This is a genomic window from Nocardioides carbamazepini (genome assembly GCF_024614185.1).
GTDB lineage: Bacteria > Actinomycetota > Actinomycetes > Propionibacteriales > Nocardioidaceae > Nocardioides > Nocardioides carbamazepini.
In genome coordinates this window covers 114,229-171,041 of the sequence record NZ_JAHTLF010000018.1, presented here as the reverse complement: position 1 = coordinate 171,041, position 56,813 = coordinate 114,229, and the positions used below count along the sequence as shown (strand labels likewise).

General features: G+C 72.5%; 50 protein-coding genes (2 of these 50 only partly in view). 26 read left to right on the top strand and 24 right to left on the bottom strand.

The genetic code is table 11. The features are described 5' to 3' along the window. Nucleotides 1–660 carry the 3' portion of a hypothetical protein gene (locus tag KVF89_RS19520; protein WP_257427871.1) on the top strand. The gene continues 318 nt to the left of window position 1, outside the view, so the window shows 660 of its 978 coding nt (coding positions 319–978); its start codon lies beyond the left edge, outside the window; the stop codon is at nt 658–660. A 70-nt stretch (nt 661–730) separates the two neighbouring features. On the opposite strand, the gene KVF89_RS19515 is transcribed toward KVF89_RS19520, so the two are convergent. Then, entirely contained in the window at nt 731–4,018 is a 3,288-nt protein-coding gene (locus tag KVF89_RS19515) for a (Fe-S)-binding protein (protein ID WP_257429155.1), read from the bottom strand. Between the two features lie 179 nt (nt 4,019–4,197). Further along, nucleotides 4,198–6,810: a hypothetical protein gene (locus KVF89_RS19510; RefSeq protein WP_257427870.1), complete on the bottom strand. Its 2,613-nt coding sequence runs from the start codon at nt 6,808–6,810 to the stop codon at nt 4,198–4,200. A gap of 125 nt (nt 6,811–6,935) precedes the next feature. Between KVF89_RS19510 and KVF89_RS19505 the strand changes: the two genes are divergently transcribed. Continuing rightward, entirely contained in the window at nt 6,936–8,432 is a 1,497-nt protein-coding gene (locus tag KVF89_RS19505) for a M1 family metallopeptidase (protein ID WP_257427868.1), read from the top strand. Between the two features lie 27 nt (nt 8,433–8,459). On the opposite strand, the gene KVF89_RS19500 is transcribed toward KVF89_RS19505, so the two are convergent. From KVF89_RS19500 to KVF89_RS19485, 4 genes are read right to left on the bottom strand one after another with little or no spacing between them, the layout of a single operon-like run. Continuing rightward, on the bottom strand, nt 8,460–9,449 hold the full coding sequence (locus KVF89_RS19500) for an ABC transporter substrate-binding protein (protein WP_257427866.1): 990 nt from the start codon (nt 9,447–9,449) through the stop codon (nt 8,460–8,462). 46 nt (nt 9,450–9,495) lie between these two features. After that, nucleotides 9,496–10,215, bottom strand: coding sequence for an ABC transporter ATP-binding protein (locus tag KVF89_RS19495; protein ID WP_257427865.1), 720 nt, complete (start codon nt 10,213–10,215; stop codon nt 9,496–9,498). After that, complete coding sequence (locus tag KVF89_RS19490) at nt 10,212–11,066, bottom strand: ABC transporter permease (RefSeq protein WP_257427864.1); 855 nt, start codon at nt 11,064–11,066, stop codon at nt 10,212–10,214. The genes KVF89_RS19495 and KVF89_RS19490 overlap by 4 nt, the downstream gene beginning before the upstream one ends. Further along, nucleotides 11,063–12,166: an LLM class flavin-dependent oxidoreductase gene (locus KVF89_RS19485; protein WP_257427862.1), complete on the bottom strand. Its 1,104-nt coding sequence runs from the start codon at nt 12,164–12,166 to the stop codon at nt 11,063–11,065. The genes KVF89_RS19490 and KVF89_RS19485 overlap by 4 nt, the downstream gene beginning before the upstream one ends. Nucleotides 12,167–12,325: 159 nt before the next feature. Between KVF89_RS19485 and KVF89_RS19480 the strand changes: the two genes are divergently transcribed. Further along, the gene (locus tag KVF89_RS19480) at nt 12,326–13,243 is read left to right on the top strand and encodes a LysR family transcriptional regulator (protein ID WP_257427860.1); all 918 of its coding nucleotides are present in this window, start codon (nt 12,326–12,328) and stop codon (nt 13,241–13,243) included. Nucleotides 13,244–13,279: 36 nt separating this feature from the next. On the opposite strand, the gene KVF89_RS19475 is transcribed toward KVF89_RS19480, so the two are convergent. Further along, nucleotides 13,280–14,365, bottom strand: coding sequence for a serine/threonine-protein kinase (locus tag KVF89_RS19475; protein ID WP_257427858.1), 1,086 nt, complete (start codon nt 14,363–14,365; stop codon nt 13,280–13,282). Between the two features lie 127 nt (nt 14,366–14,492). On the opposite strand from KVF89_RS19475, the gene KVF89_RS19470 reads away from it, so the two are divergent. Next, nucleotides 14,493–15,347: a DUF1707 domain-containing protein gene (locus KVF89_RS19470; RefSeq protein ID WP_257427852.1), complete on the top strand. Its 855-nt coding sequence runs from the start codon at nt 14,493–14,495 to the stop codon at nt 15,345–15,347. A gap of 295 nt (nt 15,348–15,642) precedes the next feature. Here the strand turns inward: KVF89_RS19470 and KVF89_RS19465 are convergent, their stop codons facing one another. The 6 genes from KVF89_RS19465 to KVF89_RS19440 form a co-directional block, all read right to left on the bottom strand. Then, a complete protein-coding gene (locus KVF89_RS19465; protein ID WP_257427850.1) occupies nt 15,643–16,983 on the bottom strand; it encodes a dihydrolipoamide acetyltransferase family protein in 1,341 nt (446 codons plus the stop codon). An 11-nt stretch (nt 16,984–16,994) separates the two neighbouring features. Beyond that, complete coding sequence (locus KVF89_RS19460; protein WP_257427848.1) at nt 16,995–17,972, bottom strand: alpha-ketoacid dehydrogenase subunit beta; 978 nt, start codon at nt 17,970–17,972, stop codon at nt 16,995–16,997. Nucleotide 17,973: 1 nt separating this feature from the next. Continuing rightward, nucleotides 17,974–19,104 (bottom strand): pyruvate dehydrogenase (acetyl-transferring) E1 component subunit alpha, encoded by a 1,131-nt coding sequence (gene pdhA, locus KVF89_RS19455; RefSeq protein ID WP_257427846.1) that lies wholly within the window; start codon nt 19,102–19,104, stop codon nt 17,974–17,976. A 432-nt stretch (nt 19,105–19,536) separates the two neighbouring features. Next, complete coding sequence (locus KVF89_RS19450; protein ID WP_257427844.1) at nt 19,537–20,415, bottom strand: hypothetical protein; 879 nt, start codon at nt 20,413–20,415, stop codon at nt 19,537–19,539. 71 nt (nt 20,416–20,486) lie between these two features. Continuing rightward, nucleotides 20,487–21,512 (bottom strand): nuclear transport factor 2 family protein, encoded by a 1,026-nt coding sequence (locus KVF89_RS19445; protein ID WP_257427842.1) that lies wholly within the window; start codon nt 21,510–21,512, stop codon nt 20,487–20,489. Beyond that, complete coding sequence (locus tag KVF89_RS19440; RefSeq protein ID WP_257427840.1) at nt 21,512–21,961, bottom strand: flagellar basal body-associated FliL family protein; 450 nt, start codon at nt 21,959–21,961, stop codon at nt 21,512–21,514. The genes KVF89_RS19445 and KVF89_RS19440 overlap by 1 nt, the downstream gene beginning before the upstream one ends. Before the next feature lie 50 nt (nt 21,962–22,011). Here KVF89_RS19440 and KVF89_RS19435 point away from each other — a divergent pair, with 50 nt between their 5' ends. From KVF89_RS19435 to KVF89_RS19420, 4 genes are all read left to right on the top strand, one after another. Further along, a complete protein-coding gene (locus KVF89_RS19435) occupies nt 22,012–22,695 on the top strand; it encodes a GntR family transcriptional regulator (protein WP_257427838.1) in 684 nt (227 codons plus the stop codon). A 12-nt stretch (nt 22,696–22,707) separates the two neighbouring features. Beyond that, entirely contained in the window at nt 22,708–23,100 is a 393-nt protein-coding gene (locus KVF89_RS19430) for a phage holin family protein (protein WP_257427837.1), read from the top strand. Between the two features lie 10 nt (nt 23,101–23,110). After that, entirely contained in the window at nt 23,111–23,629 is a 519-nt protein-coding gene (locus KVF89_RS19425; RefSeq protein ID WP_257427835.1) for a low molecular weight protein-tyrosine-phosphatase, read from the top strand. Nucleotides 23,630–23,776: 147 nt separating this feature from the next. Then, the gene (locus KVF89_RS19420) at nt 23,777–24,622 is read left to right on the top strand and encodes a 3-hydroxybutyryl-CoA dehydrogenase (RefSeq protein WP_273475487.1); all 846 of its coding nucleotides are present in this window, start codon (nt 23,777–23,779) and stop codon (nt 24,620–24,622) included. 79 nt (nt 24,623–24,701) lie between these two features. On the opposite strand, the gene KVF89_RS19415 is transcribed toward KVF89_RS19420, so the two are convergent. The 5 genes from KVF89_RS19415 to KVF89_RS19395 form a co-directional block, all read right to left on the bottom strand. After that, the gene (locus tag KVF89_RS19415; protein ID WP_257427833.1) at nt 24,702–26,417 is read right to left on the bottom strand and encodes an AMP-binding protein; all 1,716 of its coding nucleotides are present in this window, start codon (nt 26,415–26,417) and stop codon (nt 24,702–24,704) included. An 83-nt stretch (nt 26,418–26,500) separates the two neighbouring features. Further along, nucleotides 26,501–28,009, bottom strand: a complete 1,509-nt coding sequence (locus KVF89_RS19410; RefSeq protein ID WP_257427832.1) for an aldehyde dehydrogenase family protein — start codon at nt 28,007–28,009, stop codon at nt 26,501–26,503. Nucleotides 28,010–28,127: 118 nt separating this feature from the next. Beyond that, nucleotides 28,128–28,925 (bottom strand): vWA domain-containing protein, encoded by a 798-nt coding sequence (locus tag KVF89_RS19405; RefSeq protein WP_257427830.1) that lies wholly within the window; start codon nt 28,923–28,925, stop codon nt 28,128–28,130. A 155-nt stretch (nt 28,926–29,080) separates the two neighbouring features. Further along, nucleotides 29,081–29,986, bottom strand: coding sequence for an AAA family ATPase (locus tag KVF89_RS19400; RefSeq protein WP_257427829.1), 906 nt, complete (start codon nt 29,984–29,986; stop codon nt 29,081–29,083). Next, the gene (locus KVF89_RS19395) at nt 29,986–31,098 is read right to left on the bottom strand and encodes an NDMA-dependent alcohol dehydrogenase (protein WP_257427828.1); all 1,113 of its coding nucleotides are present in this window, start codon (nt 31,096–31,098) and stop codon (nt 29,986–29,988) included. The genes KVF89_RS19400 and KVF89_RS19395 overlap by 1 nt, the downstream gene beginning before the upstream one ends. Before the next feature lie 156 nt (nt 31,099–31,254). On the opposite strand from KVF89_RS19395, the gene KVF89_RS19390 reads away from it, so the two are divergent. After that, the gene (locus KVF89_RS19390) at nt 31,255–32,868 is read left to right on the top strand and encodes a sigma-54-dependent Fis family transcriptional regulator (protein ID WP_257427827.1); all 1,614 of its coding nucleotides are present in this window, start codon (nt 31,255–31,257) and stop codon (nt 32,866–32,868) included. Nucleotides 32,869–32,883: 15 nt separating this feature from the next. On the opposite strand, the gene KVF89_RS19385 is transcribed toward KVF89_RS19390, so the two are convergent. Further along, the gene (locus tag KVF89_RS19385; protein WP_257427826.1) at nt 32,884–33,387 is read right to left on the bottom strand and encodes a MarR family winged helix-turn-helix transcriptional regulator; all 504 of its coding nucleotides are present in this window, start codon (nt 33,385–33,387) and stop codon (nt 32,884–32,886) included. Between the two features lie 84 nt (nt 33,388–33,471). Between KVF89_RS19385 and icmF the strand changes: the two genes are divergently transcribed. The 3 genes from icmF to KVF89_RS19370 all read left to right on the top strand — a co-directional run bounded on the left by icmF (nt 33,472) and on the right by KVF89_RS19370 (nt 38,501). Beyond that, on the top strand, nt 33,472–36,654 hold the full coding sequence (icmF, locus tag KVF89_RS19380; RefSeq protein WP_257427824.1) for a fused isobutyryl-CoA mutase/GTPase IcmF: 3,183 nt from the start codon (nt 33,472–33,474) through the stop codon (nt 36,652–36,654). A 121-nt stretch (nt 36,655–36,775) separates the two neighbouring features. Next, nucleotides 36,776–37,153, top strand: a complete 378-nt coding sequence (locus KVF89_RS19375; protein WP_257427822.1) for a YciI family protein — start codon at nt 36,776–36,778, stop codon at nt 37,151–37,153. Between the two features lie 76 nt (nt 37,154–37,229). Further along, on the top strand, nt 37,230–38,501 hold the full coding sequence (locus KVF89_RS19370) for an RNA polymerase sigma factor (RefSeq protein ID WP_257427820.1): 1,272 nt from the start codon (nt 37,230–37,232) through the stop codon (nt 38,499–38,501). Here the strand turns inward: KVF89_RS19370 and KVF89_RS19365 are convergent. Next, a complete protein-coding gene (locus KVF89_RS19365; RefSeq protein WP_257427818.1) occupies nt 38,482–39,417 on the bottom strand; it encodes an AraC family transcriptional regulator in 936 nt (311 codons plus the stop codon). The genes KVF89_RS19370 and KVF89_RS19365 overlap by 20 nt on opposite strands. 195 nt (nt 39,418–39,612) lie before the next feature. On the opposite strand from KVF89_RS19365, the gene KVF89_RS19360 reads away from it, so the two are divergent. Beyond that, the gene (locus tag KVF89_RS19360) at nt 39,613–40,194 is read left to right on the top strand and encodes a flavin reductase family protein (protein WP_257427816.1); all 582 of its coding nucleotides are present in this window, start codon (nt 39,613–39,615) and stop codon (nt 40,192–40,194) included. A 10-nt stretch (nt 40,195–40,204) separates the two neighbouring features. Further along, nucleotides 40,205–41,797: a 4-hydroxyphenylacetate 3-hydroxylase family protein gene (locus KVF89_RS19355; protein ID WP_257427815.1), complete on the top strand. Its 1,593-nt coding sequence runs from the start codon at nt 40,205–40,207 to the stop codon at nt 41,795–41,797. A gap of 142 nt (nt 41,798–41,939) precedes the next feature. On the opposite strand, the gene KVF89_RS19350 is transcribed toward KVF89_RS19355, so the two are convergent. Further along, the gene (locus KVF89_RS19350; RefSeq protein WP_257427814.1) at nt 41,940–43,220 is read right to left on the bottom strand and encodes an MFS transporter; all 1,281 of its coding nucleotides are present in this window, start codon (nt 43,218–43,220) and stop codon (nt 41,940–41,942) included. A gap of 144 nt (nt 43,221–43,364) precedes the next feature. On the opposite strand from KVF89_RS19350, the gene KVF89_RS19345 reads away from it, so the two are divergent. Together KVF89_RS19345 and KVF89_RS19340 are read left to right on the top strand one after the other, a co-directional pair. Then, entirely contained in the window at nt 43,365–43,862 is a 498-nt protein-coding gene (locus KVF89_RS19345; RefSeq protein WP_257427812.1) for a thioesterase family protein, read from the top strand. Nucleotides 43,863–44,005: 143 nt separating this feature from the next. Beyond that, nucleotides 44,006–45,223: a DUF480 domain-containing protein gene (locus KVF89_RS19340; protein ID WP_257427811.1), complete on the top strand. Its 1,218-nt coding sequence runs from the start codon at nt 44,006–44,008 to the stop codon at nt 45,221–45,223. 4 nt (nt 45,224–45,227) lie between these two features. Here KVF89_RS19340 and KVF89_RS19335 read toward each other — a convergent pair whose 3' ends face one another. Further along, complete coding sequence (locus KVF89_RS19335) at nt 45,228–45,575, bottom strand: YrdB family protein (protein WP_257427809.1); 348 nt, start codon at nt 45,573–45,575, stop codon at nt 45,228–45,230. A 17-nt stretch (nt 45,576–45,592) separates the two neighbouring features. Here KVF89_RS19335 and KVF89_RS19330 point away from each other — a divergent pair, with 17 nt between their 5' ends. The 3 genes from KVF89_RS19330 (at nt 45,593) to KVF89_RS19320 (ending at nt 46,941) form a co-directional block, all read left to right on the top strand. Next, entirely contained in the window at nt 45,593–46,336 is a 744-nt protein-coding gene (locus KVF89_RS19330; protein ID WP_257427808.1) for a helical backbone metal receptor, read from the top strand. A 4-nt stretch (nt 46,337–46,340) separates the two neighbouring features. Then, entirely contained in the window at nt 46,341–46,622 is a 282-nt protein-coding gene (locus KVF89_RS19325) for a hypothetical protein (RefSeq protein WP_257427807.1), read from the top strand. A gap of 103 nt (nt 46,623–46,725) precedes the next feature. Further along, nucleotides 46,726–46,941: a hypothetical protein gene (locus KVF89_RS19320; RefSeq protein WP_257427806.1), complete on the top strand. Its 216-nt coding sequence runs from the start codon at nt 46,726–46,728 to the stop codon at nt 46,939–46,941. A gap of 97 nt (nt 46,942–47,038) precedes the next feature. Here KVF89_RS19320 and KVF89_RS19315 read toward each other — a convergent pair whose 3' ends face one another. Continuing rightward, complete coding sequence (locus tag KVF89_RS19315) at nt 47,039–48,676, bottom strand: helicase HerA-like domain-containing protein (protein WP_257427805.1); 1,638 nt, start codon at nt 48,674–48,676, stop codon at nt 47,039–47,041. 162 nt (nt 48,677–48,838) lie between these two features. Here KVF89_RS19315 and KVF89_RS19310 point away from each other — a divergent pair, with 162 nt between their 5' ends. Next, on the top strand, nt 48,839–49,135 hold the full coding sequence (locus KVF89_RS19310; RefSeq protein ID WP_218233206.1) for a type II toxin-antitoxin system VapB family antitoxin: 297 nt from the start codon (nt 48,839–48,841) through the stop codon (nt 49,133–49,135). Nucleotides 49,136–49,137: 2 nt separating this feature from the next. Next, complete coding sequence (locus KVF89_RS19305) at nt 49,138–49,680, top strand: LytR C-terminal domain-containing protein (protein ID WP_257427803.1); 543 nt, start codon at nt 49,138–49,140, stop codon at nt 49,678–49,680. 6 nt (nt 49,681–49,686) lie between these two features. On the opposite strand, the gene KVF89_RS19300 is transcribed toward KVF89_RS19305, so the two are convergent. Continuing rightward, nucleotides 49,687–51,180: a potassium/proton antiporter gene (locus KVF89_RS19300; RefSeq protein ID WP_257427801.1), complete on the bottom strand. Its 1,494-nt coding sequence runs from the start codon at nt 51,178–51,180 to the stop codon at nt 49,687–49,689. A gap of 73 nt (nt 51,181–51,253) precedes the next feature. Here KVF89_RS19300 and KVF89_RS19295 point away from each other — a divergent pair, with 73 nt between their 5' ends. The 5 genes from KVF89_RS19295 to KVF89_RS19275 all read left to right on the top strand — a co-directional run. Continuing rightward, nucleotides 51,254–52,762: an FAD-binding protein gene (locus tag KVF89_RS19295; RefSeq protein ID WP_257427800.1), complete on the top strand. Its 1,509-nt coding sequence runs from the start codon at nt 51,254–51,256 to the stop codon at nt 52,760–52,762. A 71-nt stretch (nt 52,763–52,833) separates the two neighbouring features. Continuing rightward, a complete protein-coding gene (locus KVF89_RS19290; protein WP_257427799.1) occupies nt 52,834–54,003 on the top strand; it encodes a pyridoxal phosphate-dependent aminotransferase in 1,170 nt (389 codons plus the stop codon). Nucleotides 54,004–54,062: 59 nt separating this feature from the next. Further along, nucleotides 54,063–54,515 (top strand): putative T7SS-secreted protein, encoded by a 453-nt coding sequence (locus KVF89_RS19285; RefSeq protein ID WP_257427797.1) that lies wholly within the window; start codon nt 54,063–54,065, stop codon nt 54,513–54,515. Between the two features lie 7 nt (nt 54,516–54,522). Further along, entirely contained in the window at nt 54,523–55,470 is a 948-nt protein-coding gene (locus KVF89_RS19280; RefSeq protein WP_257427796.1) for a hypothetical protein, read from the top strand. Beyond that, on the top strand, nt 55,467–56,813 hold the 5' portion of the coding sequence (locus KVF89_RS19275) for a hypothetical protein (protein ID WP_257427795.1). Its footprint extends 12 nt past the window's final position; only the first 1,347 of its 1,359 coding nucleotides appear in the window; the start codon lies at nt 55,467–55,469; its stop codon lies beyond the right edge, outside the window. Before KVF89_RS19280 ends, KVF89_RS19275 begins: the two co-directional genes overlap by 4 nt.

Genomic DNA, 56,813 nt, shown 5'->3' with positions numbered 1-56,813 from the left:
GCCCGCGAGCGAAGGATCCGGCCGCCGTCCGGGGTGACGGTGCACCGCTCGGCGCAGTTCGACTCCGCGGTCCAGTGGAACCTGTCCCCGCCGCGCCTGCGGTACGACGACGCGGTGCTCCGGGTCGCTGACGGGACTCCCCGCGAGCTCGATGCGATCGCCACGCTCGCCGATGCCTGCGGCGCCCGGCGTACGACGGCCACCCGCCTGCGCGAACATCTGGACCAGTTGCCGCGGCTCCACCGTCGCGCGTGGCTCGCCCGCGTCCTCGATGACGTGTCCCAGGGGACCTGCTCCGTGCTGGAGCACGGCTTCCTCACCCTGGTCGAGCGGCCGCACGGGCTACCGCGAGGCGAACGCCAGGTCGCGGCGACCGGGCTCGACCATCGGCCGATGCTCCGCGACGTCGTGTATCGCGGCCAAGGCCCCGCCTGGGCACAGATCGTCGAGCTCGACGGGCGACTCGGCCATGACGGCACGAGAGCCCGGGACAGGGATCTCGAACGCGACCTCGACGCCGCTCTCGGCCGGGAGCACACGGTGCGCCTCGGCTACGGCCAGGTCTTCGAACGCGGCTGCACGACCGCGGCCAAGCTGGCCGGCCTCCTGCAGGTCCGTGGTTGGCGAGGTGTGGCACACCCCTGTCCGCACTGTGCGTGACCGCCCGGAACGGGGAAGTGTGGAGCGTCGTGCGCACGATCGCGGCACCACGCTCCACACTTCCACGACCTCAGAGGTCGAAGAGGGACTCCGCGGCGTTGATGTCGACGTCCGTGCGCGGCCGGTGGGCCTCGCCGGAGTACGACGCCGGCGGGGTCGGCGCGGCGGCGACCTCCGGCTCCGGCTCGGGCTCGGGCTCCGGCTCCGGCTCGGGCTCCGGCTCCGGCTCGGGCTCGGCGGCGACCTCCGGCTCCGGCTCGGGGATCGGCTCGGGGATCGGCGCGGGTGCGACCTCGGGCTCCGCCGGGACGGCAGGTGCCGGGGCCGCGGGCGCAGCCGGGGCCGCGGGGGCCGCGATGTCGAACAGCGAGCCCATCGCGTTGATGTCGACATCGGTCGCCGGTGCGCTGGCGCCGGAGGCGGTCGGGGTCGGGGTCGGGGCGGGCGCCTCCTCGACGGTGGCGGCCTCCTCGGCGCGCGCCTCGGCCTCGACCGGTCCGGTCTCGACCGGCCCGGGTGCGGGCGCCGTGGTGGCCGCGGAGTCCGCCGGCGTTGCCGCGGGCTCGGGTGCCGCGATGTCGAAGAGCGAACCGCCGGCGTTGAGGTCGACGTCGGGGGTCTCCGGCGCCGCGGCGGCGACACCGCCCTCCACCTCGGCCTCGACGACCTGTTCCTCGAGCGGCTTCGGGGCCGGGGCCTTGGCGGCGGCCGGCTCCTCGACCGGGGTGGCGATGTCGAACAGCGAGCCACCGCCCGCGGGGGCGGCCGGCTTCTCCTCGGCCGGAGCCGTCGGAGCCGTCGGAGCGGCGGGCGTTGCCGGGGCAGCCGACGCAGGCGTGTCGAACAACGAGCCGGCGTCGTCGAAGAGCGAGCCGCCACCGGCCGGGGCCGGCTTCTCCTCGGCGGGGGCCGGCTTCTCCTCTGCCGGAGCAGCGGGAGCAGCAGCAGCCGGGGTGTCGAACATCGAGCCCGGGTCGTCGAACATCGACGAGCCACCCGACGCCTTGGCCGCCGGGCCCACGTCCTCGGTCGCGACCACGGTGTCCTCGGTGATCGTGACGTCGCCGGCCTCAGGTTCAGCCTTCGTCTCGACCGACCCAGCGGCGGCGGCAGGAGCCGCGGCAGCAGGAGCAGCGGCGGCCTTGGGCAGCAGCGGCGTGCCCTGACCGGGGAGCAGCTTGGTCGCCTGCTCGCCCTTGACGGAGGCCAGCAGCATCTGCGCGACGTCGAGTACCTCGACCTCCTCGCGGGCGTCGCCGTCGGCCTGCATCTTGGTGAGGCCGTCGGAGAGCATGACGCGGCAGAAGGGGCAGCCGACGGCCACCTGGTCGGCCCCGGTGCCGACGGCCTCGGCGGTGCGGTTCAGGTTGATCCGCTCACCGACGGTCTCCTCCATCCACATGCGGGCACCACCGGCGCCACAGCAGAAGGACCGCTCCGTCGAGCGCTCCATCTCGGCGAGCTCGGCGCCGGGAAGGATCTGCAGGAGGTCGCGGGGGGGCGTGTAGACCTGGTTGTGACGACCGAGGAAGCACGGGTCGTGGTAGGTGATCTTCCGCTCGTGGGCGCCGGCACCCTGCGCCACCGGCGTCAGCCTGCCCTCGCGCACGAGCCGGTTGAGCAGCTGGGTGTGGTGGATGACCTCGAGCTCGAGACCGAGCTGGCGGTACTCGTTCTTGAGGGTGTTCATGCAGTGCGGGCAGGTCGAGACGACCTGCTTGGCCTTCGCGTCGGTGAGCGTCTCGATGTTCTGCTGGGCCAGGCCCTGGAAGACGAACTCGTTGCCGGCCCGGCGCGCGGAGTCGCCGGTGCAGGTCTCGCCGTTGCCGAGGACGCCGAAGGAGACGCCCGCGAGGTCGAGGAGCTCGGCCACGGCCCTGGTGGTCTTCTTGGCCCGGTCCTCGTAGGCACCGGCGCAGCCGACCCAGAACAGCCAGTCGACGGACTCGAGGTCCTCGATCTGGTCGCCGACGACCTTGACGTCGAAGGGCAGGTCCTTGGCCCAGTCGAGGCGGGCCGTGGGCGACATGTTCCACGGGTTGCCCTTGTTCTCCAGGCCCTTGAAGAGGCCGTTGAGCTCGGAGGGGAAGTTCGACTCGACGAGCACCTGGTAGCGGCGCATGTCGATGAAGTGGTCGACGTGCTCGATGTCGACCGGGCACTGCTGGACGCAGGCACCGCAGTTGGTGCAGTCCCAGAGCGCGTTCGCGTCGACGACGAAGTCGCCGCCCTCGGGCATGTAGAAGTAGTCGTCGACGCCGTCGGACTGCTCGTGGTCGGTCCTGCCGACGAGGGCACGCGGCTCGGCGCCGCCGGCGACGGCGTACGCCTCCTCACGCATCGCCATCATCATCAACTTGGGCGACAGCGGCTTCTCGGTGTTCCACGCGGGGCACTGCGACTGGCAGCGACCGCACTCGGTGCAGGTCGTGAAGTCGAGGATGTCCTTCCAGGAGAAGTCCCAGATGGAGCCGGCGCCGAGGACGGCGTCCTCGTCGAGGTCGTCGACGTCGTCGAGGGTGATCGGCTTGCCGGCCGAGGTGAGCGGCTTGACCGCGCCGAGCGCCGTACGACCGCTGTCCTCGCGCTTGAACCAGATGTTGAACCAGGCGGTGAAGCGGTGCCAGGCCACACCCATGGTGAGGTTGGTGGAGATGACCATCAGCCAGGCCATCGCGGAGACGATCTTGACCATCGCGATGAAGAAGATGATGTTCTCGAGCGTCCCGATGGAGTCGTGGCCGGTCGGGAACAGGTTGCCGAAGAACTGCGAGACGGGGAAGTGGAAGCCGTCGGCGTGCTCGGCGGCCTCGCCACCGTGGGCCTTCGCGAGGTTGTACTCGGCGCCGCGGATGAACAGGATCGCCGAGCTCTCGAGGAGGACCATCGCCTCGACGAAGTAGGCCTGCCACATGGTGGATCCGTAGAACCGGCTCTTGCGGCCGAGCTGGGACGGCTTGTGGGTGAGCCGGTAGGCGATCAGCGGGATGATCGCGATCGTGCCGAGCAGGCCGAGCAGCTCGGCGACCCACTCGTAGACCCACCACTTGCCGAGCACCGGGATGGTCCACTCCGGGTCGAACAGCTGCGGGAACGCCGCGGCGACGGCGGTGGAGAGCGCGATGAAGGCGGCGAAGGCGAACCAGTGCAGGATGCCGACCCAGGTCCACTGCAGCATGCGCGTGTGGCCGAAGGTCTCCTTGACCATCGTCAGCGTGCGGCCGACGGGGTTGCCGGTGCGACCGGGCGCCGGCTGGCCACGCTTGATCACGCCGAGCATCGAGCGCACGGCACGCGCGGTCAGGGCGACCGCGACGACCGACACGGCCAGGGAGACGACGATCGCGACGATCTGCATGGTGTCCAACAGCTCCTCATCCGGCCACGGTGTCAAGGGGCGCGCACAGGAGTGCGCCCGACGAGCCTAGTGCCGCCGGAGGGAACCGATCGCGATAGGCAAGCCTTACCCATCTGCGCGGGCGCAGCGGGCACCGGGATGCTACCGAGAGGTAGCTTCGCGGCGCCGTGACCAGCGCCTCACCGCCGGAACTTGACCTTCTTCACCGTGCCGTGAGGCGTGAACCTCACCACGACGGTCACCTTCGCGATCCGCTTCGCCTTCTTCGCCTTCTTGCCGTGCTTCGCCTTCTTGGCCTTGGCGCAGAAGGTGTACTTCTTCCCGAGGCGCAGGTAGGGCTGACCGACCTTCGCGATCACCTCGGCGGTCGTCAGGTGCTTGCGGACCATCCGCTTGCCGAGCTTCTTCGCCTTGGCCAGCGACATCCGCAGGGCCGGGTTGCGGCAGGAGTCCGGGCGGACGCCGTACGCGCGCTCCCACATCTGCAGGTACGCCTCGGCGCCGCGCGCCATGTCGTCGACGATCTTGGCGCCGTCGCCTCGCTGCTGCGCCTCCGCGACCTGGCGCAGGTCCTCGACCCAGTCGGGGTAGAGGCCGTACTGCGCGACACCGTCGGTGTTGATGTCCCAGACCCGCTGCCCGGCCCGCTGCTTGTCGACGCTCACGCCGCCGAGACCGGTGAACGGATAGCGCACCGGGTTGGGTACGCCGGCGCCCCGGGGGTTTCCCTGCGCGCCGAGCCCGTTGATGTCGGCGCCGAACCCGAAGCCGAAGTAGTACCGGGAGTCGGCCCAGCCGAGGTGGCGGCGCCACTTCTCGACGAAGCCCGTCGAGTCGCCGGCGTACGGGGTGATGAAGCCACCCGCCTGGTAGATCCGCGGGTAGGTGTCGGGCGTCGACCAGGAGTGGCTGGAGATGACGCCGGCGTACCCGAGGTCCTCGATGACGTCCATCGAGGCCGCGCGCGCCTTGACGGAGAGGTGGTCGGGGTCGAAGACCATCCGGCGCTTCGCGAGGCCCTCGATGGTGTGGACGCCGAGTTCGGTCAGGCCCCGCTTGTTGCAGTGCGCGGGCTGCGGGTAGAGCGGCAGCGCCGGGAGGATGCCGAGCACCTTCCCGAGCGCCCCGAACAGCGCGTCCTGCTGCCCGGCGCTGATGTCGGGGAGCGTGATCTGCGCGTTGTCGGCCGACTCCCCGTCGATCGGGTCGCAGTGCTCCATCGCCCAGAAGGTGCCGGTCTCGAGGAAGTTCGCGGCGTTGACCAGCGGTCCGATCGCGCCGGCGTCGCCGGCGACGCCGGCCAGGGCGTTGTCGAACTTGTTGACCAGCTCCATCTGGCGCACGCCGAGGGCCTGCATCTCGTCGAGGTTGGCGTCGATCTCCTCGGTGCTGCAGGCCGGGAAGTCGCGGCCGAGGACGGTCTTGTAGGTGCAGCCGAAGGGGATCGAGGTCTCGATGCCCATGACGACGGCCATCTTGCCGGCGTTGATCACCCGGCGTGCCTCGAACGGGTCCTTGACGATCCGGTAGAAGCCCTTGCCCGGACCGCCGAACTGGGCGTCGATGTAGTCCTGCATCGTGTACATGTCCTTGGCCTGCAGCCGGATCGAGGTCATGTCGTCGCAGGAGTTCCGCTTGAGCGGGTAGAGCTGGCAGAGCTTGTTGTTCTCGACGAGCAGGTTGACGAAGAGCCGCTGGCCGCCGCGCCAGGACCGCTCCAGCCACCGGTAGTAGGTGCCCTCGTGGGTCAGCGACTCCGGGGCCGGCCAGTCCTTGAACGTCGGCCAACCGACCGGGTCGTGCGACGGCTTCCCGGACAGCACCGACTCGAGCAGTGCGCCCTTGCCGCCGGTGAGCTTGTGGTCGGCGCAGTCCTCCAGGGCGTACGGCGCGCCGTACTCGTGCCACGGGCGGCCGCAGTGCACCTTGCCGCCGAGGAACTCGAAGGCCATGCCGTGGGTGTGGGCGTCGACGAAGCCGCGCACCTCCTGGTGCGGCGTCGCGCCGCCGAAGGGCTCGCCGGTGACGTTCACGTCGGCCTCGGGGTACTCCGGGCAGCCGCTGACGAGCCGGAGCTGGAAGGCGGTCCCGGTCGCGCCCGTCGTGAGGGTGCGTCCCTGCGCGACCAGGGCTCCGGCGCCGTCGATCTGGAAGACGAAGGCGCCGGGTCCGCCGCTGACCGTCCAGTCCGCTGCCGGGCTCGGCTTCGCGGCGATCGCGACCGACCCGTTCCCGTTGCGGGTCAGCTCGCCCTCCGCCGTGTGCAGCAGGTAGCCGCCGAGCCGGGTGGCCTTGAAGTAGTAGGGACCGAACGTGCCCCCGCCACCGCTCAGCGCATAGCAGCCTCCGGCCATCGCGAACCGGTCTGCGGGCGCGGGCGCGCGGGGCGGATAGGCCGCGGTCGGGACGAGCTTCGGGTCCGGCAGCGCCCGCTCGGTGTCGACGTACGACGCCGCCGCCCTGCGCCCCACCGCCGAGGTCGGGTCGACCACCTCGGTCAGGTCGTCGCCGACGGCCAGGCCGCGGGCGACGTCGTTCTTGGTCGCGGGGTCGTTGTGGTCGTGCGGCGCGAGCAGGGCGTCGTCATGGGGTACGCCGAGCTCGGACTTGCGCTGCTCGGCGGCCGCGGCGAGCGACGTCGTCCCGTCGTTCGCGCCCGACCCCGCGTCGGATCCCGCGCCTGGTCCCGCGGCTGGCACGGCCAGGGCGACCCCGACCACCGACAGGGCGACCAGCACCGCCAGCCCGACCCGCCGCCACCCCTGCGTGGGCTCCACCTGTGCTTCGACCACCACTTCACCTCCCCGTTCCGGGCGCACCACAGTGACCCCGATCACTTCTCCAACGACTGCGGTCGACCGGGGTGACGGACAAAGGTGAATGGCTGTCAGATTCTCGGGGGCGTCATGATGCCTCCATGAGACGTGGCGCGGGCCTCGGCGGCCTCCTCGGGCGCGGCGCCCTAGGGCGCGGCACCCTGGCGGCGATCACCGGCTGCCTGCTGCTCACCGCCTGCGGTGGCGTGTCGGGCAGGCCCGCCGGGCCGGGGTCGGCCGCCCCGACCAGCTCGCCCAGCAACAGCGCACCCGCCGGTGAGCTCGCGATCGCGCGCAACGAGACCCGCGGCGACTCGGTCTACCCCGAGATCGGCGACCCGCTCGTCGATGCGCTGCACTACGACCTCGACCTGACCTGGTCGCCCGACGACGACCGGCTCACCGCCACGCAGAGGCTGACCTTCCGGGCGACCGGCGACGCGGAGGAGATCCCGCTCGACTTCAACGAGCAGCTCCCGATCAGCAGCGCCACCCTCGACGGCACGCCGGTCGGCGTGACTGTCGAGGGCAACGACCTCACGGTCGCGCATCCGGTCGCGACCGACGAGCAGTACGAGCTGGTCCTGGAGTACGCCGGCACCCCCGCACCCGCACCGGCGCCGAGCGCCCGCGCCGACTTCGCCCAGGGCGTGGGCTGGAGCATCACCGCCGAGCACGAGACGTGGACGCTGCAGGAGCCCTACGGCGCCTTCACCTGGTACGCCGCCAACGACCACCCGTCCGACAAGGCGCTCTACGACTTCACCCTGACCGTCCCGGCACCCTGGTCCGGCGTCGCCAACGGCGTCCTCACCTCCTCGACCACCGAGGGCGGGCAGAGCGTGAACACCTGGCACCTCGCGGAGCCGGCGTCGGCGTACCTCGTGACCGTGGCGTTCGGCGACTTCCAGCACACCGAGCTGGAGTCGGCGAGCGGGGTGCCGATCCAGGTGTGGACCGACGCCGACGGCGAGGCCCTGCCCGGCGGAACCGCCTCGACCCCGGACGCGATCGACTGGCTCGAGCGGATCCTGGGCCCCTATCCGTTCGACAGCTTCGGCGTGCTCGTCGTCGACAACGACAGCGGCATGGAGACGCAGACCATGGTGACGCTGGGCGACTCCCCCTACAGCCTCTCGGCGGCGGTGATCGTGCACGAGGCCGCGCACCACTGGTACGGCAACACCGTCACGCCCGCGGACTGGTCCGACGTGTGGATGAACGAGGGCATGGCGATGTACCTCCAGGGCATGTGGGAGGCCGAGCAGGAGGGCATCCCGGTCGCGCGCAAGATGGACGAGTGGGCGGCCTTCGAGCCCGACCTGCGGGCGGCGGCCGGGCCGCCCGGCGCCTTCGACCCGACCCAGTTCGGCGACGGCAACATCTACTACGGCCCGGCCCTGATGTGGCAGGAGCTGCGGGAGCGGATCGGCGAGCGGAGGTTCTTCGAGGTGCTCCGGGAGTGGCCGGCCGGGCAGGCCAACGACACCGCCGACCGCGCGGAGTACCTCGACTGGATCGAGGAGACCACCGGCGAGGAGCTGTCGTCGTTCTTCGACGACTGGCTGCTCGACCGGACCACGCCGGCGCGGGACTGAGCCTCGAGGTCCCGGAGGGTCCCGGCCTCAGTCGATGAGGCCGGGCTCCACGATCGAGGCGAAGTCGATCCGCTTGGGCAGCTCGCCCGCCTCGAAGAAGGCGTCGGCCAGGGCCTGCTCGGCGGCCACCGTCTCGGGGGTGACCGGACCGAAGTCGGCGGCCTTGTTCCTCGCCACCACCCGGGTGATCTCCGGCGCCAGGCCGGACTCGGCCGCCCAGCCGTCGCCCCAGGCGTCGGCGTTGTCGACCGCCCAGACCCAGGCCTCTTGGAGGAGCTTGACGAAGTGCTCGATGTTGTCCCGCGTCTCCGGCTCCTCGAGCGACACGGAGGAGGCGATCTCGAACTGGACGCCCTGCTCGTCGGGCGCGCCGCCGGTGATCTCGACGGCGTCGTTCTGCTCGATCGCCTGGGTCACGAACGGGTCCCAGACCACCCAGGCGTCCACCTCGCCGGAGGTGAACGCTGCCAGGCCGTCGGCCGGGGCGAGGTAGTTCGCCTCGATGTCCGCGAGGGTGAGGCCGCTGCGCTCGAGCGCCTGCAGGAGCAGTCCGTGCGCGGAGGTTCCCTTGCCGACGGCGACCTTCTTGCCCTTCAGGTCCGCGACCTCCGCGATGTCGGACCCGGCGGGCACGAGGATGGAGTTCTCCTTCTCGTCGCGCTCCTGCACCTGGGCCACGATCTTGAAGCTCGCGTCGGCGGCGGCACCGAAGATCGGCGGCGCCGATCCCACCCACGCGACGTCGATCTGGTCGGCGGAGGCGGCCTCCACGATCGGCGGCCCCGCGGTGAACTCGGCCCACTCGATCTCGTACGGCAGGTCGTCGAGCAGGCCCGCCTCCTGGAGTACGGCGCGGACGCCGTCCTTCTGGACGCCGACCCGCAGCACGGGCTTGTCACCGGCGGCGGCGTCGTCGGATCCGCAGGCGCTGAGGCCGGCGACGGCAGCGACGGCGGCGATCGCGGCGACGGTGCCGGCGAGGGCGCGGCGCAGGCGGGTTCGGTCGGTGTGCAGCATGAATCTCTGTCCTTCTCGGGATGGGTGTGCAGACGCACGGGGACGGTCAGGCAGGGACCGAGGCTCCCTGGTCCACGCCGAGCAGCCGCAGCAGGGCGGAGCGGCGACGGACGATCTCGGGGTGGTCGCGGCGGCGGGGCCGCGGCAGGTCGATGCGCTCGTCGTGGACCAGGCCGCCGGTGTCCATCACCAGCACCCGGTCGGCGAGGAGCAGCGCCTCCTCGACGTCGTGGGTGACCATGAGGACGGCGGGCTGGTGGGTCTCGACCAGGCTCTGGACGAGCTCCTGCGCGGAGATCCGGGTGAGCGCGTCGAGCGCGCTGAACGGCTCGTCGAGGAGCAGCAGGTCGGGCTCGCGGACGAGTGCCCGGGCGAGGGCGACGCGCTGCCGCTGGCCACCGGACAGCTGGCGCGGCCAGGCTCGCTCCCGGCCGGTGAGGCCGACCTCGGCCAGCACCCGCTCGGCGCGCTCGCGAGCGTCCGGGCCACGGAGTCCGAGAGCGACGTTGTCGAGCACCCGGCGCCACGGGAAGAGCCGGGGATCCTGGAAGACGACCGCCGGCTCCCGTCCCCCCAGCACCTCGCCCTCGGCGCCGCCGTCGAGACCGGCCAGGATCCGCAGCAGGGTGGACTTGCCGCAGCCGGACCGGCCGAGCAGCGCGACGAACTCGCCGGTGCGGATCTCGAGGTCGATGCCGTCGAGGACGACGTGGTCCCCGAAGGCGCGACGTACGCCGCGCGCGGCCGCGACGATCGGGCTACTCATCGCTGCACCCCCTCGTCGCGCCAGCGCACGGCCGCCCGTTCGAGGACCCGGACCACGGCGTCGGTGAGAAGGCCGAGGACGGCGTAGCAGAGCAGGGCGACCACGATGATGTCGGTGCGGAGGAAGTCGCGGGCGTTGTTGATGAGGTAGCCGAGACCGGCGCCGGCGTTGACCTGCTCGGCGACGACCAGCGCGACCAGTGCGGCACCCAGCGACTGCCGGAGCCCCACGAGCGCACCGGGGAGGACCGCGGGTACGTAGAGATGGCGCAGCCGCTCCCAGCGGTTCAGCCGCAGCGACGCGGCGACCTCCTGCAGATCGCGGTCGACCCCGCGCAGGGCGGCCACCAGGTTCAGGTAGAGCGGCACCAGCGCGAACAGCGCGACCAGGTAGATCTTCGGCTCCTCCTTGATGCCGAACCAGATGATGAACAGCGGCACCAGCCCGAAGAGGGGCAGCACGCGCAGCATCTGGACGTAGGGGTCGACGAGAGCGTCGCCGAGCCGGCTGAGCCCCGCGACGGCGCCGAGGACGACGGCGAGGCCGCCACCGAGCAGGAAGCCGAGTGCTGCGCGGCGCAGGGACACCAGGATCGCGTCCGGCAGCTCGCCGCTCTCCCACAGGAAGCGCGCGGTGTCGACGACGGTGGCCGGAGGTGGGAAGGTGCGCTCGGCCAGTAGGCCGGTCGAGGAGGCGAGCTGCCACAGGCCGACCAGGATGAACGGGCTCAGCAGCCGCAGCAGCCGGTAGGGCAGCTCGATCCTCCGCCGGCGGGGACGCGGCCGGCCGGGCGCGGCCGGCGTACCGGCTGCGGCGGAGACCAGCTCACGGGGAGCGGTGTCGACGCTCATGCCGCCACCGGGCGCTTCCACAGGCCCCGCCCCTCCAGGACGGGCAGCACGCCCTCCCCGAACCAGTAGGCGCCCTCGAGATGGGGGTACGCGGAGAGGACGAGCTGGTCGATGCCCACGGCGTGGTACTCCTCGATCAGGTTCGCGACGTCCTCGTGGCTGCCGACCAGCGCCGTTCCGGCGCCGCCGCGGACCAGCCCGATCCCCGCCCACAGGCCGGGGTGGATCTCCAGGTCGTCGCGGGTGCCGCCACTGAGGTCGAGCATCCGCCGTTGACCGACGGACTCGCTGCGGGCCAGCCCGGCGCGCGCCTCGGCGATGCTGGCGTCGTCGATGCCGGACAGCAGTCGGTCGGCCTCGGCCCATGCCTCCTCGGAGGTGTCGCGGTTGATGACGTGGACCCGGAGGCCGAAGCTCAGCTCACGGCCCTGCTTCGCGGCGAGCTCGCGGATCCAGCGGACCTTCTCGCCGACGGCGGCCGGCGGCTCCCCCCAGGTGAGATAGACGTCGGCGTGGCGCGCGGCGACCTGTCCGGCAGCCGGCGAGGAACCACCGAACTGGATCTCGGGACGGCGGTGCGGGACCTGGTGGAGCCGCGCACCCTCGACCCGGATGTGCTCGCCGGCGAAGTCGACGGTCTCGCCGTCCCAGAGCCGTCGCACGACGGTCAGGAACTCGTCACAGCGGGCATAGCGTGCCTCCTTGTCGAGGAAGTCGCCGAACGCGCGCTGCTCCGCGCTCTCGCCGCCCGTGACGACGTTGAGCAGCAGGCGCCCCCGGGAGAGGTTCTGGAAGCTCGTCGCCATCTGCGCCGCCAGCGTCGGCGACATCAGGCCCGGACGGAGCGCGACGAGGAAGCCGAGGCTGTCGGAGACCTGCGAGAGCATCGCCGTGGTCACCCAGGCGTCCTCGCACCACGCGCCCGTGGGCACCAGCGCGGCCTCGAAGCCGAGTTGCTCGGCGCTGCGGGCGATCTGGCCGAGGTAGGGCACGGTCACCGGACGACCGGCCGGGCCGGCGTCGACGCCGTGGCCGCCGCCGACGACCTGGCGACCGTCTCCGCCGTTGGTCGGCAGGAACCAGTTGAACTTCAGGGACATCGAACTCCTCGCTCACCAAGTGATTAATTCAATCGAACTACTAGTATTAGATCGATGCAAGGGGTTCCCGCCGGTTCCGCCATGGGTTCTCACGGTGGGGCGATAGGGCTTCACGATCGCTTGCAGCCGAGGAACAGGCCGTCCAGGAGGAGTCCCGCCATGCGCATCGAGCAGCTCGAGTACATCGATGCGATCACACGGCACGGATCGCTACGGCGCGCGAGCGAGCACCTGCACATCTCGCAGCCCGCGCTCTCCGAGTCGATCATGCGCCTCGAACGCGAGCTGGGCGTCACCCTCCTCGACCGTCATCGCTCCGGCGCGCGGATCAGCAGGCGGGGCCGTGACCTGCTCCCCCACATCGTCGACGCGGTCGACGCGGTCCGGCGGATCCGCGCGGCCGCCCGCGAGCAGACGGCCGCCTCCCGGGTGGTCCACGTCGGGACCGTGCAGGCCGCCAGCTCCACGCTCCTGATCCCCGCCGTCCGGCGGTTCCGCGCGGCCAGCCCCGAGGTCACCGTCGAGCTGCGCAACATGCAGCAGTCCGAGATCTTCGCCGAGATCGCCGCCGGCTCCCTCGACCTGGGCCTGGTCAACATGCTCGAGGGGGACGACGTCCCGCCCGACGTCGCCCGCGCCGACCTCATCCACGGCCGGCCGGTCGCGGTGCTCACGCCCGACCACCCGCTGGCGGCCCGGGAGACGCTCACCGCGGACGACCTGCGCTCCGAGCCGTTCGTCGAGATGCGACCGGGCTACCTCATGAACCGCTTCGCGCACCGTTGGTTCGGGACGGCCATGCCGGAGGTCTGCTACACCGCCGACGGCGCCGAGCTGGGCAAGGCGCTGGTCGCCCAGGGCATCGGCTTCACCCTGCTGCCCGACTTCACCGTGATGGGCCACCCCCTCGAGCAGAGCGGGATGATCACCTACCGCGCGATCGACGGTGAGCCGCCGACCGTGACCCTGGTGGCCTGCACGCGCCGCGGGGTCCCCCAGCCCGAGGTCGTCCGCGGGCTCCACGCCGCACTGGTGCGCCGGGCCCGGGACTACACGCGGTATCCCGCACCGGCGTGAGACCGCCCTTCCCGAGACTCTCGACAGGAGGGCTGCTCAGCGCGGGCCGGAGGCAGCGGGCCACAGACAGCCCGCGGCGGCGGCCAGGACGGTGTCGACGGGGAGGTCCTGGAGACGGCGGGGGCCGTGGGCGACGACGAGGGTGCGCGCGGTGCAGGCCGCCGTCGTGGGATCGAGGGCGGCGTCACGCTGGAGGGCGCGCGCGAGAGTGGCCACGGCATCCGGCTCGCCCGTGACCCGCGGGTCGTCGCGCGCGACGAGGATGGCCGCGCCGGCGACGGCGGCGACGACCGCCGTCGCAGCCGCCACGATCCGGCCGATCCGGCCGATCCGGCCGATCCGACCGATCCGACCGATCCGACCGATCCGCCCGATCCGCCCGGTCCGGCCGATCCGGCCGATCCGACGGGCCGGCGGAGCAGGTGCCGCGACGCTCGCCCGCAGGTCGTCACGCAGTGCGACGGCGGAGGGATAGCCGGCCACCGCGTCGCGCAGGACCCGCGCGACCGGCCCCGGGAGGCATGGCACCGACCCGCCGTCGTACGGCGCCCGGCCGGTCAGGCACGCACCCAGCAGCCGCCCCAGCGCCTGCAGGTCGCCCAGGATCCCGCGCTCGGGGTCGGCGTCCGCGGGGCCGGCGATCCCGAAGTCGGCGAGATAGGCCACGGTGTGGGTGCCGCGGCGCCGCAGCAGGACGTTGGCCGGCTTGATGTCGCGGTGCACGAGGCCCACCCGGTGCGCCTCGGCGAGTCCGTCGGCGACCTGCGCGACCAGGTCCGCGGCCTCGGTCGGCGACAGCGGACCGTGGGCGCGCAGCGCGGCGCCGAGGTCGCCGTCGGGCACCAGCTGGCTGGCGAGGTAGAGCCGGCCGTCGATCTCTCCGTGCGCGAAGACCGGCACGACATGCGGCGAGTCCAAGGAGGCCTGGGCTCGTGCCTCGCGCACGAACCGCGCCCGGAAGTCCGGGTCGTCCGCGAGCTCCGGGACGATCAGCTTGAGCGCGACGTGCCTGTCGAGCACGGTGTCGAGGGCGTCGTACACGGTGCCCATGCCGCCCTGGCCCAGGCGCCGCACGACCCGGTAGGGACCGAGCACGTCGGGCGGATCGGGCGGCGGCGACATCCCGCCGTTCTACCCGCTGGCCGCGGGGCTGGCGAACAGTTGTCCCCAGCCTGTGGACGATCTGGGCCATGAACTCCCGGCCCTGACGAGCAGAGAGGGGCGGCCGTCCGCCCGGTAGCGTCGAGCCATGCACGAGCACGACAGGTGGGCGAGCGAGGCCGATCGAATGGCTGCCTTGAGCCTCCTGGAGTCGGCGTACGGCGAGGGCCGACTCTCCCGCGCCGAGTGGGAGAGGCGAGGCGAGCTCGCCCTGCGCGCGGAGACCAGGGACGAGCTCGCCAGCCTCACCCAGGACCTCCGGAGTGGGCCCACCGCGGGCGGGCTCCTGACGAGGTCGCGCCTCGCCGTCGCCGGGGCGGTGATCGCGCTGGTGGTCGCCGGAGGAGCGGCATACACGGCGCTCCAGGACGACGGGCCCGAGCCGGCCAGCGCCACCAGCCTGACCGAGCCGGCACCCGCCGCCGAGCCGGCCGACGTGCCCCGCGCGCTCGAGCCGGAGCCGCCGGCCGACGAAGGCCAACCGGTCGACGAGCCTGCCTACGCCTTCACGCCGGACGGCGTGCGCAGCTTCGCCACCCTCTACCAGGAGGAGTTCGGCAAACAGCCTCGCGCGCTGGCCTTCGGCTTCACCGACCACCAGGTCGTGATCTATCGACCCTCCCGAGCGCACGGCAAGATCCACCGCTGGTTCCTGCAGGACGGCATCTTCCTCGACGACGGCGCACGGACGCCGAGCGCACCACTCGAGCCCGGCCTGATCTCGCTGGCCGAGGTCGACATCGACGCGATGTTCCGGCACGTGGACACCGCACAGCGCTCGGCCACCGGTCCGGTCGACGTCCTCGGCGTGACCATCCTGCGCACCGACGGCCGGGCCGCGGTGGTGGTCTCCGCGGGCAACCGCTCGAGCGGCAGCTGCTACCGGATCACGACGACCCTCGCCGGGAAGCTGCTCACGCAGGGCGAGGAGCCCTGCGCCTGAGCATCGGACACCTCCGAGGTGTCCGGCCCGGCGCCGCGCCGACGTGTGGCCGCCACGCCAACCCGATCACCTACCCAAGGCGACCGCGCTCGCGCCCCTCCTCCTCTCCAGGCCACGGCGCGAACGGCGGGCGAGGAGGCGCAGGGAGCGAGGCACGAGCGACCGAAGCCGACGAGAGCGACGCTTCACGCCGCGCCGACGTGTGGCCGCCACGCCAACCCGACCGCCTACCCGAGCCGACCGCGAGCGCGGCAGCGCGGCGCGAGGCACGAGCGACGCGCTCGCGCCATCCAGCTCAGAACAGCAGTGCGGTCGCGGGGTCGTTGACCAGGTCGGCGACGTCGGCGAGGAACTGCGAGCCGGTGGCGCCGTCGATGTGGCGGTGGTCGAAGGACAGCGACAGCGTCATCACCTGGCGCGGGACCACCTGGTCGCCGACGACCCACGGCTGCGGCTTGATGGCGCCGAGGCAGAGGATCGCGGACTCGCCGGGGTTGATGATCGGCGTGCCGCCGTCGACGCCGAACACGCCGACGTTGGTGATCGTGAAGGACCCGCCGGCGAGCTCGGCCGGCTGGGTACGGCCCTCGCGGGCGGTCGCGGTGAGCGCCTCCAGCGCCCGGGCGAGCTCGACGAGCGACAGCGCATGGGCGTCCTTCACGTTGGGGACGACCAGCCCGCGCGGGGTGGCGGCGGCGATGCCGAGGTTGACGTAGTTCTTGACCACGACCTCCTGGGCGGCCTGGTCCCACGTCGAGTTCAGCAGGGGGGCGCGCCGCAGGGCGAGCAGGCAGGCCCGCGCCACCACGAGCAGCGGGCTGACCTTCACTCCGGCGAACTCGCGGCGCTCCTTGAGGCGGGCGACGAGCTCCACGGTGGCCGTGGCGTCGATGGTCACCCACTCGGTCACGTGCGGGGCGGTGAAGGCGGAGGAGACCATGGCGGCGGCCATGTTCTTGCGCACCCCCTTGATCGGCTCGCGGGTCTCGCGGCCGGCCGGGTCGGCGGCGACCGGGGCGACCGGGGCGACCGGCCCGGTGGGCGCGATGGGCGCGGCACCACCGGCCGCGGCGAGCACGTCCTCCTTGCTGACGGTGCCCTTCGGGCCGGTCGGCACCAGCGCCGTCAGGTCGACCCCGAGGTCGCGGGCCAGACGCCGCACCAGCGGCTTGGCGAGGGTCCGGGCCGGGCGGTCGGGATCGGGAGCGACCGGCCCGGGGACCACGACGGCGGCGAGCTCGTCGGGCGCGGCCTTGCGCGCGCGGCGCTTGAGCGCCCGCTGCTTGGGCCCGTAGCCGACGAGCGTGACATTGCCCTCCGGCGGGATGTTCGTGTCGATCACCTCGGTCGCCGGCGGGCCCGCCGGAGCGGCGGGAGTGGCAGGTACCGGGGCGGCGCCCGGCTCGCCGATCCGGATGATCGGCGTGCCGACCTCGACGGTGTCCCCCTCGGCGGCGAGCAGCGCCAGCACCTGACCGGCGTACGGCGAGGGCAGCTCGACGACGGACTTGGCGGTCTCGATCTCGACCACGACGTCGTTGACCGCGACGACGTCGCCCTCCTTGACCCGCCAGGCCACGATCTCGGCCTCGGTGAGGCCCTCGCCGACGTCGGGAAGCTTGAACTCGTTCGTCATCTGCAGACTCCTCAGAACCCGAAGGTCCGGTCGACGGCGTCGAGGATCCGGTCGAGGTCGGGCAGGAAGGCCTCCTCGATCCGGGCGGGCGGGTACGGCGTGTCGAAGCCGCCGACCCGCAGGACCGGGGCCTCGAGCGAGTGGAAGCACGTCTCGGTGACCCGGGCGGCGATCTCGGCGCCGACGCCGAGCGTCACGTGGGCCTCGTGGACCACGACCAGGCGACCGGTACGACGGACCGACTCGATGACGGGAACGAGGTCGAGCGGCGAGAGGGTGCGCAGGTCGATGACCTCCAGGGAGCGGCCCTCCTCGGCGGCGACCGTCGCGGCGTCGAGGCAGGTCGAGACGGTCGGGCCGTAGGCGACGAGCGTCGCGTCCGAGCCCGGGCGGACCACCCGCGACTGCCACAGCGGAGCGGCGGGAGCCGACTCGTCGACCTCGGCCTTCGTGGAGTGGTAGAGCCGCTTGGGCTCGAGGAAGACGACCGGGTCGTCGGCGTGGACGGCCTGCTGGATCATCGCGTAGGCGTCGGCCGGGTGGGAGCAGGCGACGACCTTGAGCCCGGGCGTGTGCACGAACTGCGCCTCGGGCGACTCGCTGTGGTGCTCGACGGCGCCGATGCCGCCGCCGAACGGGATCCGGATGACCATCGGGATCCGCACCTTGCCCCGGCTGCGGTAGTGGATCTTGGCGACCTGGCACACGATCTGGTCGTAGGCCGGATAGACGAAGCCGTCGAACTGGATCTCGACGACGGGCCGGTAGCCGCGCATCGCGAGGCCGACGGCGGTGCCGACGATGCCGGACTCGGCCAGCGGGGTGTCGATCACCCGGGCGTCGCCGAAGTCCTTCTGCAGGCCGTCGGTGATCCGGAAGACGCCGCCGAGCGCGCCGACGTCCTCCCCCATGATGACGACCTTGTCGTCGTCCTCCATCGCCTTGCGCAGGCCGGCGTTGAGCGCCTTGGCGAGGGTCATCGTGGCCATCTCAGTGCACCTCCTCGAAGGAGGCGGCATGGGCGTCGTACTCCGCCTGCTGGGCCGCCAGCTCGGGCGTCTTCTCGGCGTGGACGAGGTCCCACAGGTCGTGGGTCGAGGGGTCGGGGAGGGCGTGGCACTCACGCCGCATCCGCTCGCCGAGCGCGTCGGCCTCGGCCGCGACCTCGGCCAGGAACGCGTCGTCGGCCATCCCGTTGCGGCGCAGGTAGACCTCGAGGCGGGCGATGGGGTCCTTGAGCTTCCAGTGCTCGACGTCGTCGCTGAGCCGGTAGCGGGTGGGGTCGTCGGTCGTGGTGTGGGCGCCCATCCGGTAGGTGTAGGCCTCGATCAGGATCGGGCCCTGCCCGTCCCGGGCCCGTTGCAGCGCGGCCTTCGTGACGGCGTACGTCGCCAGGACGTCGTTGCCGTCGACCCGGACGCCGGGGAAGCCGAAGCCCTGGGAGCGGCGGTAGAGCGGGATCCGGGACTGCCGCTCGAAGGGCTCCGAGATCGCCCACTGGTTGTTCTGGCAGAAGAAGACGACCGGCGCGTTGAAGGACGCCGCGAAGACGAAGGCCTCGTTGACGTCGCCCTGGGACGACGCGCCGTCGCCGAAGTGGGCGACGACTGCGGTGTCGCGGTCGGGGTCGCCGGTGCCGACCAGGCCGTCGCGCTGGACGCCCATCGCGTAGCCGGTGGCGTGCAGCGTCTGCGCGCCGATGACGATCGTGTAGAGGCCGAAGTTGTGCTCGGCGGGGTCCCAGTCACCCTGGTCGACGCCGCGGAACAGGGCGAGCAGCCGGACCGGGTCGACGCCGCGACACCAGGCGACGCCGTGCTCGCGGTAGGTCGGGAAGACGTAGTCCTGCGGCGCCAGCGCGCGACCGGCGCCGATCTGCGCCGCCTCCTGGCCCAGGAGCTGGGCCCACAGGCCGAGCTCGCCGTGCCGCTGCAGCGCGGTCGCCTCGACGTCGAGGCGGCGCACGAGCGTCATGTCCCGGTAGAAGCCACGCAGCTCGTCGGCGGTGAAGTCGAGGTCGAAGCCGGGGTGGTGGACCCGCTCGCCCTCGGGGGTCAGGAGCTGGACGAGCTCGGGCTCCGGTGCCTGTTCGAGAGCCGGTCCGAAGACGGGGTCGGTCATCGGGGTCCCCGCGAAGTTGTCCGGATACGAAGTAGGCGGGGAGCGAAGCGACCGGCGCCAAGGAGCGCAGCGGGGGAGGAGAACTTCGTGGGGTGATTCATATCGCCACTCCTTGCAGCCGCCCGCGGGATCGCCGCGGCACGGGTCGGGGGTTGGTGCGTGGGTCCGGGTCCGTCGCAGGGGTGGCGTGACGGGTGATCCGGAGCACATCGGCGATCACCACGATACTCGTCCCCATGAACGGCAGCTGGTCTGTCAACGTCGTACGACGCCCGGCGTGACGCGCGGAAGGCCTCCTCCTGGCGCCCTGTCCCCCCAGGGCGGTACGACGGCTCGGGGAGCCGAGCGGTCGTACCGGTGCATCACTTCTCGGCAGAGCCGTCGCCCGGGGCCCGGGGGCGGTGGGGGAACGGCTCGCTCACGCACGTGAGCCTAGTAGTAGTCGGGCTCCGGGAAGGGGGATTCGTCACGACGCCGCGACCGCAGCGAGACGACCACCAGGATCAGGCCGGCCGGCGCCGCCAGCAGGAAGCCGCGAGCGTACGGTTCGAGCGAGCCGATGACCGTGTCGAGCAGGACGCCGGCCAGCTCGCGCCGCTCCACCTCGACCCGGTCGAGCGTGGCCGACGCGAGGGGGTCCGCGGCCACCAGCAGCGCCACCGCCGCCAGTGCGACGCCGAGCAGGCCGAGGCCGAGCGCCCGGCACCGCCCACGCCAGCCGCGGGCCGCGACCAGCGCCACGCCCATCAGGGCCAGCCACCCGAACGGGAGGATGCGGATGACACCGTCGGCGGTCCGGTACGCCGGTCCCGCCTCCGCGACCTTCGCCTCCCGCTCGACGGGCACCAGGAGCGGGATGTCGGGCAGCAGGCCGACCGGGATGCCCCGGTCCTGGAGCTGCAGCAGGACCTGGGCGAGGAGCAGGCTGGCGTCGACGGTGATGACGCCGTCGGCCGGTGCGTCGGGGTCCTCCAGGACCGCGAGCACCTGGTCGTGGAGGTCGGCGTTGGCCGAGCGCCAGAACGTGGGGAACTCGGGACTCTCGACGACCACGGTCGCGGCGGCCCGGGCCCAGTCCCGCGCCCCCGCGGGCACGCCGACCGGGACGTACTTCTGGAGCGCCTCGATCGCGCCGTCCGCGGCGGCGTCGGCCAGGACCGACCGCACGGTCGGGTCGTCGGCGAGGCCGGCCACCGTGTCGACGTACTCGTCGCGGTCGTCGACCCGAGCGGTCAGCCAGGTCCCCGCGATCGCGAAGGGCGCGAGGAGGGTGGCGAGCAGGACGGCCACGGTGGTGGTGAAGGAGCGCACGCGGTCAGGATGCCGTAGTGGCCCCGGCCGGCGACGGACGTCGCGTCGGCCGGTCCGGACCGGCCCCGGGGTCAGCCCGTCTTGTCGATCTTCCAACGGCCGCCCTCGCGGGCCAGCTCCAAGACGGTGCTCTCGGTGCTGCCGAAGGCGGTCAGCTCGACCGTGACGGTGGCGGTGCCGCCCGCGTCGTCGACCACGGGCGTACCGATGTCGTAGGTGACGCTGTCCCCCAGGCCGGAGGGGATGTCGTCCATGTCGCAACCGCCCTCCGCGGCGAGGTACCGCTCGGTGACCAGGTCCTCGGCCGTCGCGCAGTCGCCGGCGAAGGCGGAGTCGAAGAACGCCTCGACGACCGCGGCCGGATCGTCGGGTACGGCGTCGGCGGTGCTGGTGCCGCCGGCGGACGGGCCCGCACCCGAGGTGGGCGGGATCGTCGCGCTGCCGGTGGGAGCGTCGGAGGAGCCGGCGTCCGGCCCGTCGGAGCCCGTGGTCCGGGAGGCGGCGTAGGACGTCACGAGCCAGGTCCCGTCGACCTTCTCCAGCAGGAAGGTGTACTCCGCGCTGCCGTGCTGGCTCGTGAAGTCGGCCCGCACGCTCGCGGTCGAGCCGTCGATGCTGGCTTCGTGGACCTCGGACTCGACGTCCTCGGACGCGAGCAACTGGAAGGCCTCCGACTCGCAGGGGTCCGCCGCCTGCGCCTGCTGGGTGAGCAGTCGCTCGGCCGCCGCGCAGTCGCCGTCCTCGGCGGCGTCGACCAGGTCCTCGACGACGTCCTCGGGTCCACCGTCCGAGCTGTCGTCGCCCCGGCGGTCGCCGTCGTCGTCGTCATCGGACAGGGCCACGACCAGGCCGATCATCACGCCGACGAGGAGCACCACGCCGACGATGCCGAGCGCGATCCACCGGCCCTTGCCGGAGCCGCGCGCGGGCGTGCTCGGACCGTCCGGACCGCCGGGGCCCCAGGGGCCACCGGGCGGGGGGAACGACGGCGGTCCACTCGGAGGACCGCCCGGGGGCGGCCCACCCGGGGGCGGCCCACCCGGCGGGCCGGCAGGAGGCGGTGGCGGGGCGCCGTACGGCGGCGGGGGCTGGCTCATCAGGGACCCATCTGCTCGAGGTACTCGGAGAACCACGACTCCATGTCAGCGGGGTCGGTGGGGAAGTCCGGGATCTGGGAGGGCATACCCGACGGGAAGCCGCTCGGAACCTTGGTCGGCTTGTCCGCCGGCGGCGCGGGCAGGCTCGGCTGCCTGCTCGGCGCCACGGTGGGCACCGTGGTCGGCAGGTCGCTCGGGAAGTCGGAGGCGTCGATCGTCGGCAGCTCGAGCGTCGCCCCGGACGCCGGGGCGTCCGGCGGGGTGCTGCTCGTGTCCTCGCCGACCTTGTCGGCGCCCTCGTCGTCGCCGTCGCGCCCGACCAGGAGGAAGACGGCACCGGCCACGATCGCCAGGGCCAGCAGCACGCCGCCCACCGCGATCACGACACGCAGGCTGCGGCCTCCACCGACCTCGAGGGACGGGCCGTCGACGGGAGACTCGGGAGGCACGGGGGTCAGCCTAGGGCGTCCCTGGCACCCGGTGCTTGCACAATGGGGGCATGGCCGGAGTGTTCACCCCGCTGAGCGTCGAGCACGCGTCGACGGTCACGCGGGTCGCCGCGGAGGTGCGCCGCGCGGTGTTCGAGGGCGAGCTGGAGAGCGGCACGCCGCTGCGCGAGGTCGCCCTGGCCGAGTCCCTCGGCGTCTCCCGGCCCACGGTCCGCGAGGCGCTCACCGTCCTGGTCGCCGAGGGTCTGGCGACCCGTGAGCCGCACCGCGGGGTGATGGTCGCGACGCCGCGGGCCGACTCGGTCCGCGACGTGTGCCGCGCGCGCTGGGTGCTCGAGGGCGCCGGGGTGCAGGCGTGGCCGACCGCGGACGCCGTACGACGGGCGCGGGTCCGCACCACCCTGGACGCCTACACGGCCGCGGTCCGCAGCGGCGAGGCGTCCTACGAGGACCTCAACGAACGGCATCTCGCCTTCCACGTGTCCCTCGTCGAGCTGACCGGCAGCACCCGGCTGGTGCAGATGGCCGAGGCGCTGATGGACGAGCTCAGGCTCGCGCTGGCCCAGGTGGAGCGGATGCACCGCAACGCCCACGACGAGGCGGGGTCCCACGAGGGCCTGGTGGAGCTGCTGGAGGCGGACCGGATCGACGGTCCCCGCGGCGCCCACGCGTTCCTGCGCCGGCACATCGACGATGCCGAGGCCGAGATCATCGAGGCGCTCGGACTGGAATGAGAGACTGGCCGCATGCTGGCCTTCCTGTCCCGCTGGGTGATCACCGCCGCAGCCCTCGCCCTCGCCGCGCAGCTGATCGACGGCATCTGGTTCGAGGGGGCGACCTCGGGCCGCGCCGAGTTCGACGACAAGTGGCTGCCGCTGGTCGGGGTCGCGCTCATCTCGTGCGCGGTGACCGCCTTCGTCAAGCCGCTGCTGACGCTGCTGTCGATCCCGTTCATCCTGGTGACGCTGGGGCTGTTCCTCATCGTCCTCAACGCCCTTCTGCTGCGGCTCACCGCCTGGCTGGCCGACGTCGTCGACATCGGCTTCCACGTCGACGGCTTCTGGGCCGCGGTCTGGGGCTCGATCATCATCAGCGTCACGACCTGGTTCCTCGACGCCATCGTCGGCGTCGACGACTGAGTGCCGTCCGATGGTCGCGGCTCCCCCGCCCCGCACGCCGGGGCAGTACCGGATCGCGCTCGTGTGCCTCGGCAACATCTGCCGCTCACCCATGGCCGATGTCGTCCTGGCCGCCCGCGTGGCCGATGCCGGGGTGGACGACCGGGTCACGGTGGTCAGCGCCGGCACCGGCGACTGGCACGCCGGTGACCCCATGGACCGTCGGGCGGCGGCGCTCCTGACCTCCGAGGGGTACGACGCCAGCCGCCACCGCGCGCAGCAGGTGCCCGCGTCCTGGCTGGACGAGCAGGACCTCGTGCTCGCGATGGACCACGACAACCTGCGGGACCTGCGCGACCTCGGCGAGGCCGACCCGGCCCGGGTCCGGCTGTTCCGCGACTTCGACCCGGATCACCCAGGCGGCGAGGTGCCGGACCCCTACTACGGCGGCGACGACGGGTTCCGCACCGTGCTCACCATGGTCGAGCGGACGTCCGACGCGATCGTGGCCGCCGTCGTCGACGCCCTCGACCGACCTGCACCGGCCTGACCTGCTCCGGCCCGACCTGCTCCGGCGCGGTGCCCCCCGGCTGGTCCTACTCGCCGGTCACCCGTACGTTTTACTAGGACGTCCTAGTAACGGCCCCCGGCGATCCGACGCGCGGGCCGACCGAACGAGGGGAACCTGATGACGAGCATCGAGCGTGTGGGAGTGGTCGGCGGCGGCCTGATGGGATCGGGCATCGCCGAGGTCAACGCCCGTGCCGGCAAGGACGTCATCGTCGTCGAGTCATCGCCGGCGGCGGTCGAGGCCGCCCGACAGCGGCTCGAGAGCTCCCTCAAGCGTGCGGAGAGCCGCGGCAAGATCGAGTCCGCGGACGCCGTCGTGGCTCGCATCCGGGTGGTCGAGGATCTCGCGGCCCTCGCCGACCGCGACATCGTCATCGAGGCCATAGTGGAGGACGAGCAGGCCAAGACCGACCTGTTCCGCCGTCTCGACGAGATCGTCACCAGCCCCGACGCGATCCTCGCCTCCAACACCTCCTCGATCCCGATCATGAAGCTGGCGGTCGCGACGAAGCGCCCGTCCCACGTCCTCGGCGTGCACTTCTTCAACCCGGTCCCCGTGCTCAAGCTGGTCGAGCTCGTCCCCTCCCTGATGACCGACGAGGCGACCACCGAGCGCGCCCGCGCCTTCGTGCAGGACGACCTCGGCAAGACCGCGATCGACTGCCAGGACCGCGCCGGCTTCGTCGTCAACGCCCTGCTGATCCCGTTCATCCTCTCGGCGATCCGGATGTTCGAGTCGGGCTTCGCCTCCGCCGAGGACATCGACCACGGCCTGGTCCTCGGCGCCGCCCACCCGCAGGGCCCCCTCGCCCTCGCCGACCTGATCGGCCTCGACACCGTCAAGGCCGTCGCCGAGTCGCTCTACGAGGAGTTCAAGGAGCCCCTGTACGCCGCCCCGCCGCTGCTCGCCCGCATGGTCGAGGCCGGGCTGCTCGGCCGCAAGACCGGCCGCGGGTTCTACACCTACGGCTGAGTCCCCCCGTCGTACCGGACACCCGGGTCGTCAAAGGGGTGAATTCACGACCCGGATGTCCGGTACGACGCCAGCCGGATCAGCCCCGGAGGCCGGGGAAGTCCTCGTCGCGGAACTCCCCGGCCGGGCGGGCGCCCTCGACCTCGGTCTCGCGCTGCCGCAGCTCGACCCGGCGGATCTTGCCGGAGATGGTCTTGGGGAGCTCGTAGAACTCCAGCCGGCGCACCCGCAGGAAGGGCGCGAGGTGCTCGCGGGCGTAGCGCAGGATCGACTCCGCCGTCTCCGCCGTGGGCGCGTGCCCGTCGACGAGGCTGACGTACGCCTTGGGAACAGCCAGCCGGACCGCGTCCGGCGCCGGGACGACAGCGGCCTCGGCGACGGCCGGGTGCTCGATCAGCACGCTCTCCAGCTCGAACGGGCTGATCTTGTAGTCGGAGGCCTTGAACACGTCGTCGGTGCGACCGACGTAGGTGATGAAGCCGTCCTCGTCCCGCGCCGCGACGTCGCCGGTGTGGTAGTAGCCACCCGCCATGGCGTCGGCGTTCTTCTCCGGGTCGCCCTGGTAGCCGGTCATCAGTGGGAGCGGCGCACCACCGAGATCGAGGCAGATCTCGCCCTCCCCCGCGCCGTCGACGACAGCACCGGTGAGCGGGTCGACCAGGACCACCGGCACGCCGGGCAGCGGGCGCCCCATCGAGCCGGACTTCACCGGCTGGCCGGGGGTGTTGGCGATCGCGGCGGTCATCTCGGTCTGGCCGAACCCGTCACGGATGGTCAGGCCCCAGTGCCGCTCGACCTGGCTGATCACCTCGGGGTTGAGCGGCTCGCCGGCGGCGATGGCCTCCCGGAGCACGCCCGGGCCGCCGGAGAGGTCGGCGTTGATGAGCATCCGCCACACGGTCGGCGGCGCGCAGAAGGTCGTGACGCCCTCCGCGCGGATCAGGTCGAGCAGCGCGGCGGCGTCGAAGCGGGCGTAGTTGTGGACGAACACGGTCGCCTCGGCCAGCCACGGCGCGAAGAGGTTCGACCAGGCGTGCTTGGCCCAGCCGGGGCTGGAGATGTTGAGGTGCACGTCCCCGGGCTGCAGGCCGAGCCAGTACATCGTCGACAAGTGGCCGACCGGGTAGGACACGTGGGTGTGCTCGACGAGCTTGGGCCGCGACGTCGTCCCGGACGTGAAGTAGAGGAGCAGCCGGTCGGTGCTCGCATTGCCGGGATGCGGCAGCGGCGCGGCCGGGACGTCGTACGCCGCGGCGTACGACAGCCAGCCCGACGGCGCCTCCCCCACCGCGAGCCGCACGTAGTCGCCCGGCACGTCGTCGAACTTCGCCACGTCGGCGGCATTGGCGATGACGGCCCACGCGTCACCGCGGCCGAGCCGGTCCACCAGCTCGGCGGGGCCGACGGCGGTCGTGGTCGGCATGATCACCGCGCCCAGCCGGATCAGCGCGAGCATCGACTCCCACAGCTCGACCTGGTTGCCGAGCATCACCACGACGCTGTCGCCACGGCCGATGCCCTGCGCAGCGAGGTGGGCGGCGACCTGCTCGGAGCGGGTGACCAGCTCGGCGAAGGAGTACGCCGCGCGGCTGCCGTCCTCTTCGACGATGACCAGGCCGGGCCGCTCGTTGTCGCGCGCGTAGCCGTCGAACCAGTCGTGCACGAAGTTGAAGCTGGGCCCGACGTCCGGCCAGGCGAAGTCCGCGACCGCCGCGTCGTACGACGTGCGCCGGGACTGCAGTCCGTCCCGGGCGGCGCGCAGCGCGGTGGACATGACGGCGGTCGTCGTGCTCATGGTGCTCACTCTCGTCGGAAGGCGGCCGGCGCGGCACCCTCGATCGAGGGCACCGCGCCGGAGCGATGGACCGGTGGACGGGGTCAGGCCAGCAGCGCGTTGACCGACTTCTGCTCGGTGTAGGCGTCGATGGCCGACGCGCCGAGCTCGCGGCCCCAGCCGGACTGCTTGTAGCCGCCGAACGGCATCGCGGCGTCGAAGGCGTTGTGGCAGTTGATCCACACCGTGCCCGCCTTGATCTGGCGGGCGGTGCGGTGGGCCTTGGTGACGTCCTTCGTCCAGACCGACGCGGCGAGGCCGTACGGCGTGTCGTTGGCCGCCGCCGCGACGCCACGCTCCGCGCTGAACGGGGTGGCGACCACGACCGGACCGAAGATCTCCTCGCGGTAGACGCTGAACGAGGAGTCGACGTCGACGAGCACGGTCGGCTCCACGTAGAAGCCCTCGTCCCCGTGCCGGCGCCCGCCGGTGAGGGCCCGGGCGCCGTCGCGTAGCCCCTGGTCGACGTACCCGAGGACCCGGTCGAGCTGCGTTTGCGAGACCAGCGGGCCGACGGTGGAGGTCGGGTCCAGGCCGGGCCCGAGCTTGCTCGCGGCCGCGACCTCGGCGACGCCCTGGGTGAACTCGTCGAAGATCCGGTCCTCGACGAGCAGCCGGGTGCCGCTGGTGCAGGTCTGGCCGTGGTTGAAGAGGAAGCCCGAGGCGGTGCCCGGGATGGCGAGGTCGAGGTCGGCGTCGGCGAAGACGACCTGGGGGCTCTTCCCACCGAGCTCGAGGCTGACCTTCTTCAGGTTGCCCTTGGCGGCGTCGACGATGAGCTTGCCGACCTCGGTGGACCCGGTGAAGGCGATCTTGTCGACGTCGTCGTGCCCGGCCAGCGCCGCACCGGCGTCGCCGTAGCCGGTCACGACGTTGAAGACGCCGTCCGGCAGGCCGCACTCGGCCATGATCTCGGCGAGACGAAGCGCGGTGAGCGGGGTGTCCTCGGCCGGCTTGAGCACCACGGTGTTGCCGCAGGTGAGCGCGACCGGGATCTTGAAGGCGGCCATCAGCAGCGGGAAGTTCCACGGCACGATGGCGCCGCAGACACCGACCGGCTCGCGCAGGGTGTAGGCGTGCCACTGGGCGCCCGGCGCCCACGGGACGGAGACCGGGATGGTGCGGCCCTCGATCTTGGTGGCCCAGCCGGCGTAGTACTGGAACAGCTCGGCGACCCAGGTGATGTCGACGGCCTGCGCGACCCCCGCGGACTTGCCGTTGTCGAGCGACTCGAGCTGGGCGAGCTCCTCGGCGTGGTCGTAGATCGCCTCGCCGATCTTGAAGAGCAGCCGCTGCCGCTGGGCCGGCGTCCACAGCGCCCACTCGCCCTCGAAGGCGGTCCGGGCGGCGCGCACCGCGCGGTCGACGTCGACGGCCTCGCCGTGCGCGACCTGCGTCAGCACCCGGCCGGTGGCGGGGTCGCGGGTCTCGAAGGTGCGCCCGGAGGCGGCGTCCACCCAGGAGCCGCCGATGAACAGGCCCTTGGGGCGGGCGAGCCAGTCGCGCACCTGCGGGAGCACGGCGTGGTCGGTGGGGACGAGCAGGTCGGTCATGGATCCTCCGTGGTCGGGATGAACGGGGTGAACTGGATCGGTCGGAATGGGGGTGTCGCAGTGAGCGTCGTCTCGCTGGAGGCCCGGGGATGTTCAGGTTCTGGACAATCCCCCATCCCTAGGGGGCGAGCAGGGTGTCGAGCACCGTGGGGAGCTCGGCGAGCCTGTCGAGCGAGGCGACCCGGGCACCGGCCTCGCGGGCGAATCGGCGCGCCTCGTCGTCGTCCGACGCCGGCGCGACGATCAACAGCTCGTCGAGCGCGCGCGCGGCGGGCAGTGGATCGACGTCGTCGGTCACCCGGCAGTCCGAGAGCAGCACGGTGATCCGGCGCCGCGCCCGCGCCCCGGCGAGCTGTTCGCGCGCGGCGCGCAGGGCGGCGTCGAGCGAGGTCATGCCGTGGCCGCGCAGGCCCAGCACCCGTTCGACGGTACGACGGGCGGGGCTCGCCGTCCCGAGGACGACCACCGCCTCGGCCCGGCGGTCGAAGGCGACGACGGCGAGCTCGCCTCCCGACTCCGCCGCCCGCAGCGCGCAGGCCGCGGCGGCCATCGCGGCGGTCGCCAACCGCTGCCCGTCCATCGAGCCGGACCGGTCGACGAGCAGGCACAGCGCGGTCGCCGGCCGCTCCCACACCGACGACGTGAGCTCGTCGAGGGACGGCGGACGCCCCTCTCCGCGCGCCACCGCGACCGCCTCCAGCGAGGCGTCGAGGTCGAGGTCACCGCCGCGGTCGGCCCGGACCGGTCGCAGCCGGCCTGCGCCGATCCGGCCGTGCGGTCCGCTGCGCGCGCGTTCGAGCACGAGCCGCGGCACGAGGGCCTGCACCCGCGCCCGGAGCGCGGGATCGGTGGCCCGGCTCATCAGCGCCAGCAGCGGCAGCACGTCGTCCGGATCCTCGGCGACGGCTGCCTCCACGGCCTCGACGTCGAGCTCGCCGACCTCCGGCGAGAGCTCCTCGAAGCGCGGGTTCCGGGCCAGCTCGGAGCGACCGTGCGTCCGGTCCGGGCGTCCCCGCCGGGAGGCGGGCGGTGGGGACGGTGGCGTTCCGCCCGCCCCCGCAGGGGGCGGGCTCAGGCTTCCCCCGAGCGGGACTCCTCCCCCGCCTCGGGGGCGTCGGTCGCCTGGTCGGGGTCCGGCCCGAAGTGCGCGACATAGAGATCGGTGATGACCTCCTCGGGCCGCCGGGTCGACGACTCGTCCACCCGGACCCGGCCGCTCAGCGCCACCAGCGCGGCGTCCAGGCCGCTGCGCCAGTCGTCCTCGGCCACATCCCGGGCCCGGGCCAGCTGATGGTTGATCCCGGCCAGGTCGATGGTGCCGCGCACCGACGAGCCCACCCGCAGCTCGGGGTGCTCGCGGGTGGCCCGGACCAGCGCGACCGCCCGGTCCCGCCAGCCGTCGGACGGCACCGGCGCGCGCTGCGCGAGGATCTGCGCCTCGGCCTCGGCGGACTGGTAGCCCATCGCGATCCGGCAGGTGCGGTCGTAGACCGCCGACGACACCCGCGCGGTGCCGACGGCGTCGTACGGGTTCATGGCGGCGACGACCGCGAAGCCTGGTGCCGCGCGCACCGCCCCGAGCCGGGGTACGACGATCTCCCGCTCGGACATCACGGTGAGCAGCGTGTTGAGGGTCTCCTCGGGCACCCGGTTGAGCTCCTCGACGTAGAGAAGCCCGCCCTCGCGCATCGCGGTGAGCAGCGGGCCGTCGACGAAGACGTCCGGCTGGTAGCCCCGGCTGAGCACCAGGGCGGGGTCGAAGTGGCCGACCAGCCGGGCCGGGGTCAGCTCCGCGTTGCCCTCGACCAGTGCGAACGAGCGGTCCCGGCCGGCCGCGACCCGGCGCAGCAGCGTGGTCTTGCCGGTGCCGGGAGGCCCCTCGAGGACGACGTGGGCGCCGCTGGCCAGTGCCGCCTCGAGGAGCTCGGTCTCCCGCGCCCGGTCGACGACCGCGAGCGCCGCGAGCACAGCGGTCATCAGTGCTCGTGGATGACGACGCCGCGGATGTTCTTGCCGTTGAGGAGGTCGTCGTAGCCCTCGTTGACCTGGTCGAGGGTGTAGGTGCGGGTGACGATCTCGTCGAGCTTGAGGTCGCCGGCCTGGTAGAGGCCGAGGATCCGCGGGATGTCGACGGTCGGGTTGCAGTCGCCGAAGAGGCTGCCGCGCAGCTCCTTGCGGTAGAGGGTGAGCACGGACCCGGGCAGCTGGATGTTCGTCTCCTCCAGCTTGTTGAGGCCGGTCAGCACGACCTTGCCGCCCTTGCCCACCGCGTTGAAGCCGTCGGAGACGATCTCGGAGGTCATCAGGCCGGGCGTGAGGATGGCGGAGTCGGCCATCTGGCCGCGGGTCAGGTTGGTGATGGTCTCCATGGCGAGCTCGGCGGACTCGAACGCGTGCGTGGCGCCGAGCTCCATCGCCTTCTCGCGCTTGTTGGCGAGCGGGTCGATCGCGATGACGTTCTTCGCCCCGGCCAGCGCGGCACCCTGGACCGCGTTGATGCCGATGCCGCCGATGCCCATGATGACGACGGTCTGGCCGGCCTTGACCTCCGCGGTGTTGACCGCGGCGCCCCAGCCGGTGGGCACGCCGCAGCCGACCAGCACGGCCTTCTCGAGCGGCAGGTCGTCGTCCACCTTGACGCAGGAGTTCTGGTGGATCACGCCGTACTGGCTGAACGTGCCGAGCATGCACATCGCGCCGTAGTCGCCGGCCGGCCCGGTGATCGGGAAGCGCTCGCCGGGCAGGTAGCCGTCGAGGATGGTGGCGCCCATGTCGCAGATCGACTGCTGGCCGTTGGCGCAGTAGCGACAGGTGCCGCAGTTGGGGATGAACGAGCACACGACGTGGTCACCCACCTTGACCCGGGTGACGCCGGGGCCGACCTCCTCGATGATGCCGGCGCCCTCGTGGCCCAGGACCATCGGCAGCCTGGCCTCCAGGTCGCCGTGGGCGATGTGGACGTCGGAGTGGCACAGGCCGGCGTGGGTGTAGCGGATCAGTACCTCGCCCTCGCGGGGCTTGTCGAGGGTCAGCTCCTCGATCACGATCGGCTTGCCGGTCTCGTAGACGACTGCGGCCTTGGTCTTCATGAGGTTCTCCTGATCTCGCCGGGACGGGCTGGGGTGATGCCCGCCACACTCGCAAGACCGGCCGCGCACGAGTGTTCAGAAACTGGACAACCGCCTCCCAACCCTGGTTCGCATACTGTGACGGCCGCCACGATGAGCCGACCCAGGGAGAGACGCGTGACGACGGAGACACACGACGACCTCCGCGACCCGATCGCGAAGTCCTGGCGACGCGCCGAGCTCGCCGGGCTGACCCCGGGCTCGGCGCTGGACCACCTGACGTACGGCGACGTCGACCACACGACTCCCCTGCAGATGGCGGCGTCCCCGGTGCTCGACGAGCTCAACGAGCAGCTCGAGGGCACCATGTTCGGCACCCTCCTCGTCGACCGCGACGGTCGGATCGCGCAGCGCTGGTGCGGTGACACGGGAGCCCGCCGCGCCTTCGACAATCTCGGCCTGGACGTCGGCGCCTCACTCCTGGAGGAGGCGGTCGGGACCAATGCGCTCGGCACGGTCCTGGAGACGCGGACCAGCATCTCGGTCAACGGCCGCGAGCACTTCGCCGTGGCCCTGCGCCGGTTCAGCTGCTACGGCCACCCGATCTTCCACCCCACGACCCGCAGGATCGAGGGCGTCCTCGACATCACGGCGCTGATGGAGGAGGCCAGCCCGCTCCTGCCGCCCCTCGTGGCCCGCGCCGTGGCGGACATCGAGCAGCGGCTGCTGGACGGGAGCCGGGTCTCCGAGAAGCAGCTGCTCGCCGCCTTCCAGGCCGCCGCCAGCCGGCGGCGGGCGGTGGTCGCGATCGGCAACGACCTGCTGATGTCCAACCAGGCCGCCGCGGACCTGCTCGGCTCGACCGACGTGGCGCTGCTGCGGATGCTGGCCTCGGACGTCCGCGACGAGGCGTCGATCGACCTGACCCTCGAGTCCGGGCTGGAGGTCCGGGTCGAGGCGGCGCGCGTCGGCGGCGCCCGCGGCGGCGCGCTCCTCCACGTCGAGCCCCACCGCGAGCCCCGGCGACCCCGCCCGGTCGCGGAGGCGGGCGCCACGCACGCGCCCCTGCTGGTCTCCGGCCCGCCGGGCTCCGGTCGCTCGACCGAGGCCCGGCGGCTCGCCGACCTCCAGCCGGTCGCCGTCCTGAGCGCGGCGTCCGCGCTGCTCGACGGCTCCGACGCCTGGGCCCGCAACTTCGCCGCCCTCGTGCGGGCCGGCCAGGGCTCGGTGTGCGTCGACGGCGTCGACCTGCTCCCCGACGACCTCCTCGACCTCGTCGCCTCCCACCTGGCCGAGCGCCGGGCGCCGCGCCTGGTCCTGGTGAGCGGCCCCGTCGACGGTCTCACCGGTCGCGCCGCGGCCCTGGCCGGCGAGTGCACCGAGCGGCGGCTGCTCACCCCGCTCTCCGGCCGGCCCCACGAGATCCCCGAGCTGGTCCGCGCCATGCTAGTCGAGCTCGGCGCAGACCCGTCCCTCCACTTCACGCCCGGCGCCCTCGGCGCCCTCTCCTCCCAGCCGTGGCCGGGCAACCTGCGCGAGCTGCGTGCCGTGGTCGAGCACGTCGTACGCCACCAACGCACCGGAGCCGTCGTCCTCGACGTGCTCCCCGAGGCCTACCGGACCCAGGAGCCGTCCCGCCGCCTGGCCCCGATCGACCGCGCCGAGCGCACCGTCATCGTGGAGGCGCTGCGCGAGCACGACGGCAACAAGGTCAAGGCCGCCCAGGCGCTGGGGATCTCGCGGACCACCCTCTACGCCAAGATGCGGGCGCTGCGGATCACGGTCTACTGAGGTCGCCCGGAGGCGTCACTCCGCGAAGTCGCCCGAGGCCTGACGGACCTGCCGCAGCAGGCCGTAGGCCTCGGACTGCTGGTCGCCGCTGAGGCCGGTGACGGCGAAGTCGATCGCGGTGACCGCCGTGGTCGCCTTCCGCACGACGGCCCGGCCCTCGGGCGTGAGCCGGGCGAGGGTACGACGGCGGTCGGCCTCGTCGGGGACGCGGACGACGAACCCCTGGGTCTCGAGGCGGTCGATGGCGCTGGTGACCGAGGTGGGGTGCACCATCAGCCGCTCCCCGATCTTGCTGAGCGGCAGCGATCCGCGCTGGCTGAACAGCAGCAGGACCAGCACCTCGTAGCGGGAGAAGGTGAGCCCGAAGGGCTTGAGCGCGGCGTCGAGCGCCGCGATCATCAGCTGCTGGACGCGCATCACCGACGTGGCCAGGCGCATCGCGGTCGCGTCGCCGAAGTGCTCCTCCCAGAGATCGCCGGCACGGTCGATCGGGTCGAACGGCAGGCGGGACTCGGGCACGACTCCGAACCCTAAGCCATGCGGGGACTTTTCCAGATTACTTGGACGTCCTACTATCGGAGGTCCAAGGAGTTTGGAGGACCGATGCCCGAGCACGCCCTGCACGTCCCGCAGCACCCCGTCCGCCTGGTGACGGCGTCCAGCCTGTTCGACGGCCACGACGCCTCGATCAACATCATGCGGCGGATCTTCCAGAGCCAGGGCTGCGAGGTGATCCACCTCGGGCACAACCGCTCGGTGGCCGAGGTCGTCGAGGCCGCGATCGAGGAGGACGTGCAGGGCATCGCCGTGTCGTCCTACCAGGGCGGGCATGTGGAGTACTTCGAGTACCTCACCCAGCTGCTCCGCGAGCGCGGCGCCGGCCACATCAAGGTCGTCGGCGGCGGGGGCGGCGTCATCGTCCACGACGAGATCGACCGGCTGCGCAGCTCGGGCGTCACCATCTTCTCGCCCGAGGACGGCCAGCGCCTCGGCCTGCCGGGCATGGTCAACACCGTCGTCGAGGCGTGCGACACCGACCTGTGGGAGACCGGCGGCGTCACCGCGGAGCAGGTGCTCAGCGGTGACCGCGCGGCGCTCGCCCGGGCGATCACGGGTGCCGAGCTCGGCCGGCTCGACCAGGACCTGCTCGACCGGCTCTCCGAGGCGGCCGCGGCCCACGCCGTACCCGTCCTCGGCATCACCGGCACCGGCGGCTCCGGCAAGTCCAGCCTCACCGACGAGCTGGTACGCCGGCTGCGGGTCGACCAGCAGGACAAGGTCCGCGTGGCGGTGCTGGCCGTCGACCCGACCCGGCGCAAGGGTGGCGGTGCGCTGCTCGGCGACCGGATCCGGATGAACAGCCTCGACCTGTCCGGTCACGGCCTGGACCGCAACCAGGTCTACTTCCGCAGCCTCGCCACCCGTGGCGCCCACGAGGTCCCCGAGCACCTGGTCGACGTGCTCACCGTGATCAAGGCCGCCGGCTTCGACCTGGTGGTCGTCGAGACCCCCGGCATCGGCCAGGGCGACGCCGCGATCGTGCCGTTCGTCGACACCTCGCTCTACGTCATGACGCCCGAGTTCGGTGCGGCCTCGCAGCTGGAGAAGATCGACATGCTCGACTTCGCCGACGCGGTCGCGATCAACAAGTTCGAGCGCCGCGGCGCCGCGGACGCGATGCGCGACGTCGGGCGGCAGATGGTCCGCAACCGCGAGGCGTTCGGGCAGCAGCCTGCCGACATGCCGGTCTTCGGCACGTCGGCGGCGACCTTCGACGACGACGGCGTGACGGCCCTCTACCAGCACCTGCGCGGCCTGCTCGCCGGCCGGGGCCTCCCCGTGGGCGAGGGTCTGCTGGCCCCGGTCGAGGGGAAGAGGTCGACCCGCATCCAGACCGTGCTGCCCGCCGACCGGGTGCGCTATCTCGCGGAGATCGCCGAGACGATCCGCGGCTACCACGCCGAGACCGAGGTCCTCGTCGAGAAGGCCAGGCGCGCCCAGCGGTTCACGGCCGTCGCCGACGAGCTCGCCGAGCAGGTCGGCGTGATCGAGGACCTCGCCGCCGCGGCCGCCCGCGCCAACGACGACCTCCCCCTCGACGTCCGCGACCAGCTCGCCGCGTGGCCGGGCGTCGTGGCGTCGTACGACGAGGACACCGCGACCAAGGGCCGCGCGTCGCTCGCCGGCAACCGGGTGCCGCGGGTCGCCGTACCCCGGTTCGAGGACCACGGCGAGCTCGTCCGGTTCTGGCGGCGGGAGAACCTGCCCGGCCACTTCCCCTACACGGCGGGCGTGTTCCCGTTCAAGCGCGCCGACGAGGACCCGGCGCGGATGTTCGCCGGCGAGGGCGACCCGTTCCGCACCAACAAGCGCTTCAAGCTCCTCTCCGCGCACCACGACGTCACCCGGCTCTCGACGGCCTTCGACTCGGTCACCCTCTACGGCCGCGACCCCGACGAGCGGCCCGACATCTACGGCAAGGTCGGCACCTCCGGCGTCTCCGTCGCGACGCTCGAGGACATGAAGGCGCTCTACGACGGCTTCGACCTGCTCGCCCCCAGCACCTCGGTGTCGATGACGATCAACGGCCCGGCTCCGACGGTCCTCGCCTTCTACCTCAACGCCGCGATGGACCAGGCCCGCGAGCGCGGCCTCGACCCGTACGAGGCGATCAAGACGGTGCGCGGCACCGTCCAGGCCGACATCCTCAAGGAGGACCAGGGCCAGAACACCTGCCTGTTCTCCACGGAGTTCTCACTGCGCTGCATGGCCGACATCCAGGAGTGGTTCATCCAGCAGCAGGTGCGCAACTTCTACTCGGTGTCCATCTCCGGCTACCACATCGCCGAGGCCGGGGCGAACCCGATCAGCCAGCTCGCGTTCACCCTGGCCAACGGCTTCACCTACGTCGAGTCGTACCTCGCGCGCGGCATGGACATCGACGACTTCGCACCGAACCTGTCCTTCTTCTTCTCCAACGGGATGGACCCGGAGTACACCGTGATCGGCCGGGTCGCCCGCCGGATCTGGGCGATCGCGATGCGCGACCGGTACGGCGCCAACGAGCGCTCCCAGAAGCTGAAGTACCACGTGCAGACGTCCGGACGCTCCCTGCACGCGCAGGAGATGGACTTCAACGACATCCGCACCACGCTGCAGGCGCTCATCGCGATCTACGACAACGCCAACTCGCTGCACACCAACGCCTACGACGAGGCCGTCACCACCCCGTCGACCGAGTCGGTGCGCCGCGCCCTCGCGATCCAGCTGATCATCAACCGCGAGTGGGGCCTGGCGTCGAACGAGAACCCGCTGCAGGGCTCGTACGTCGTCGACGAGCTCACCGACCTCGTCGAGACCGCCGTGCTCACCGAGTTCGACCGGATCTCCGAGCGCGGCGGCGTCCTCGGCGCGATGGAGACCGGCTACCAGCGCGGCCGGATCCAGGACGAGTCGATGCTCTACGAGCACCGCAAGCACGACGGCACCCTGCCGATCATCGGCGTCAACACCTTCCGGGCGCCCGAGAGCGGCGACGGCACGCCCGACGAGATCGAGCTGGCCCGCGCCACCACCGAGGAGAAGGACTCCCAGCTGGTCCGACTGCGCGACTTCCAGGCCCGCCACACCGACGACGCCACCGCTGCCATCACCCGGCTCAAGGAGGCGGCGACCAACGGCGAGAACATCTTCGCCGTCCTCATGGATGCCGCCCGGGTCTGCTCGCTCGGCCAGGTCACCGAGGCGTTCTTCGAGGTCGGTGGGCAGTACCGCCGCAACGTCTGAGGCTCGCCGGGCTGCGGCTTCATCACGGGATGAGACAGTTCCAGACCCGATGTCGAAACCCCGGTCGGTCGTTCGACGTAGGTTCGTAAGCACTCACCTACGAGAAGAAGGACTGATCGAGATGCCGCGTTTCATGGGTTTCGTGCGGATGGAAGAGGGACAGGGCAACCCGCCGCAGGCGCTGTTCGACGCGATGGACACCTACATCGGCGAGCAGGCGCAGCAAGGCCACTTCCTCGACGGTGGCGGCCTGTTCGGCCTCGAGGACGCCGTGAACTTCGTGGTCCGCAAGGGCGAGGTCACCCGGGTCGACGGCCCCTACGCCGAGGCCCGGGAGGCCGTCGGCGGTTGGGCGCTGCTGCAGTACGACAGCCTCGAGGAGGCGATCGCCGGCCAGCAGGAGTTCGCCGACCTGCACGCGAAGCACTGGCCCGAGTGCTCGATGGTCGCCAGCCTGCGCCAGATCCCGGACGAGGGGCCGACCCCGTCCGACGCCTGAGCCGCCTGAGCCGAGCCGAGCCCGGCTGAGCCGGGACTGACGGCGCCTGCCGTGCGGCCAGCCCTAGGCTGGCCGCATGGCCGACGCCACCACCGCCGACGCGATCACCGCCACCTGGCGGCTCGAGTCGGCGCGCCTGGTCGGCGCGCTGGCCCGGATGACCCGGGACGTCGAGCTCGCCGAAGACATCGCGCAGGACGCGCTGGTCGCCGCCCTCGAGCAGTGGCCAGGCAAGGGCGTCCCCGACAATCCGGCGGCCTGGCTGATGACCACCGCCAAGCGCCGCGGGATCGACCACATCCGGCGCGCCGAGACGCTGCGCCGCAAGACCGACGAGCTCGGCCATGCCGCACAGGCCGCAGGGGAGGTGAGCCCGATGCCCGACCTGGATGCCCAGGTGGACCACATCGAGGACGACGTCCTGCGCCTGATCTTCCTGTGCTGCCACCCCGCGCTCACGCCCGAGTCGCGCGCCGCACTGACACTGCGGCTGGTCGGCGGCCTGACCACGACCGAGATCGCGCGGGGCTTCCTCGTGCCCGATGCCACGATGGGCCAGCGGATCTCGCGCGCCAAGCGCACCCTCGCCGAGGCCGGCGCCCAGCTGGACCTGCCGACCGGCGCCGAGCGCACCGAGCGACTCGACGACGCCATGGCGGTCGTCTACCTCGTCTTCACCGAGGGGTACGTCGCCACGGCCGGTGACGACTGGACCCGGCCCGACCTCGTGGCGGAGGCGATCCGGCTGGCCCGGCTGCTGGCCGAGCTGGCGCCCGACGAGCCCGAGGTGCACGGACTGCAGGCGCTGCTCGAGCTCCAGGGCTCCCGCCTGCCCGCCCGCACCGACGCCGCCGGAGCACCTGTGCTGCTGGACGACCAGGACCGCGGCCGCTGGGACGAGCTGCTCATCCGCCGGGGCCTGGCCGCCCTCACCCGCGCCGAGGAGATCGCCGCGCGCGGCGTACCGATCGGCCGCTACTACCTGCAGGCCGCGATCGCCGCCGAGCACGCGCGGGCCGCGACCGCCGACGCGACCGACTGGCGGCGTATCGCGCGCCTGTACGACGTCCTCGCCCACGCCGCCCCCGGCCCGGTCGTCGAGGTCAACCGTGCAGTGGCCCACGGTCGGGCCGCCGGTCCGGCCGCCGGGCTCGCCGTGCTGGCCGCCCTGCCGGACGACGCACTGCGCGACTCGCCGCTGCTGCCCAGCGTCCGCGGCGACCTGCTCGACCGCTCCGGCCGGCACGCCGAGGCGGCCGCTGCGTTCACCGAGGCGGCCCGGCGTACCCGCAACGCGGACGAGCGCGCGCTGCTGGAGCGCAGGGCGGCTAACGCCCGCGAAGCGTGACGGACGGCGCGACGCCGTACCGGTCGCGGTAGGACGCCGCGAACCGTCCGAGGTGGGCGAACCCCCAGCGACCGGCGACGTCGGCGACGCTGCTCTCGGTGGTGGCGAGCAGGTCGGTGTGCGCCCGCTCGAGCCGGACCGTGAGCAGGTGCTGGGTCGGGGTGTGGCCGAGGTAGCGCTGGAAGCCCTGCTGCAGCCGGCGGATGCCGACGCCGGCCTCGCGGGCCAGCTCGGCGGCGGTCCAGTCGCGCGCGGGGTCAGCCTCGATCGCCTCGACGACGCGGGACACGATCCGGGGCCGGATCGTGCCGCAGCCGGGCTCGTCCGGGAAGGACGCGGCGACGAAGGCCGCAGTGAGCGTCGCCGCGAGCCGGCGGGCGACCCGGTCGTCGCGCGCGAGGGCGGGGTTGCGCAACGCCTCGGTGCCGATCGAGGCCAGCAGCCCGAGCCAAGCCCGGCCGCCGTCGGTGCGCAGGTCGAGCTGGGCGGGGAGCCGATCGGTGTGGAGACCGACGAGAGCGGCCACCTCCTCGACCAGATAGGCCCGGTCCACGCGCATCCCGACGATCGAGCAGTCGGCCGACCAGCGGGTCATCCGGGTCTCCTCGTTGGGCGGGCAGACCGTGGCCTGCCCGTCGAGGGAGAGCACGTGGTGGGCACCGATCTGTGCCTCGAGGACGCCGCTGCGGGGCACGTTGACCGCCCACGCCTCGGGATGGTCGGACTCGACCGAGACCTCTGAGCCCCAGCCGATCCGGGCCAGGCGCACCGGGCCGAGGTCGACGGCGCGCAGGTCGGCGGGCCCGGTCGCGCGGCCCTTCACGAGCAGCCGGTGGGGGAAGTACGCACGGGCCACGGCGTCGGAGAAGTCGCCGAGCTCGTCGGAGGACGCGGAGACGGTGCCGGTCGCGCTCATGATCCACCCCCTTCGCGTGACAACGCTCACAGTAGGCGAACTCCGTCATCCGGAAAACGCACCCGATCCAACCCACTGCGCAATCCGGACAGGGCCTTCGCGGAGTGGATCGCGGGGGCCGTCGTACCGGCCTAGCGTCCCGGCTCACCGTGACCGCCACCACCGGCGGTCCCCGAGCCCGACGGAGGAGCGCCCATGGACCCGCGCACCCTGCGGTCGACCTTCGGCCGCTTCGCGACCGGCGTCACCGTGATCACCTGCCGGACGCCGGACGGCGCCCACCACGGCGCGACCGTCACCGCCTTCACGCCGATCTCGCTCGACCCGCCCCTGGTCCAGGTGGCGCTGACCCGGACGTCGAAGGCGGCGCAGTACCTCGACGGCGCGGCCTTCGCCGTCAACATCCTGGCCACCGACCAGGTCGACGTGGCGATGCACTTCGCCGGCCGGCCGAGCCCCGACCCGCTCCCCTGGTGCGACGGCGCTGCCGCGCCGACGCTGCGCGGTACGGCGGCCACGATCACCTGCCGCCCCTGGCGCGTCGACGACGGCGGCGACCACCTGCTGTTCCTCGGCGAGGTGGTCGACGTGCTCACCACCGGGCGACCGCCCCTGCTGTTCCACGACAGCGCCTTCCACCAGATCGGCAGCCGCTCGTCCGACGTCGTGTGGCTCGGCTGCCAGGACGACCCCCACACCGGCTGGTTCGACGCGACCACCGAGTTCGCACCCCTCCACCACGGACGGGCGCTCGTCCCGGCCGACACCCACTACTGAGGAGATCCCGATGACCGACACCCTCGCCCCCGAGACCACCGCCGTACCGGACGACGGCCCGCCGACCGTCAACCCGGCCGCCGGCTCGCCCGCCAACCGGCAGACCAACTTCGCGTCCCGGCCGATGACCGGCGACGAGTACATCGAGAGCCTCCGCGACGGCCGCGAGATCTATCTCCACGGCGAGCGGGTCGAGGACGTCACCACCCACCCGGCGTTCCGCAACCCGATCCGGATGACCGCCCGCCTGTACGACGCCCTGCACACCGGACCGCACGTCGACGAGCTCACCGTGCCCACCGACACCGGCAACGGCGGCGTGACCATGCCGTTCTTCAAGACCCCGACCTCGTCGGCGGACCTGCTCAAGGAGCGCGACGCGATCGCCCGCTGGGCGAAGATGACATGGGGCTGGATGGGCCGCAGCCCCGACTACAAGGCCAGCTTCCTCGGCACGCTGCACGCCAACAAGGAGCTCTACGCGCCCTTCCAGGACAACGCCGAGCGCTGGTACCGCGAGTCGCAGGAGAAGGTCCTCTACTGGAACCACGCGATCATCAACCCGCCCGTCGACCGCAACCTGCCGCCGGACGAGGTGGGCGACGTCTACATGAAGGTCGAGAAGGAGACCGACGCCGGCCTCGTCGTGTCCGGCGCGAAGGTCGTCGCGACCGGATCGGCCATCACGAACTACAACTTCATCGCGCACTACGGCCTGCCGATCCGCAAGAAGCAGTTCGCGCTGATCTGCACCGTGCCGATGGACGCGCCCGGTGTGAAGCTGATCTGCCGCACGTCGTACACGCAGCAGGCGGCGCAGAACGGCACGCCCTTCGACTACCCGCTCTCGAGCCGGATGGACGAGAACGACACCATCTTCGTCTTCGACAAGGTGCTCGTGCCCTGGGAGAACGTCTTCATGTACGGCGACGTCGACCGGATCAACGCCTTCTTCCCGCAGTCGGGCTTCCTGCCCCGGTTCACCTTCCAGGGCTGCACCCGGCTCGCGGTCAAGCTCGACTTCATCGCCGGCCTGCTGATGAAGGCGCTCGACGCGACCGGCTCCGGGGACTTCCGCGGCGTGCAGACCCGGGTCGGCGAGGTGATCGGCTGGCGCAACCTGTTCTGGTCGCTGACCGAGTCGATGGCCCGCGACCCCGAGCCGTGGGTGGGCGACGCGGTCATCCCGAAGCTCGAGTACGGCCTGACCTACCGGATGTTCATGATCCACGGCTATCCGCGGGTCAAGGAGATCATCGAGCAGGACGTCGCCTCCGGCCTGATCTACCTGCCCTCCGGTGCCGCCGACTTCAAGTCCGCCGAGGTGCGCCCGTACCTCGACAAGTACGTCCGCGGCTCCAACGGCATCACCGCCGTCGACCGGGTCAAGGTGATGAAGGCACTGTGGGACTCGATCGGCACGGAGTTCGGCGGCCGCCACGAGCTGTACGAGCGCAACTACTCCGGCAACCACGAGAACGTGAAGGCCGAGCTGCTCTTCGCCGCCCAGAACCGGGGCATCGTCGACCAGATGAAGGGCTTCGCCGACGAGTTCCTCGGCGAGTACGACCTCGACGGCTGGACGGTCCCCGACCTCTTCTGACGCCCGACCCGGCGCAGATCAAGTCGGATTTCCCGCCGACCCGGCGCAGACTGAACCCGGCCGTACGCCGACCCGGCGCAGACTGAACCCGGCCGTACGCCGACCCGGCGCAGACTGAAGTTCAATCTGCGCCGGGTCAGCGTCAATTCAGCGTCAGTACGGGCCGGGTCGGCGTCATCTCGAGCTCAGTCTGCGCCGGGTCGGGGGGCACGAGAGCCGGTCGGGGCGAGAGCACCCAGTTCGCGACACCGGCGGCGACGACGACCAGCGCGGCGGCGATCGGCACCACCAGGGCGGCAGACGTGCCGACGCGGTCGGCCAGCGTGCCGGTGACGGCAGAGGCCAGGGACTGACCGACGATGACGGCCGAGCCGAGGATCGTCATGACCGTGGCGGACCGGCCGACCGGGCTGCGCAGCGCGCCGAGGCTGTACTGGGTCACCATCGTCGGCCCGATGCCGCAGCCGATGAGGACCAGCACCGCGCACATCGCCGCGACGGACGACGCGAACGGCAGCAGGGCGGCGCCGACCAGCATCGTGGCCCCGAAGACCAGCCAGCGGGCGCGCAGCGAGAACGACGCCGGGAACAGCGCCACGCCGAGGGCCAGCGCCGCGGAGCCGATGCCCATCACGCCGTACACGAGGCCGGCGGACGCGGCGCTGCCGTGGTCGGCCATGAAGGAGGTGAGCGAGGTGAGCATCGAGCCGAAGAACAGGCCGACGCCGAGGATGCCGACGACCACGGCCAGCAGCGCCGGACGGGCGATCTCGCGGACCGGCGCCGGCGGGGCCGCGCGCTCGTCGAGGCCCGCCGCCGCGCGGGCCGACGGGTGCAGCGCGAAGGCGGTCACGAAGACCAGGGTGAGCAGCGCGGCACCGGCGACCGGGGCCCACGGGTCCAGCGCGGTGCCGAGGATGCCGACCACGAACGGGCCGACGATGAAGACGATCTCGTCCGCCGCCGACTCGTAGGCCATCGTCGTGTCGAAGGTCCGCGACCGGCGGTCGGGGGCGATCCGCGCGCCGATGATCTGGACCAGCCGGCTGCGCGACATCGGTGCGATCTGCGGTGCGCTGGCGCCGACCAGGAACGCGACCGCGAGGACCGCGATGCCCGGCAGCGGGCTGTAGACGACCCACGCCATCAGGCCGAGCGCCGTGGTCGACGCCACCCCGCTGACCAGCAGCACCCGGCGCTGACCGAACCGGTCCGCGGCCGCGCCGAGCAGGGGGCCGACACACGCGGCGCCGAGACCGACCACGGCGGAGTTGAGCCCACCGAAGGCGAGCGAGTCCCGCCCCGCGACGACCAGGGTGAGCACCCCGACGACCATCATCGCGTAGGGCAGCCGCGCGACCAGCGCGATCGGGAAGTACGACGGACCGGCGGCGCGCACCAGCGTCGGGGAGTGATCAGGCATGTCCTTCGTCCAGGGGCTCGGGTGCCGCCTTGGACCGCCGGCGAGCCGGCGCGAGGTAGATACACGCAGTGGATCTGTCCTGCGATCGTACGCCGCCAGGCCGGCCCGTCACCAATCCGGATCCTGATTCAGTAGGGTCCCGGCATGAGCACCCAGCCGACGTACGACCAGCTCGTCACCCTGCCGGCCTTCGCCGTCCAGCCGGTCCCCAGCGCCTTCGAAGACAGCAACGGCTTCCTCAACGTGCGGCACTACCTCGGCATCGGCAGCGAGGGCCTCGACGAGTCGCTCTACGACATCGGCATCCCGTTCAACTGGCCCATGCTCAGCGGCTTCGCGTGCCTCTCCGCGGAGCACCACCTGACCTATCAGCACGAGCTGAGGACCGGCGACCAGATGTCGGTACGAGTGCGCCTGCTCGGCCGTTCCGAGCGCGCCGCCCACGCACTCGTCTTCATCCTCGACGACACCAACCAGCGGGTGGCGTGCGTGTTCGAGGAGATCTTCCTGTGCGTCGAGCTGGCCGACCGCAAGACCGCACTGTGGCCGGGCGACGTCGCCGCCGGGCTCGACAAGCGCATCGCCGAGCACGCCTCGATGCCCTGGGAGCCCGCCACCTCGGGGTGTCTGGCCCTGCGCTGATCCTGCGCTGATCCTGCGCTGATCCTGCGCTGATCCTGCGCTGATCCCGGGCTGAGCCTGCACTCACCTCGCGCACACACCGAGACCTTGCGGATCCGTACGGACGGCGCGGCCGTGCCGGGTCGATCGGTAGGGTCGGCACCGTGACCGACCTGCCCGTCCTGACGGCCGAGGAGCAACGCGTCCTGGGGAGCCTCCTGGAGAAGGAGGTGACGGTGCCGGCGTCGTACCCGATGACGGTCACCGCCGTGCGCACCGCCTGCAACCAGCAGAGCAGCCGCGAGCCGGTCGTGGACTACGACGACGACCTCGTGCACCACACGCTGCGCGACCTCAAGCAGCGCGACCTCGTCGCGGTCACCTGGGACGACCGCGGGCGGCGCACGCTCAAGTACGTCCAGACCCTCGCGGTGCGGCTCGGCCTCGCCGACGACGAGCGAGCCCTGATCACCGTGCTGCTGCTGCGCGGACCGCAGCCGCCGGGCGCTCTCCGCACCCGCGCCGAACGGCTGCACGCGTTCTCCGACCGCGGTGCCGTCGAGGCGTGCCTGCGGCGGCTGGCCGAGCGCGCGCAGCCGCTCGTCCAGGTGCTGCCCAGGCAGCCCCGCGAGCAGGACGCGCGGTGGATCCACCTCCTCGGGCCCGTCGACCTGCCGGCCGCGGCATCCGGCCCGGCGGCCCCGGCCGTCGACCGCGACGCGGTGCTTGCCGGCGGTGCCGAGGTCCGGGACGCGAAGGTGCGCGCGTCCTACGCCGCTGTCGCGACGGCGTACGCCGAGGCCCTGACCGGCGAGCTCGACGCCCTGCCCTTCGAGCGGTGGCTGCTCGACCGGGTCGCCGCGCATGCCGGCACCGACCCCGTCGTCGAGGTCGGGTGCGGGCCCGGCCACGTCACGGCCTATCTCGCCGAGGCAGGCGCCGACGCCACGGGCCTCGACCTCACGCCGGAGATGGTCGCGCAGGCGCGGGAGCGCTACCCGGACGGCGTCTACGAGGTCGGCGACCTGCGCACCCTCATGCGCCCGGTCAACGGCTCGGGGTGGGCGGCCGTCCTAGGCTGGTACTCACTGATCCACCTCGCGGCATCCGAGCTGCCCCGGGCCGTCGAGGCGCTGACGCGGCCGATGCGACCCGGCGGGCTCCTGGTGCTCGCCCTCCACGCCGGCGCGGAGGTGCGCCACCACGACACCTGGTTCGACCTCGAGATCGACCTCGACGTGGTCTTCCACGAGCCGGCCGACGTCGTCGCGCTCGTCGAGCAGGCAGGGCTCGTCGACGTCGAGTGGTACCGCCGCGGGCCGGCGCTCGCCCGCGGCGAGACCACCGAGCGGCTGTACGTCGTGGCCCGCAAGCCGCTCTGACGCGCTACTGCTCGTCGACGAGGACCCGGATGCCGGGCAGCTGCGCGAGCCCGTTGACGACCACCGAGAAGACGAGCAGCGCGATCGCCCAGTCCTGGTGCCCGGCGTCCCACAGCGCCAGGCAGGCGAGGCCGAAGACGAGGACCTTGGCCAGCGGACGCACCAGCGGGCCGCCGTACGGCGCCTTCGGGGACGCGAAGCAGAACCACACCGCCATCGCGACGATCGGGAGCACCCAGACGAGCAGCCAGCGCGGGTCGTGGTCCCAGCCCCAGACGCCGAAGGCAGCCATCGCCAGCAGCTCGTCGACGAACACCAGTGCCAGGACCGCCCACCCGAGGATCGCGCTCACGAGGGGATGATAGGCCGGTGACCACCGACGACCTCGGGCACGCGCTGCCGCTGCCCGGACCCGCGACCCGGATCGTGTCCCTGGTCCCGTCGATCACCGAGGCGCTCGCGACCGACGTGCCCGACCTGCTCGTCGGGGCCACCGACTGGTGCACCCATCCCGCCGACCTCCCGGTCGCCCGGGTGCGGGGCACCAAGAACCCCGACCTCGCCGCGATCCGGGCCCTCGCGCCGGACCTGGTCGTCGCCAACCAGGAGGAGAACCGCGAGCTCGACGTGCGCCGCCTCCGTGACGCCGGGATCCCCGTCTGGGTGACCGCGATCGAGACGGTGCTGGAGGCGCTCACCTCGCTGGCCCGCCTGTACGACGAGGCGCTCGGTCGGTCCGCGCCCGCGTGGCTCGAGCAGGCCCGGGCCCGCTGGGAGGGGCCGCCACCGGCACCACGCGGCCGGGTCGCCGTACCCGTGTGGCGGGACCCGTGGATGGTCGTCGGCCCGCGCACCTACACCGGCGACCTGCTGCGCCGCCTCGGCTGGACCAATGCCTACGACGAGGGCGCGGACCGCTACCCGCACGTGGAGCTGGCCGACCTGGACGTGGCGGACCTGGACCTGGTGCTGCTGCCCGACGAGCCGTACGTGTTCACCGCCGACGACGGCCCGGAGGCGTTCACGAGGGTCCCGACCCGGCTGGTGTCGGGGCGACTGCTGACCTGGTACGGCCCGGCGATGGTCGAGGCGTACGACGTGCTGTCATCCTGACGCGGTGCGCACCCTCGTCCTCGTCGTCGTCCTGGTCCTCGTCGGCTGCGCGGCGCTGCCCCTGAGCGCGCTGGTCCTCGACGGCTCCGACACCGGCGAGAACCTCATCGTCCCGGTGCAGGTGCTGCTGACCACGGCCTCGGGAGCGCTCCTCGGTCGGGCGCTGCTCGACCGGGAGCGCCCGGTGCGGCAGCGCCTCCTGCTCGGCGCCGGCCTCGGCGTCGTCGGCGCGCTCGTCGGCATCGTCGGCTTCTTCCTGCTGCTCAACGGGATCGACGGCGCCTGAGCGTTCGACCCGGCGATGAGTGTCGTGCGGCTCACAGCCCGGGTCACCGTCTCGTAACCGCGACGCCGAACGTCCGAAACCTCCGCCGCGCAGGCTTGGGGACATGAAGAAGACGACCTCCCCCCAGACCCAGACCGCAGGGCGTCACCTCACGTCCGTCGAAGACCTCGACCCCGTCGACCGCTCCGTCGTCCGCCGCTCCGCCCTCCGCAGCCGGCACGCCCAGGGGCTCTCGCGCCTGATGGACGAGCGCACCGACCTGCGGGGCGTGAACCAGCTCGCCGACTTCGTCGACGACGCCATCCGCTGGACCGCCTGACGACCGCTCGACCGAGACCACCCGCCCCGCGCCGCCGGGCCGGCTCCTCACGCAGGAGTGGCCCGGCGGCGGTGTTCGACGGGCGCGTCCCCCGTGCCTACCTGCGTCGGCGCGCGGTGCCGAACAGGCCGCGGGCGATCTCGGCGGCCGCGGTGCGCATGAACTGCTTGAACGCCGAGGACTTCACCACGTCCTTGACGATCTCGCCGGCCGCGTTGCCGTCGTCCTTCTTCGCCTTCGGCGCCGGCTTGCCCTTGGCCGCGGGCTTCTCGGCCTTCTCCTCGGCCTCGGCCTGCGCGCCCTCCTCGAGCTTCTTGGCGAGGATCTCGCGGGCCGACTCGCGGTCGACGACCTCGGCGTACTTCGCCTGACGCGGGCTGGCCGCGACCGTGGCCTCCATCGACGCGGGCGTGCTCGGCGCCATCAGCGACTCGGGCGCGCGCAGCCGGGTCCAGGCGACCGGCGTCGGGGCGCCCTTCTCCCCCATCACCGTGACGATCGCCTCGCCGATGCCGAGCGTCGTGATGACCTCGCCGAGGTCGTCGTACGCGCTCTTGGGGTAGGTGTTGACGGTCGCCTTGAGCGCCTTGGCGTCGTTGGGCGTGTGGGCGCGCAGCTGGTGCTGGATGCGGGAGCCGAGCTGGGCGAGCACGTCGTCGGGTACGTCGGTCGGGCTCTGCGTCACGAAGAAGACGCCGACGCCCTTCGACCGGATCAGCCGCACCGTCTGCGCGATCTGCTCGAGGAACGGCTTCGACGCGTCCTTGAACAGCAGGTGGGCCTCGTCGAAGAAGAACACCAGCTTGGGCTGGTCGATGTCGCCGACCTCCGGAAGGTCGTGGAACAGGTCGGCCAGCAGCCACATGAGGAACGTCGAGAAGATCGCCGGCCGGTCCTGCAGGTTGGGCAGCTCGACCAGGTTGACCAAGCCCCGGCCGTCGGGGGCCTGCTGCAGCAGGTCGGCGGAGTCGAACTCCGGCTCGCCGAAGAACGCCTCGGCCCCCTGGTCGGCGAACCCGATCAGCTCGCGCAGGATGACGCCCGCGGTCGCCGACGACAGGCCGCCGAGCTCCTTGAGGTCCGGCTTGCCCTCGGCGCTGGTCAGGTGCTGGACCACCGCCCGCAGGTCCTGGAGGTCGAGCAGCGGCAGACCCTGCTTGTCGGCGTAGTGGAAGACCAGCCCGAGGCTGGACTCCTGGGTGTCGTTGAGCCCGAGCACCCGGCTGAGCAGGATCGGGCCGAAGGACGACACGGTGACCCGGATCGGGATGCCGATGCCCTGGCCGCCGAGTGCGTAGTACTCGACCGGGAAGGCGGTCGCGGTCCAGGCCTGCCCGACCGACTTCGTGCGGGCGAGGAGCTTGTCGTTGGCCTCGCCGGCGGTGGCGATGCCGGACAGGTCGCCCTTGATGTCGGCGGCGAAGACCGGTACGCCGGCAGCAGCCAGCTGCTCGGCCATCAGCTGCAGCGTCTTCGTCTTGCCGGTGCCGGTCGCGCCGGCCACCAGACCGTGGCGGTTCAGCATGGCGAGCGGGATCCGGATGGTGCTGCCGCTCAGCTGGTCGGGTCCGGTCATCAGGCCGCCCAGCTCGAGCGCGGGGCCCTCGAAGGCGTACCCGGGGGCGACCGCCTCCTCGATCGGGCTCCTCTCCGCGGCGGCCGCGGCGGCCGCGGGGGCCTCGGGGGCCTCGGTCTCCGGTACTGCGTCGGGAGTGGGCGTCTGCTCCTGCGTCATGGAGGCACTCTAGGGGCCGTGGGTGGCGGCTTCACCACGGGACGGCGGCGGTTTCATCACGGGATGTAGGCGAATCCGAGCATCTGTAGCGGAGTTCCACCCGGGAGGTGACCGTACGTCTACATCCCGTGATGAAACCGCCGCCCCGTAGACTCCGAAGCCGTGATCTTCAAGCGCGTGGGGGACGGACGTCCCTACCCCGACCACGGCCTCACCTCCAAGGGGTGGGCCGCCGTGCCGCCACGCCAGGTCCGGCTGGACCAGCTGGTCACGACCAAGGACACGCTGCAGCTGTCGTCCCTGCTCGACGAGGACTCGACCTTCTTCGGCGACCTCTTCGCCCACGTCGTGCTGTGGCGCGGCGACTACTACCTCGAGGACGGGCTGCACCGCGCCCTGCGCGCCGCACTGCAGCAGCGCCACGTCCTGCATGCACGTGTGATCCGGATGGAGGGCTAGTGGTGGCCGAGGGCCTCGACGTCAAGGCAGGCAGCCGCTCGGCCGTCACGATGGGCGCGCTGGCGGTGGTGTTCGTCGCCGGCACCGCCTGGGGCTGGTCCCGGGTGACCGAGCCGTTCCCCGAGAAGGCCGAGGCGGCTCCGTGCACCGACACCCTCATCCCGAAGGGCGACGACCTCGCGCCTCCCCAGGTGATGGTGACCGTGCTCAACGGCGGCGGCGCCAACGGCCTCGCGGGCGAGACGATGGACAAGCTCGCCAAGTTCGGGTTCGTCCAGGGCGAGCTCGGCAACGTCGACCCGGACGGACCGGTGGCGGCGCAGGTGTGGTCCGACGACCCCGACGACCCCGCGACACTGCTGCTGGCGTCGTACCTCGGGTCCGACGTCGACGTCGTCGACCAGCCCTCGGGCTACCCGGGCGTGACGATCGTCGTCGGCAAGCGCTTCCAGGGCGTCGTGGAGGGCAACCCGACGGTGACCGCCGGCAGCGACACCTACGTGTGCACGCCGCCGCTCAGCAGCGGCCCCGACGACGTCACCTGAGCGGGGTCACTCCTCGAGCCACTGCGCGAGGCGGCCGCCCTCGCTGACCTGGCGCAGCCGCTGCTCCGTGGCCTCCCGCAGCTTGCGGGGGGTGACGACGATGAGGTCGTCGCCGTGACGCAGGACGGTACGACGCTCCGGCACCATCGTGTGCCCCTCCCGCACGATCATCGACACGTTGGCGCCCACGGGCAGGCGCAGCTCGCCCACCTCGACACCGTGCATCCGGGACACCGGGCTGATCGTGATCTGGAGCAGGTCGGCGGCGACGCGTTCGAGCGGGGCGGCCTCGACCTCGATGCCCCGCGGCTCCGAGCGGCGCGCGACGCGCAGCAGCCGGGCCGTCAGGGGGAGGGAGGGCGCCGTGATCAGGGTGTCGAGGACGACGAGGACGAACACGATGTCGAAGAGCCGGGTCGCCCCGTCGACGCCCTCGGCGAGCGGGATGGTCGCGAGGACGATGGGCACCGCGCCGCGCAGACCCGCCCAGGAGAGGAACGCCAGCTCCGCCCATCTCATCGGCCGGACGACGGAGCTGACCACCACCGAGAGCGGCCGGGCGACGAAGGTGAGGAGGGTGCCGGCCACCACGGCCATGCCGATGGTCTCCCAGGAGAGGCGCCCGGGAGAGAGGAGAAGGCCGAGCATGACGAACAGACCGATCTGGGCCAGCCAGGCCAGGCCCTCCACGAACGACCGGGTGGCCGCGCGGTGGGGCAGGTCGGCGTTGCCGAGGACGAGCGCGGCGACGTACACGGCGGCGAACCCGCTGGCGTGCACGGCGGCTGAGGCGCCGTACCCGATGAGCGTCAGGCAGAGCACCGCGATCGGGTAGAGACCGGACGACGGCAGCGCCACGCGCCGCATCACCCAGGCGCCGCCGAAGCCCGCCGCGAGCCCGAAGGCGACGCCGGCGACGAGCTCGTAGAGGACGATCCCGGTCGTGCCGAGCAGGCCGTACTCGCCGACGGCACCGGACGACACCAGGGTGACGAGGACGACCGTCGGCGCGTCGTTGAGGCCGGACTCGGCCTCGAGCGTGCCGGTGATCCGCTTGGGGAGCGGGACGACGCGCAGCACCGAGAAGACGGCCGCGGCATCGGTCGGCGAGCAGACGGCACCGAGCAGGATGGCAAGCTCCCAGGAGAGCCCGAGGAGGAAGTGCGCACCGACGGCGACCACGGCGATCGAGACGACCACGCCGAGGGTCGCCAGGGACACGCCCATCCGCATCGCCGGGCGGGCATCGCGCCAGTTGGTCGTGAGACCACCTTCGGCGAGGATCACCGCGAGGGCACCGAACCCGATCGCGTGCGCGAGCTGGGCGTCCTCGAAGCCGATGCCCAACCCGGACTCGCCGAGGGCCACGCCCATGAGCAGATAGACGAGCAGACTGGGGAGGCCGACCCCGGACGACATCCGCACGGCCAGCACGGCCAGGAAGGTGACCCCGGCGCCGATCAGCAGGAACGTGTCGAGCTGGTGGACGTCGAAGGACATGTAGTTGGCACTCGGCTCTCGTCGGGTGGCGGGGCCCTAGTCTATCGGTAGAACATGTTCTAGATTTCAGGGCGTGACATCTGCGAGCATCAACATCCCGGCCGGCCTGGCCATTCCCGAAGCGCTCCCGGCGAGCGCGCTGGCCGACGACGCCGAGCGCTACGACGTGGTGGTGGTCGGCTTCGGCATCGCCGGCGGCTGCGCGGCCCTCGAGGCCGCCCGCGCCGGTGCCCGGGTGCTGCTGCTGGAGAAGGCCGCCGTCCACGGCGGCACCTCGTCGATGTCCGGCGGGCACTTCTACCTCGGCGGCGGTACGGCGGTGCAGCGGGCCACCGGCCACGACGACTCGGTCGAGGCGATGACGGCGTACCTCATGGCCTCCACGAAGAGTCCCGACGAGGAGAAGATCCGCGCCTACTGCGAGGACTCCGTCGCCCACTTCGACTGGCTCGAGGAGCTCGGCTTCGAGTTCGAGCGCTCCTACTTCCCGGGCAAGGCGGTGATCCAGCCCGGCACCGAGGGCCTGATGTTCACCGGCAACGAGAAGGTCTGGCCGTTCCGCGACCAGGTCACGCCCGCGCCTCGCGGTCACAAGGTGCCGGTCCCCGGCGACACCGAGGGCACCAGGATCGTGATGGACCTGCTCCGCACCCAGGTCGAGAAGGCCGGGGTCGAGGTCCGCTACGAGACCGGAGCGACCCACCTGGTCGTCGACGGCGACGCCGTGGTCGGCCTGGCCTGGCGCTCGTTCGAGAAGACCGGCGTGGTCCGCGCGAAGGGCGTGGTCATCGCGGCCGGCGGCTTCGTGATGAACGCCGACATGGTCGCGCGCTACACCCCCGCGCTCGGCTCGAAGCTGTTCACCCTCGGCTCGACGTACGACGACGGCCTGGGCATCCGGCTCGGTCAGTCCGTCGGCGCCGCGCTGGAGAACATGGAGGAGCCCTTCATCACCGCGCCCTTCTACCCGCCGTCGTCGCGCTGCAAGGGGATCATCGTCAACCGCGACGGACAGCGGTTCGTCGCCGAGGACAGCTACCACGCGCGGACGTCGTACCACGTGATGCAGCAGCCGGACGCCGTCGCGTACCTCATCGTCGACAGCGAGCACCTCGGCGAGGACCACATGCCCCTGGTGCCCCTCAAGGACGGCTTCGAGACACTCGAGGAGATGGAGTCCGGCCTCGGCATGCCGGCCGGCTCCCTCGTGGCGACGGTGACCGGCTACAACGAGAACGCCGCCCGCGGCGAGGACCCCGACTTCCACAAGCACCCCGACTGGATCGCGCCGCAGACCGCCGGGCCGTGGGCGGTCCTCGACCTGTCGCTGGGCGTCGCGCTGTACGCCGGCTTCACCATCGGCGGCATGGCGACGACCGTCGACGGCGAGGTCCGGCGCACCGACGGCTCGGTGATCCCCGGCCTGTACGCCGCCGGCGCCTGCGCGGCCAACATCGCCCAGGACGGCGCCGGGTACTGCTCCGGGACGCAGTTGGGCGAGGGGTCGTTCTTCGGGCGCCGGGCGGGGCGGCACGCGGCCGGTGGACAGTTTCGCCGGTCGACCGGCGAAACTGGCTCCTGACCGACGAAGTTTCGTCGGTCAGGAGATCAATTCGCCGGTCGACCGGCGAAACTCGCGCCTGGAGGACCCCCGTGACCGACCGCGTCACCGCCGCCGCCCGGGCGGACGTCCCGCCCTTCCACGTCATGGACCTGCTGGCCGCGGCGGCGGAGCGGCAGCGCACCCACGGCGACCTGGTCAACCTGGTCGCGGGCCAGCCGAGCACCGGGGCGCCGGCGACCGTCAGCGCCACCGCGATCCGGCTGCTCGGCAGCGGCGATCCCCTCGGCTACACGACAGCGACCGGCATCGCCGAGCTGCGCACCGCCATCGCGGGGCACTACCGCCGCACCTACGGTGTCGCGGTCGACCCCGGCGACGTCGTCGTCACGACGGGATCGAGCGGCGGCTTCCTGCTGGCGTTCCTGGCGGCGTTCGACGCGGGCGCCCGGGTGGCGATCGCCCGGCCGGGCTATCCCTGCTACCGCAACGTGCTCGCCGCGCTCGGCTGCGAGGTCGTGGAGGTCGCGACCGGCCCGGAGACCCGGTTCCAGCCGACGGTCGAGCAGCTCGCCGAGGCGCACGCGGCGCAGCCGATCGACGGCCTGGTCGTCGCCAGCCCCGCGAACCCGACCGGCACCATGCTGCTGCCCGAGGAGCTCGCCGCGATCGCCCGCTGGTGCGACGACAACGGCGTGCAGCTGGTCTCCGACGAGATCTACCACGGCATCCAGTACGCCGGCTCCCGCGCCGGTTGCGCCTGGGAGACCTCCCGTGAGGCGGTCGTGTTCGGCTCGTTCTCGAAGTACTTCTCGATGACCGGCTGGCGGCTGGGCTGGATGCTGGCCCCCGAGCGGCTGCGCCGGCCGGTCGACGTACTGACCGGGAACTTCTCGATCTGCCCGCCCGTGCTCGCCCAGCACGCGGCACTCGGCGCGTTCGAGGACGCGGCCTACGCCGAGCTGGACGGGCATGTGCAGCGCTACGCCCACAATCGTGGGCTCCTGCTCGACGGCCTGCAGCGACTCGGCATCACCCGGCTCGCGCCGGCCGACGGCGCCTTCTACGCCTATGCCGACGTCGGGCACCTGACCACGGACTCGATGGCCTACTGCCGCGACCTGCTGGCCCGCACCGGCGTCGCCGTGGCCACCGGCATCGACTTCGACACCGTCGACGGGGGCCGGTTCCTCCGCTTCAGCTTCGCCGGCACGACCGCCGACATCACCACCGCGCTCGACCGTCTCGACGGCAACCTGTAGGAAGGAGCCCGAGGGATCGGCGGGTTTGGCCCGGCCGGGGAAGGGGAAGGGCGCGTCTCATGTACGGCGACAGCGAGATCATCCGACGTCGTGCCAGCCAGCTGCGGGACCAGGGTGCCGACGTGCGCTCGCTGGCCGACCAGCTGGTCGCCCGGGTCGAGGGCCTGGGCTGGACGGGCCGGGCCGCCGAGGCGATGCGGGAGCGCGTGACCGACCGCGCCAGCCACCTGCGGGTGGCGGCGGACCGCCATGCCGCCGCGGCGGACGCCCTGGCCGACCACGCCGAGAGCGTCGACGCGGTGCGCGAGGAGATCGCGGCCACGCAGGCGCGGGTCACCGCCCTGGTCGCCGACGCCCGCGCCCGGATCGCCGCGATCGCCACCCGCAACGAGGCCGGCGACGGTCCCCCGGTCTCCCCCGACCCCCTCGACGAGGCGCTCGTCGCGTTCACCCCGCCACCCGTCGGCCACCGCGACTGGCTCTCCATCGACGTGCCGGGCCTGGAGCGCTGATCCGGGCATGCCGACCATCGACCTCACCGGCCTCGCCCCTGCCCCGCTCCCGGCGGGGGGCGGCACCGACGGCGGCGCCCTCGCCGCCGCCCCCCGCCGGATCGGCCTGACGCTCGCCGAGCTCCAGCACGCCGCTCACCTGGCCGGCGACGCACCGCTGCCCTTCGAGATCGCCGCACCGCAGGTCACCGACGCCATGCAGGCCCGGCTCGGGCAGAGTCCGGCCGCCCTCGACGACGAGTCGTTCCGTCGGGCGGTGGCCGCGCTCCACGACCCCGCCGAGTCGCTCGCGCGCCGCGGCCTGGTCACCGACGAGGTGCTCGACCCCGGCCTGGCCGGGGCGATCGGCCTGCTGGCCGCGCCGCGCCTCGCGCTCGACATCGACGTCACGATGGCCGGGGTGCAGGCGAAGGTCTGGCACCGCCAGGAGGGTGGGGCCGTGGCCTCGCTCGCGACCGTGGACGGGATCGTGTTCGAGCTCGGCTGGTTCGCCACGGACGCCTGGGCGGGCGAGCTGGCCCGGGTCGCCGCGGTGTCCGAGGAGGTCGAGCTCGGCGAGTCGGCCGTGCCGTCGTACGTCGACCTGCCGTTCGAGCTCGCCGACGCCGCCGCCGAGGCGAGCGGATCGGGGCGCGGCGACCTGCTGCCCGTGCTCGTCGCACGACATGGCGGGGCGGTGCGCACCCGTCGCGGACCGCTCTCCGACGAGGCCGCGGTGGGCGTGCTGACCGCCCTCGCCGGTGAGGCACGGGGCCGGCTCCGGGCACTGGTCGCCGACGTGTCCGGCGCCGAGGTCGACACCGTCGGCGTCGTCTCCTGGACCCTGCTCGCCAACGGGTGGCGCGCCCTGCGCCCCCACCACGAGGACGGCGTGCTGCGGTTGGAGGTCCGCGCCATGGCACCGGAGGACCTCTCCCTCCTCGTCGCTCCTGCCCTCGGGGAGGCGATCCGATGAGCACCGAGTCCCGGGACACCGCGCAGCGCCCGCTGTCCGCGGTCGAGGCGGCCGACCTGGCCGACAAGTACGACCAGATGCTGCGCCTCGCCGACCTGTTCGACGACGCCGGCGCCCAGATGCGGGAGTGGTCGCAGCTCGGCACCGACGTACTGGTCGATCCGGAGGTGGCCGACGCGGCGCCGCTCTCGCCGACGACCTGGGCCACCGCCGAGGAGGAGATCCGCGCCGCGACCTCGGGCAAGGGCAGCCTGCTCAGCCGGTCCATCGAACTCGATGCCGACGCCCTGGTGCTGCGTGCGACGGTGATGACCTACCGCTGGATCGACGAGCTCCAGGCGGCGGCGTACCAGACGCTCGGCTCGATCGCGGGCAAGGCGATCGGGTACCTCGCGCCCGAGGTCAACCTCGGCGGCGCGATCGTCGCCGCCGGCCTGATCGAGACCGATGCGCTCGACCGCGACGGCGTCGCCGCCTACCTCGGCGAGCTGGCCGAGGCCAACCCCGAGCTGATGGAGCACGTCACCACCGGCGGCGGCGTGGTCGACAGCCTGCAGATGCGGGGCCTGCTCACCGCCGGCGTGCTCTCCGGCGGCGCCGGGCGCTCCGCCCGCGTCGGCGGCCTGCGGGCCGCCGGCATCGCGCCGCTGGCCGACGACTGGGCCGCCGCCCTGCGCGATGTGGCGGTCGGGCTCACCGAGACGACGCCCACGGCGTCGACCTCCTCCGTCGACGACCCGGCGGAGGCACCCGCCGGCCTCGGCGACCTGATGACCCTGCTCGACGGCGGCGCCGACGGCGATCCGGTCCGGATCCTCCGCGTCGCGCCCGAGCGGCTCGTGGCCTTCCTGTCCGGTGCGACCGCCCCCGCACCCGCCGCGGGCCGGCTGCGCCTCGTGTCCGGCGACCCGTCCAGCGAGGCGGCCGCCGTGGTGCGCGCGCTCGCGGACGCCGCGGGGTCCGAAGGGCCCGGCGAAGCGCCGGTGCGGGTGATGCTCGTCGGCCGCGGGAGCGGCGGCGCGGTCGCCCTCGAGGTGGCGACCCGGACCGACCTGCCCGGCTTCGTCGTCGACCAGGTCGTCACGGCCGAGGCGCCCTCGACCCAGCTGGCCCGACTGCCCGACGACGTGCGCCTGCTCTCGCTCGAGGACCGCAGCGACCCGGTCGCGCTCCTCGGCTCCCTCATCAACGCGGGCGCCGCCAACCGCCTCACCATCGTGTACGACGCCGCGTCGGACCCCGACGTACCCGCTCTCGTCGCGGGTGGGCGGGCGGCGGACCGCGCCGACCACCCGGAGCTGGTCGCGGCGCTGGCCCGCTGGCGCGAGCAGGGCTACCTGCGC

Excerpts from the sequence above, each read along its gene's own strand:
- KVF89_RS19515 (WP_257429155.1), bottom strand. The coding sequence starts at position 4,018 with ATGCAGATCGTCGCGATCGTCGTCTCCCTGGCCGTGTCGGTCGTCGCG.
- KVF89_RS19505 (WP_257427868.1), top strand. The coding sequence starts at position 6,936 with ATGAGACGTGGCGCGGGCCTCGGCGGCCTCCTCGGGCGCGGCGCCCTA.
- KVF89_RS19500 (WP_257427866.1), bottom strand. The coding sequence starts at position 9,449 with ATGCTGCACACCGACCGAACCCGCCTGCGCCGCGCCCTCGCCGGCACC.
- KVF89_RS19495 (WP_257427865.1), bottom strand. The coding sequence starts at position 10,215 with ATGAGTAGCCCGATCGTCGCGGCCGCGCGCGGCGTACGTCGCGCCTTC.
- KVF89_RS19490 (WP_257427864.1), bottom strand. The coding sequence starts at position 11,066 with ATGAGCGTCGACACCGCTCCCCGTGAGCTGGTCTCCGCCGCAGCCGGT.
- KVF89_RS19485 (WP_257427862.1), bottom strand. The coding sequence starts at position 12,166 with ATGTCCCTGAAGTTCAACTGGTTCCTGCCGACCAACGGCGGAGACGGT.
- KVF89_RS19480 (WP_257427860.1), top strand. The coding sequence starts at position 12,326 with ATGCGCATCGAGCAGCTCGAGTACATCGATGCGATCACACGGCACGGA.
- KVF89_RS19475 (WP_257427858.1), bottom strand. The coding sequence starts at position 14,365 with ATGTCGCCGCCGCCCGATCCGCCCGACGTGCTCGGTCCCTACCGGGTC.
- KVF89_RS19470 (WP_257427852.1), top strand. The coding sequence starts at position 14,493 with ATGCACGAGCACGACAGGTGGGCGAGCGAGGCCGATCGAATGGCTGCC.
- KVF89_RS19465 (WP_257427850.1), bottom strand. The coding sequence starts at position 16,983 with ATGACGAACGAGTTCAAGCTTCCCGACGTCGGCGAGGGCCTCACCGAG.
- KVF89_RS19460 (WP_257427848.1), bottom strand. The coding sequence starts at position 17,972 with ATGGCCACGATGACCCTCGCCAAGGCGCTCAACGCCGGCCTGCGCAAG.
- pdhA (WP_257427846.1), bottom strand. The coding sequence starts at position 19,104 with ATGACCGACCCCGTCTTCGGACCGGCTCTCGAACAGGCACCGGAGCCC.
- KVF89_RS19445 (WP_257427842.1), bottom strand. The coding sequence starts at position 21,512 with ATGAGCCAGCCCCCGCCGCCGTACGGCGCCCCGCCACCGCCTCCTGCC.
- KVF89_RS19435 (WP_257427838.1), top strand. The coding sequence starts at position 22,012 with ATGGCCGGAGTGTTCACCCCGCTGAGCGTCGAGCACGCGTCGACGGTC.
- KVF89_RS19430 (WP_257427837.1), top strand. The coding sequence starts at position 22,708 with ATGCTGGCCTTCCTGTCCCGCTGGGTGATCACCGCCGCAGCCCTCGCC.
- KVF89_RS19425 (WP_257427835.1), top strand. The coding sequence starts at position 23,111 with ATGGTCGCGGCTCCCCCGCCCCGCACGCCGGGGCAGTACCGGATCGCG.
- KVF89_RS19415 (WP_257427833.1), bottom strand. The coding sequence starts at position 26,417 with ATGAGCACGACGACCGCCGTCATGTCCACCGCGCTGCGCGCCGCCCGG.
- KVF89_RS19410 (WP_257427832.1), bottom strand. The coding sequence starts at position 28,009 with ATGACCGACCTGCTCGTCCCCACCGACCACGCCGTGCTCCCGCAGGTG.
- KVF89_RS19400 (WP_257427829.1), bottom strand. The coding sequence starts at position 29,986 with ATGACCGCTGTGCTCGCGGCGCTCGCGGTCGTCGACCGGGCGCGGGAG.
- KVF89_RS19395 (WP_257427828.1), bottom strand. The coding sequence starts at position 31,098 with ATGAAGACCAAGGCCGCAGTCGTCTACGAGACCGGCAAGCCGATCGTG.
- icmF (WP_257427824.1), top strand. The coding sequence starts at position 33,472 with ATGCCCGAGCACGCCCTGCACGTCCCGCAGCACCCCGTCCGCCTGGTG.
- KVF89_RS19375 (WP_257427822.1), top strand. The coding sequence starts at position 36,776 with ATGCCGCGTTTCATGGGTTTCGTGCGGATGGAAGAGGGACAGGGCAAC.
- KVF89_RS19370 (WP_257427820.1), top strand. The coding sequence starts at position 37,230 with ATGGCCGACGCCACCACCGCCGACGCGATCACCGCCACCTGGCGGCTC.
- KVF89_RS19365 (WP_257427818.1), bottom strand. The coding sequence starts at position 39,417 with ATGAGCGCGACCGGCACCGTCTCCGCGTCCTCCGACGAGCTCGGCGAC.
- KVF89_RS19360 (WP_257427816.1), top strand. The coding sequence starts at position 39,613 with ATGGACCCGCGCACCCTGCGGTCGACCTTCGGCCGCTTCGCGACCGGC.
- KVF89_RS19355 (WP_257427815.1), top strand. The coding sequence starts at position 40,205 with ATGACCGACACCCTCGCCCCCGAGACCACCGCCGTACCGGACGACGGC.
- KVF89_RS19350 (WP_257427814.1), bottom strand. The coding sequence starts at position 43,220 with ATGCCTGATCACTCCCCGACGCTGGTGCGCGCCGCCGGTCCGTCGTAC.
- KVF89_RS19345 (WP_257427812.1), top strand. The coding sequence starts at position 43,365 with ATGAGCACCCAGCCGACGTACGACCAGCTCGTCACCCTGCCGGCCTTC.
- KVF89_RS19320 (WP_257427806.1), top strand. The coding sequence starts at position 46,726 with ATGAAGAAGACGACCTCCCCCCAGACCCAGACCGCAGGGCGTCACCTC.
- KVF89_RS19315 (WP_257427805.1), bottom strand. The coding sequence starts at position 48,676 with ATGACGCAGGAGCAGACGCCCACTCCCGACGCAGTACCGGAGACCGAG.
- KVF89_RS19300 (WP_257427801.1), bottom strand. The coding sequence starts at position 51,180 with ATGTCCTTCGACGTCCACCAGCTCGACACGTTCCTGCTGATCGGCGCC.
- KVF89_RS19285 (WP_257427797.1), top strand. The coding sequence starts at position 54,063 with ATGTACGGCGACAGCGAGATCATCCGACGTCGTGCCAGCCAGCTGCGG.
- KVF89_RS19280 (WP_257427796.1), top strand. The coding sequence starts at position 54,523 with ATGCCGACCATCGACCTCACCGGCCTCGCCCCTGCCCCGCTCCCGGCG.